The sequence below is a fragment of the Paenibacillus sp. 102 genome (assembly GCF_039549175.1).
Taxonomy (GTDB): Bacteria; Bacillota; Bacilli; order Bacillales; family Bacillaceae_G; genus Bacillus_A.
The window spans coordinates 1-57,671 of the sequence record NZ_JBCGHT010000022.1 but is presented as its reverse complement, the minus strand read 5'-3'; the positions used below and the strand labels follow the sequence as shown (position 1 = coordinate 57,671).

The following is a 57,671-nucleotide window of genomic DNA, read 5'->3' as shown; positions in this document are numbered from 1 at the left end:
TGAGAGATATGCCAAATATTGCAGTAATAGGCAGTATTTCAATGGACTTAGTCGCTGTTTCAAAAAAGCGACCAAAAGCAGGGGAAACAGTGATTGGAGAAGCATTTCACACAGTGCCAGGAGGAAAAGGAGCTAACCAAGCTGTTGCCGCAGCTAGACTTGGTGCGAATGTAGCAATGGTTGGAGCCGTAGGAAATGATAATTACGGAAAATTAGTTAGAAATAATTTAGAGAATGAACGCATTTTTATTGACTATGTGGTACCGGTTACAGGTGAAACAACAGGAATTGCTCATATCGTTTTAGCAGAAGAAGATAACAGTATTGTTGTTGTGCAAGGGGCAAACCGTCTTGTGAACGAGAAAATTGTAGATCGTGCCAAAGATTTGCTTGTAAAAGCGGATATGGTTGTTCTTCAGCTGGAAATTCCACTTGAAACAGTGAAGTACGTTCTGGCTATTTGTGAGGAACATAAAATTCCAGTTATGTTAAACCCAGCTCCAGCACAAGTTTTATCAGCAGATATTTTGGAAAAGGCAACGTATATTACACCGAATGAACACGAGTGCCGCATCGTATTAGATGATTTTACATCACCGATTGAAGAGTTACTTGCGAAATATCCAAACAAATTACTCATGACAGAAGGTAGCAAAGGCGTTCGTTTCCATAATGGTACAGAAGTTGTTCATGTTCCAAGCATTTCTGTAGAAGTAGTAGATACGACAGGAGCTGGTGATACTTTTAACGGTGCATTAGCGGTTGCACTTTCCGAAGGAGAAACATTACAAAAAGCAATTCGTTTTGCAAATATTGCGGGTGGTCTTTCTGTAACAAAACTTGGGGCACAAGGCGGCATGCCAACAAGGGAAAGATTACGAGAGGTGCAGGTGATTGTTGGATGAAGAAGCATGGTGTATTAAATAGTGAAATTGCCGCGGTACTGGCATCACTTGGGCACACAGATACAATTGTCATTGCTGATTGTGGATTGCCAATTCCAGACGGTGTAAAACGGATTGACTTGGCTATTGAACTTGGAAAACCATCATTTTTAGATGTATTACAAGTCTTGATAGATGATATGGCAGTTGAAAAATTAACATTAGCAGAAGAGATTAATACGTATAACACAGAAGTAAATAAAGAAGTTGAGTTGCGTTTGACAGAAGCTGCTTTTGAATATGTGTCTCATGAGCAGTTTAAAGAACGCACAAAACAGGCGAAGGCAATTATTCGTACAGGAGAGGCAACGCCATATGCAAATGTTATTTTACACGCAGGCGTGATTTTTTAATAAAGGGATGTGATGAGAATGCGTATTGAAATGAAAAACATTTCAAAAGCGTTCAATGGTAATCCTGTTTTGAAAAATGCACAGTTTAGCATTGAAACAGGAGAAGTTCATGCACTGATGGGGGAAAATGGAGCGGGTAAATCAACGCTCATGAAAATTTTAACAGGTGTATATACAAGAGATGGTGGTCAGATCACGATTGATGGGCAAGAACGAACGTTTAAAAACGCAAAAGAAGCGGAAGAGTACGGAATTGCTTTTATTCATCAAGAACTGAACATATTACCGAATTTAACAGTAGCTGAAAATATGTTTCTTGGAAAAGAGCTTATGTACGGAAAAACAGGTATCCTGCGTACACGTCAAATGAATGCTATTGCACAAGAGCAATTAGCAAGTCTTGGGCTACATGTAAAAGGGGCTATGCTTGCTGGGGAATTATCAGTTGGGCAACAGCAAATTATAGAAATTGGTAAGGCGTTAATGACAAATGCAAGCGTTATTATTATGGACGAGCCTACCGCGGCATTGACGGATCGTGAAATCGAAACGCTCTTTACGGTTATAAACAAATTACGTAAAGAGAGTGTCTCATTCGTTTATATTTCACATCGCATGGAAGAAATTTTTTCAATCTGTGATGCTATTACGATTTTACGCGATGGAGAATATGTGGGGAAAAGGTTAATTCCAGAAACATCATTTGATGAAGTAGTAAGTATGATGGTGGGTCGCAGCATTGGTGAACGTTATCCGGAGCGAAATGCAGAGATTGGCGAAGTGATTTTTGAAATGCGTAACGGGACGAAAAAAGGGAAGTTTGAAAATATTTCGTTTCAAGTAAGAAGAGGTGAAATCCTCGGTGTTGCCGGATTAATGGGAGCTGGTCGTACAGATATTATGAAAGCAATTTTTGGTTATGAGCCGTTAGATTCAGGTCAAATATTTATGAATGGGCAAGAAGTAAAGATTGATAATCCAATTGATGCAATAAGGCAACGAATTGCTTTTATCACTGAGGATCGAAAATCAGAAGGACTTGTATTAGATTTTTCCATTCGTGAAAATTTAGCATTGCCAAACCTAGGAAGTCTTTCAAAAGGCAGTGTAATGGATAAAGGTACAGAATTGCAGTTTACAGAGGATATGATGAAGCTTCTTAACGTAAAAGCGGCAAATGGGGAACAAGCTGTTAAATCACTTTCTGGTGGGAATCAGCAAAAGGTTGTAATTGCGAAATGGCTTGGGATTCATCCACAGTTACTCATTTTAGATGAGCCAACAAGGGGCGTTGATGTTGGTGCAAAAAAAGAAATTTACTCCATTATGAATAAGCTTACAAATCAAGGAGATGCCGTTATTATGGTTTCATCCGAACTACCTGAAGTATTAGGAATGAGCGATCGTGTCCTTATTATTCATGAAGGGAAAGTCGGCGGTATTCTAGAAAAAGGTCAAGCAACACAAGAGTCCATTATGGCATTAGCTACAGGGGGAGAATAAGTCATGGCTAAAAAGGGGAATGTATTGCAACAACTCGGTTCTTTAATTGGATTAGCACTTATTATCGTAGTCATTACGGCATTAAATCCAGCATTTATTGAAATTCCAAACTTATTTAATATTTTAAGACAAGTATCGATAAATGCACTCATTGCATTTGGAATGACCTTCGTTATTTTAACAGGGGGTATTGACTTATCGGTAGGTTCTATTTTAGCATTATCAAGTGCACTTGTTGCTGGAATGATGGCAAGTGGCATGGATCCGTTCCTTGCAATGGCAGTTGGACTATTGGCTGGTCTTGTAATGGGAATTATAAACGGTATCATCATTGCGAAAGGAAAAGTGGCACCATTTATTGCGACATTAGCAACAATGACCATTTTTCGTGGCCTTACGCTCGTTTATATGGATGGACGTCCGATCACTGGCCGTGGCGACCATTTAATGTTCCAAATGTTCGGTCGTGGTTACTTCCTTGGTATTCCAGTACCAGCTGTAACGATGATGATTGCTTTCGCAGTTCTGTACTTTATTTTAAAGAAAACGACATTTGGCCGCCGTACTTTTGCAATTGGTGGGAATGAAGAAGCAGCGGCATTATCAGGTATTAATGTAACGAGAATAAAAGTAATGATTTATGGTCTTTCCGGAATTTTGGCAGCGCTTGCAGGTATTGTATTAACATCACGTTTAGATTCTGCACAGCCAACTGCCGGTACTTCTTATGAACTAGATGCAATTGCTGCAGTTGTATTAGGAGGAACAAGCCTTTCTGGCGGAAGAGGTTGGATTGTCGGCACATTCATTGGTGTACTGATTATTGGTGTATTAAATAACGGTCTAAATTTATTAGGCGTATCTTCTTTCTTCCAACAGGTTGTAAAAGGACTTGTTATCTTACTGGCTGTATTAATTGATCGTCGAAAAGAAGCATAATGGAGGGACAATTTATGAAAAAATGGTTACTTGTACTCGTTGCACTCATCATGGTGATCACTGCTGGTTGTTCAATGGAACCACCAGAATGGGCAAAGGATTCTAGCGATAAAGGTCGAAATAAAACTATTAAAGTTGGATTTTCTGTTTCCACTTTAAACAATCCATTTTTCGTTACGTTGAAAAATGGTGCGGAAAAGAAAGCGAAAGATAGTGGCATTGAGTTAATTGCTGTTGATGCTCAAAATGATGCAGCGAAACAAACGAACGATGTCGAAGATCTAATTCAAAAAGGCGTTGATGTCGTTGTTATTAATCCAACAGATTCAGATGCGGTTGCTTCAGCTATAAGTGCAGCAAATGCAGCAAACATCCCTGTTATTACAGTGGACCGCGTTGCAAACTCAGGGAAAGTTGTTTCACACATTGCATCAAATAATGTAGAAGGTGGCCAAATGGCTGGTGACTACATTCGTGAACTCGTTGGTGAAGGAGCAAATGTTGCTGAGTTAGAAGGGATTCCTGGATCTTCTGCTGCTCGTGAGCGCGGGAAAGGATTCCATAACGTAGCTGACAAAGGATTGAAAGTTGTTGCAAAACAAGCTGCCGATTTTGATCGTGCCAAAGGATTATCAGTTATGGAAAACATTTTGCAAGCAAATAATGATATTAAAGCAGTATTTGCGCATAATGATGAAATGGCATTAGGTGCACTTGAAGCATTAAAATCTGCTGGAAAAACGGATGTTGTTGTGGTTGGATTTGATGCAACTGACGATGCTGTGAAAGCGGTTAATGATGGACGTATGGCAGCAACTGTTGCCCAAAAACCACAATTAATCGGTGAGAAGGCGATGGAAACAGCAAAACAGGTGAGCCAAGGTAAAAAAGTGGAAAAATTCATTCCGATTGAATTAGAGCTTATTAAGAAAAAATAAATATAAAATGAAAATTAGGAAGGAAGAATAACAAATGAAATTTTTTATTGATACAGCAAACATTGATGAAATTAAAGAGGCAAATGATTTAGGCGTATTAGCAGGTGTAACAACAAACCCATCACTTGTAGCAAAAGAAGGCGTAGATTTCCATGAACGTATTCGTGAAATTTGCAGCGTTGTAGAAGGGCCAGTAAGTGCAGAAGTAATCAGCTTAGAAGCAGATAAAATGATTGAAGAAGGAAAAGAATTAGCAAAAATCGCTCCAAACGTTGTTGTAAAAGTTCCTATGACAAAAGAAGGTTTAAAAGCAGTAAAAGCATTCTCTGATTTAGGAATCCGTACAAACGTTACGTTAGTATTCTCAGCGGTACAAGCATTGCTTGCAGCGCGTGCTGGTGCAACATACGTATCTCCATTCTTAGGCCGCTTAGATGATATCGGTCATAATGGTATGGATCTAATTCGTCAAATCGCTGACATCTTTGTAATTCATGACATTAAAACAGAAATTATCGCAGCATCTGTACGTCATAGCGTTCACGTAACAGACGCAGCATTAAACGGTGCACATATCGCAACAATTCCAGCAAATGTAATTGGAGCATTAGTGAAACACCCATTAACAGATCAAGGAATTGAGAAGTTCTTAGCTGATTGGGAAAAAACACAAGGGAAATAAATAATAAAAAATCACAACCCACTTGTTTGGGTTGTGATTTTTTATATAGAAAAGCTTATGGGGGGATAAATCGATTAAAGATGATTCATCTTTTCTCTCACTTTTTTTCGAAGTTTAAAACTTAAGCGATTATTATGTTCTTCATTTCCTACTAAAAGTTTATATGCTTCAAATATTGCTGCGATGCGAATGAAAATGTAGACACCAATAGCAATTAATGCCACACAAATCGGATAATAGGGAACTAAAACTCCTGAAGTTATATTTTTTCTCTCTAACAAAAATGGTATTCCACCTGCTGCTATTGAACAAATTCCAACTACCATTACTGGAGCATATCTCTTTTTAATATTTGTATATTTTGCTGCTAACTCTTTAAGAAAGTTTTGATCAAACATTAAAGCCTCTTTTTTAAGGATTTTATATTTATTATCTTCTATAGACATGGCTGTCACAATCGTTCCGATACCGAGGACAGCAATTATAATGATAAGAAATGTATAAATTGCTGGATCCTGTTTAAAAATCAAATATGGTACGGTAGATAAAATAAGTAGGCTAAACCCTAAAGCAATATATTTAGAAATTTTTTGTTCATACAACAAATACCCTTCTGCCATTTCTCTACTTACATAATATCCTGGTTCATTTTCATTGCTTTGTTTGGCAGTATCTTTTAGTAAATAATCAACAGATACCTCGAAAATATTTCCAATCATTAAAAGTTTTTCAGTTTCAGGAAACCCTTGACCATTTTCCCACTTACTAATCGCTTGCCTTGAGGTGTTTAATTTTTCAGCTAAAGCCTCTTGAGAAAGGCCTTTTTCTTTTCTTAACTTAAAAAGTTTCTCACCAAAAGCCATATGTATAACCTCCTTTGTTTTGATAACTAAATTGTATATAAACATTGTTTTCTGTTCTATCCTATGAGAAATGCATTTTGTCAACTTACGGTTGCAATTATGTTATATGATGCATTTTTCATATGATTTAACTGTATAACCAATATTTAGAATTTTCGAGCGTTGAAATCACCTAATACCATGTTATAACGATTTCAAAAACAAAATCTTATCAAATACTGTAGGGAAAAGAAATATTTCCAAGGAAATTGTCGAGATATATGCAAGGGTTATCCAATTTCTATTGGAAATGATGAAAGGGACATTGCGCATAGATATAAGGTCGGCTATATTTAAAATTAAACATACAGAAAACATTGACTTATAAAGAGGAGATTGTTTCAAAAGGAGTGGGAGCAACATGTATGAAAAGGAACCTGCAGGGTTTTGGAAGAGATTTTTAGCTTGTATTGTTGATTGGTTACTGATTGTTCCTATGTATATTATGTTTTTAAGTTTAGATGTATCCAAGTCTCATACGGAAATGATAGTCAATATTTTAAACTTTTTATATTTCCTGATTGTACCTGCTATATGGCTAGGTTTTACAATAGGGAAGAGAGTGATAGAAATCCAAATTATTCGTATAGATGGGGAAAAGATTACATTATGGACTACATGTAAGCGTTATTTGATAGCTATAATTGTATATATACTTACATTAGGAATTGGCTTTATTGTCAGTGCATTTATGGTAGGTTTACGTGAGGATAAAAGAGCAATTCATGATCTGATTGCTGGGACGCAAGTGATTGAAGTATCGGATGAATAGAAAATAAAGACGACAAAAGTTATTATATAGATAAGGATACTAGAATAACTCATTTGAAAAGGTAATTAACTATTATAGTTAGTTACCTTTTTATATTTTTTTAAGAGAGTATGGAACAGATTTTTGAGTTGAATATGAAAAAAGTTTAAGTTGTATCCCACAAATATATGAAGGAAATAGAGTGGTAGAAAGTGTTTTGTGCAGAAAAATAAAATTTTTTACAGAATCAAAATAAAAAAATATATCAATTTAATGCTTTTATATATAATAGATAGGTTGAAAAAATAATAAGAGGTGTTAAGTGTGAAAAAGACAGGGGTATTATTTATTCTAATTGTTTGTTTTATGTTAGCTGCTTGTGGAAATGTTGAAAAAACAGCAAGTGAATCACAAGAAGTAAAAGAAACACAGAAATCAGATAGTAAGGATGCTTCACAAGAAGTAAAAGAAACGCAGAAATCAGATAGTAAGGATGCTTCACAAGAAGCGAAAGTGGCGCAGAAATCAGATGATAAGAATGCTTCACAAAAAGTACAAGAGAAGCAGGAACAAAATACAGTTTCAAATAAAAAAGATGAAAATAAAGAGAAAGTAGTTAATGGGGAAAGCGAACGAAATGTGCCTGCAAAAAAAGAAGAAAATCTTCCTGGAAAACAAAATATCGTACTTCAAAATTTACAAATAAATTGTAATGAATATGATAAGGAATTCATATTACGTGCTGGGGATAAAATTGATACGATGCTGATCGAGAGCATAACAAACGATGAGGTGTTTGTTAAACTTGATAATGGTTTACAAACATCGTTTCAATTGGGAGATGGTGTATCAGCCAAAAAAAATGCTGGATTATATACTATCACACTAACAGATATCCGAGATGGACATGTTACAGCCTATGTTCTTGATGCAAAATGTTTTCAATAATAAAAAGACAATGAGGGAATTTAACCCATCATTGTCTTTTTCACTTTTCCTCTTACATAAATCATAGAAGCGAATGTGAGTAAAAATGCTGTTCCAATTACAAAGCTTACGCTCGGTGATGCACCGATTGCTCCAACTGTAAAGGATCCTGCAACAACACCTAATGAGAAGAATGCATAAAATAATCCGAATGCCTTCCCGCGTTTGTCTTCAGTTGTATTTTCAACGAGTAAAGCATTAATAGATGGGAAGAGGATGGCGAATCCAATTCCATAAATCATCATCACAACAAAGAGCATACCTTTTGTTGTAAAGATGCCAAGTAATGATAAGGCAAGTGCCATAACTGCAATACCAATTAGCATCATTTTTGAACGGTCAAAGCGGTCGAAAATACGATTTGTTGGTAGCAAGAAGAAGAGGATAGCGGTAATCCCAAATACACTTAGCATCATGCCTGTTGTTGATGCTTGAAGCGCTAATGCTTCTACTTTTACGGGTAACATATATGTGACGATTCCTTGTGAAAACATCAATGTAAAAGCGCCAATATATGCTTGTAATAATGGTTCGGATTTTAGTAATCCTATCATATCTTCTTTGTTCATCATTTGAGTGCGTGAAGTATCTTTTCTAGTTACATTGTTTGGTAACAAGAAAAGGGAAACGATTGTACCGAGTACCATTAAGATAGAAATCGTCACAAAGACCCATTCTATACCTGCAGTTGCTTTCATAATTCCACTGAAGGCAGGACCAACGATAGCTGCTGTTCCGACAGCAGCACCGGATAGTGCCATGGCTTTTCCTTGTTTTGTAGATTTCGTTTGCTTAGATAGGAAAGTAAAGGCTGCAGGGATTAAGAAGCCATCACTAAATCCGTGTAAAAAGCGAACGATAAGTAATTGTTCACCGCTCTGAACAACGGTATACAATAATACTATGAAACTCGTAATCCCCATACTTATATAAAGTACCTTCTTTGCTCCAAACTTATCAACAGATGCACCTGCGATAATATTGCCGATCATATTGGCAAACGAGTACATTCCGACAACAAGACCGATAATAAGAGGAGTTCCCCCGAGGCTTTGCGCGTAAGTACTCATAATTGGTAATTGTGAGAATGTATCTAAAAACGCTACGATAACAATAAAATAAATGAAATATTTCAAGTGATGTTCACCTCTCCTCTGCTATTATGGCATAATGCGAATTTCTCCTGCAATGAAATTGAATTAACAGATGTGGAAAAAAAGTACAAAGTGACAGAAAAATGAACTTTTCTTGTTAAAATTTGGTGAAACCCAGATTGATGTTTTGAAATATATGGATAGTAGTACTATAATAGAATTGTAAACTTCACCAGGTTAAGTATATATACATAGAGAGGGATGCATAAAATGAAAGCATTACTTTGGCATAATCAACGTGATGTAAGAGTAGAAGAAGTTTCAGAACCAACTGTACGACCAGGAGCAGTAAAAATCCAGGTTAAATGGTGTGGTATTTGTGGAACAGATTTACATGAATATTTAGCAGGACCTATTTTTATTCCAACAGAAGAACACCCACTAACACATGTGAAAGCACCTGTCATTTTAGGTCATGAGTTTAGTGGTGAAGTTGTTGAAATCGGTGAAGGCGTTACAACTCATAAAGTAGGGGACCGCGTTGTTGTAGAACCTATTTATTCTTGTGGTAAATGTGAAGCTTGTAAACATGGCCATTATAACGTTTGTGAACAACTTGTTTTCCACGGTCTTGGTGGAGATGGCGGTGGCTTCTCTGAATATACTGTAGTACCAGCAGATATGGTGCACCATATCCCAGATGAAATGACTTATGAACAAGGTGCACTTGTAGAACCAGCAGCAGTTGCAGTTCATGCAGTGCGTCAAAGTAAATTAAAAGAAGGTGAAGCTGTAGCTGTATTTGGCTGTGGCCCAATCGGACTTCTTGTTATCCAAGCTGCTAAAGCTGCAGGTGCAACACCTGTTATCGCAGTTGAACTTTCTAAAGAACGTCAAGAGTTAGCAAAATTAGCAGGTGCTGATTACGTATTAAATCCAGCCGAGCAAGATGTATTAGCAGAAATCCGTAACTTAACAAACGGTTTAGGTGTAAATGTTAGCTTCGAAGTAACAGGCGTTGAAGTTGTACTTCGTCAAGCAATTGAAAGTACAAGCTTTGAAGGGCAAACAGTTATTGTCAGCGTATGGGAAAAAGACGCAAAAATCACTCCAAACAACTTAGTATTAAAAGAAAAAGAACTTGTTGGTATTCTTGGATACCGTCACATCTTCCCATCTGTTATTAAATTAATTAGCTCTGGTCAAATTCAAGCAGAGAAATTAATTACGAAAAAAATTACAGTGGATCAAGTTGTAGAAGAAGGATTTGAAGCGCTCGTAAAAGATAAAAATCAAGTGAAAATTCTGGTTTCACCTAAATAATATATAATATAGAAGAAAGTAGTCTTTTTCTAGAAATAGAAGAAGGCTACTTTTTTTATGCATAGAAAGGTGATAGACTTTCCTTTGACCATATAAATACGGATTGAAAGACCAACATAAAATCATTCCTTTTAGGTGGTAGAGAGAATCCACCGATGGATAGAAGCGGTCAGTGCCTTTTTTAGCCCCATGCGATATGAAAACAGAAGGAAAAAATGAGTGAAAATCTCTTTTTGTTCTTCATAGCCCAAATTTATATGTTAGAAAATCAAATTGGATTTATATAATTGTTTAAGTAGGAAGGGAGAGTTTTCGCATGCTTTCATTTTTACTAACGCTAAAACGAATGTTAAAAGCTTGCTTAAGGGCGTGGAAAGATAAAGAATTTCAAGTGTTATTTGTGTTAACCATTATAACGTTAATATCAGGGACTATTTTCTACAGCACGGTAGAGGGGTTACGTACAATTGATGCATTATATTTTAGCGTAGTTACATTAACGACAGTTGGCTATGGAGATTTTAGCCCACAAACAGATTTTGGGAAAATCTTTACGATATTCTATATTTTCATTGGAATTGGTTTAGTATTTGGTTTTATTCATAAACTAGCAGTAAATGTTCAATTACCAAGTATATTATCGGGTCGAAAAAAAGAGTAGAAGCAATCAGGTGCATATCTTGATTGCTTTATTTTTTTACAATATTTTAGCTGTTTCTTTGCAGGAAATTAATAGTCTTTTATTACAATGAAAATGAATTCTATCACGATGTACAGGATTATAATGATATGCACTTTTGTATAATTTATTTTCTCAATAGGAATTAACAGAAAGGTGAGATATTCTAATCATAGGTTAACCATATGATGTGAATTGCATATTCAAAGTAAATGAATTATAAACGGAGGTTTCATATGAAAAAGAAAGTATTAGCCTTAGCAGCAGCTATTACATTAGTAACACCACTGCAAAGTGTAGTATTTGCTCATGAAAATGAGGGAGGAAATAAGGTAAGGGTAATTCAATATTGGTCTGCTGAAGATAAGCATGCAGAAGGTGTAAACTCCCATTTATGGATTGTCAATCGTGCAATTGATATTATGTCCCGTAACACAACAATTGTACAACAAGATCAAGTAGTGCTATTAAATGAATGGCGTACAGAATTAGAGAATGGTATTTATGCTGCTGATTATGAAAACCCTTACTATGATAATAGTACATTTGCTTCTCATTTCTATGATCCTGATACAGGGAAGACATATATTCCTTTTGCTAAGCAAGCAAAAGAAACAGGAGCTAAATATTTTAAACTTGCTGGTGAAGCGTATCAAAAACAAGATATGAAACAAGCATTTTTTTATTTAGGTTTATCGCTTCATTACTTAGGGGATGTCAATCAACCAATGCATGCAGCAAACTTTACTAATCTTTCTTATCCACAAGGTTTCCATTCTAAATTTGAAAATTTTGTTGATACAGTAAAGGATAATTATAAAGTGACTGATGGAAATGGCTATTGGAATTGGAAAGGAATAAATCCTGAAGATTGGATTCATGGAGCGGCTGTAGCTGCTAAGCAAGATTATGCTGGTATTGTAAATAGTACTACAAAAGATTGGTTCGTAAGAGCGGCAGTTTCACAAGAATATGCAGATAAATGGCGTGCAGAAGTTACACCGGCAGCAGGTAAGCGCTTAGTAGAAGCACAGCGTGTAACAGCTGGATATATTCAGCTTTGGTTTGATACATATGGGAATCGCTAGAATGATTGATGACTTCTTAGTTACAAATATATACATATAGTAGAGATAGCAATTGCTATAAAGTAGCGAAAAGGTTTCTTCGTAAAGAAGAAACCTTTTTTTATTTCGATACAGGAGAAAATTAGTTTTCTTCCAATATATATAAGACATATATAGAAGGGGAGAGAAAAGTATGGAACGTAACATATTTCAAAAAGTTCCCTTACCATGTGCATTTCTTGATGAAGAAGCGTTAGAAAGAAATATTCAATCTATTGTTCAATTGTGTAGAGGAAAAAAAGTTCGTATTGCTAGTAAATCGTTACGATCTGTTCCAGTGATGAAGCGAATTTTAGCCTCTAATAGCTGTTTTCAAGGCGTTATGTGTTTTTCACCACGAGAAGTATTATTTCTAATAAAACAAGGATTTGATGATTTATTGCTTGGATACCCTGCATATGATGAACAAGCACTTCAAGAAATCAGTTTGCTTACAAAACAAGGACTTATAATCACTTGTATGGTAGATTGCATAGAACATATTGCTTATTTAGAGAAAATTGCAAAAGAAACAGGTGGACGCTTTCGAATTTGTGTCGATATTGATATGAGCAGCCGTTTTTTTCAGTTTCATTTTGGAGTTAGACGTTCTCCTATACGTAATGCCTCCGAGGTTTTAAAAGTTGTTGAAAGAGCGATGCAATCTCCTGTTTTACAAATAGATGGTGTAATGGGCTATGAGGCACAGATTGCAGGAGTTGGAGATGATGTACCAAAACAAGGTTTTAAAAATAAAGTTGCTTCCTATCTGAAAAGAAAATCAGCAATGGAAGTAATGAAAAGAAGACGAGATATTGTAAAAGCAATACAAGGAAAAGGAAATACACTTCGCTTTGTAAATGGAGGTGGCACAGGGAGTATAAAAACGACAATGCAAGATGAATCTGTTACAGAGATTACAATAGGTTCTGCTTTTTACTCTCCTAAGCTCTTTGATTATTATAAAGATATTAAATTCGAACCAGTTGTTGGCTTCGCCTTGCCAATTGTTAGGCAATCTAACCCTCATATATATACTTGCCTAGGTGGTGGATATATTGCTTCAGGATCAGTTGGTAAAGATAAACAACCTGAGATTTGGGAGCCAAGTGGGGCAAAGCTGTTAGCTTTAGAAGGAGCTGGAGAAGTACAAACGCCCGTTTATTATAATGGATCAGAATATTTAACGGTTGGAGATGTCATGTTATTTCGGCATAGTAAAGCCGGAGAACTATGTGAGCGCTTCTCATTATTACATCGTATTGTAGGTAATACAGTTATAGGAGAGTATTCAACATACCGGGGGGATGGACAATGCTTTCTATAAAAGGACAGAAATGGAGAAACTGGACGGGAAATGTAGAGGGAAATCCGCAATATATGATGTATCCCAAAAATATACAAGATGTAATTAAAGCAGTACATTTGGCAAAAGAAATGGGCAAGCGAATTCGCATTGTTGGTTCAGGACACTCGTTTACACCACTAGTTCAAACGGAAGAAATTCTTCTTTCTTTAGATGAGTTACAAGGAATTTTGAGCATGGATTCACAATCATTAATAGTAGAGGTGTGGGCTGGAACAAAGTTGTCGTATTTAGGAAGGATGTTACAAGAAAAAGGCTATGCACAAGAAAATTTAGGAGATATTGATTCACAATCTATTGCAGGGGCTATTAGTACAGGAACGCACGGAACTGGTATTACATTTGGGAGTTTGGCGACACAGGTTGTGGAAATTACCGCTGTCCTTGCCTCGGGAGAAACTATCGTTTGTTCTGAGAAAGAGCATCCTGAATTTTGGAAAGCATTTCAGTTATCGCTTGGTATGCTTGGAATTATTGTAAAAGTTAAATTAAAAGTCATCCCAGCTTATTCACTTATTTATGAAAGTAAAAAGGAATCGTTTTCTACTGTAATGAACAGACTGGAAGAATATAAGCAACATCGTCATTTTGAATTTTTTGTATTTCCGTATTCAGACGATGTCCAAGTGAAAATTACAAATGAAACGACAGTGAAAGGGATGGATTTAAAGTGGCATAAGTTCAAGACAGAACTACTTGAAAATATAGCTTTTTCATTATTGTCTAAAGGATGCAAGATGATGCCATCTATAAGTAAAGGGGTTAGTAGGTTGTCCGCAAAGGTAGTACCGAATGCGCGAACAACTGGTCCAAGCTATCAAATATTTGCTACATCGCGTAATGTTCGTTTTTATGAAATGGAGTATAGTATACCTGCTCAATATATGAAAAAAGTAGTACAAGAGATTCATAATCTTATACAAGAAAAGAGGTTTCAAGTACATTTTCCGATTGAATGCCGCTATGTACGAGGAGACGATATATGGATAAGTCCTGCGTATGAAAGAGATTCAGCTTATATCGCTGTGCATATGTATAAAGGGATGAAATATGCTGCGTACTTTACAGCGATAGAACATATTTTTCAAAAGTATGAAGGACGTCCGCATTGGGGAAAAATGCATACAATGGGATATGAACAATTACAACTCGTTTATCCGAAGTTAAACTCTTTCTTGGAAGTTAGAAGAGATATAGATTCAATGGGGATGTTTTTAAATCCGTACGTGGCAAAAATGTTTTCTATATAAATCCATTTTGACTTTTTGACATATTAGCTGCGGTTATGAAAACAAGAACAGTTCTCCACTTATTTCCTCTTTTTGTTTTCACACGGCATGGGGCGAAAAAAGGCACTGACCGCTTCTATGCATGGCCGGATGCTCTCGCCCACCTAAAAAGAATGGTTTTGTGTTAATTTTTTAATCTGGATTTATATATTCATGAAAAAAGCTGACAATTATTTGTCAGCTTTTTTGAGTGTAATTGCATTTCTTGTCTGGCTTATATGCTCATAAAATAATAATTTATCTCGGCTAAATACGTGTAATAAGATATGTATAATGAAGAGACCATTAATTGAGAACATAAACAGTAATATAATGAGCATAGTTAATGGATTAGTCTGATTCAATATAGAACTACTAGAGAGAATATAGTTCATTCCACCTAAAATAAAATAGAACAAGCCGTAACGAATCAATAACTCTTTAATGGTAATTCGCTCATTTTTACCTTTAATGTGAATACGAAGCAATGCTTTACCAATTGTTTTTCCGTTCGTCAAATACGGAATGACGATGAAATAAATGAAGACAGCACATATGATAAAAATAAGTTCATATAGATTCGTATAAGACTGGATGCTAGAAATGAAAATAGAATTTCCTTTGTTTTTTATAACTGGTACAACAACGGATAAGAAAATCCAATCAATTTGCAGTGCGATTAGGCGGCGAATAAATCCAACTGGTTTCGTAGCTAAATCGACATGTGCATCTAATTCATTTGATTTAGGAAGGAAGTACGTGAATATCGGTGCAATGAAATAACCAACTGCTCCTCCTAGTGTATTTAAGAATAGATCGTCAATATCCAATAAACGATACGCACAATTGTATATACCGTACAATCCAGTTACTTGTGTCACTTCAAAAAATAGTGAGAGACAAAGTGAAAAGAAGATCGTTTGTAAAAAACCAAGGCGGAAATAGTAACGTAAATATATGCCGAATGGAATCGTTAACAGTGCATTGAATGCAACTTGTAAAAAGGCAGATTCTTTTAATAAGTAGAAATAGGTAGCAGGCTTTGTTAATACTGCAGCTGTATGGTTGCTAATTTCTTGGATGAAATAAAATGGTACAAGCTGAACGTGCTGTGTATTAGCTGGCTGCAAGCTACATGTATCATAAATTTGTGGCAATGGTAAGATAACAAGAAAATAGGCATTTAACAGGTAAAGAAGTAAAGAGTATAAAATAAATGAACGCCATTTATTTAAATAACCATATTTCCTGTAATTAAATATTAAAAATGGAATTAATAGAATCATTGCTAAAAGGGGAAATAGAATAAATGCTGTTTTAATTGGAAATAAATACGCTGTCAAAATGTGGCTCCTTTCAAAAAAAAATCGGACTCCATTATAGCTTTAATAAAATGTAAAAGCAAGTTTACCTTTCATAGGCCGAATAGCCTCAAGAGGTAAGAGTGATGAATAAGCGGTTGGTGGACAGGCTGAATAAATGAAGAGGAGCCTTACTGCAAATTTGCAGAAGGCTCTTTTTAGTGCGGATATTTAACATGCGTAGCATTGGATTTTGAAGAAAGGATATAGCTTTGGAATTGTTGCTTCCATGGCATAGTTGTAGATTCCTGTTTTCGAGAAATCCACCCATGATAATCTTGTTGTGTTTTCCATAATATACGAATCATATACTCATTCCCATGTTCAGTCCGTTTCATACGAGAAAATTCTAGATTAATAAACCCATATGTACCGGAGTTTGGATAGTATTGTTGTAGAGAACGAATAATTTTTTCGTCATAGCCAAATTTAATATGAATAAGTTTTGTTACAATAAACATGATCGCACCCCTTTTGTATTTGTAGTAGTAAACTAGAATGAATATCCTGTTTCAGTTATAGCAAGTACAATCTCTCCTATGATGCTTACAAGGTTAGGGGATATCGCCCATACACGAATTAATTCATTCTATAAAAAAAGTTCCTCGTATATATTTGCTTTCGTAATGTATCTCGCATTAATATTATACTATTCTGAAAATTAAGAGTAAACAAAAGGAAGACGACAAATTTTTTATCATGCTATTTGCGGATAGTAACACTCCCACTGTCGCCTAAAAATTTAACAAAATCAAAGAAGTTAAGTGAAGATGGAGACCATCACTGATTAAAGTTTCACTTTATAAAAAAGAGCTATCCTACGATAGGACAGCTCTTTCATTCTTATAGGAAAATAATAGTGAGTAGACCCACGATAACACAATAGAAAGAGAAATATTTTAAATTCCCTTTCGCCATCAAATGTAAGGAAAAAGTGAGAATTAAGCTAATTTGTAGTAGGGTGTTATGTAAATACATTTAGGTGGGAGAGAGGATCTGTCCATGCATAGAAGCTGTCAGAACCTCTTTCAGCCTCATGCCAAGTTTACAACAGAAGGAGAAAATGAGAGCTGGTCACTTTTTGTTAGATGTAGCCGCGATTTATGTGTTGAAAACTCAAAATGAATTTATATATTAAAAGACTGATTTTGTATCAGTGATACGCCTACAAGATTTGACAATATTTTTAATGTCGTGTAATCTGTTGTTTCTAATATGCGAATCTGAGTTTTTGTAAGATTTGTGTGAAAAACAGTTGTTAAAAGTTAAGAGTTCGTTACATTTTATGGTTTATTTTCATTTTTTTGTCACGAAAAATAAAGTGTATTTAATGAGTTTGTAAACAAACTGTAAAATAAATCATGTATAACTGTATGAGAAGGGAGTCGGATTATGAACTATTTTAAGCGAATCAGTAGTCTAGTATTAGCAGGAATTATTGTTCTTTCTAGTACGGTCGCTGTAAAAGCTGAGTCAAACGACGAGAAACTGAACAACATGCAACAGCAATTGCAGCAGAATAACAATGATATTCAGCAAAAGGAACAAGAAAAGCAAGCTGTTAATAAAGAAATACAAGGTATTGAAAGTGAACTACATAATTTAAATAATACAATTACAAAAAACAAAGAGGAACAAGCTGCTATTCAGCGTAAAATCGATGAAACACATAAGCAAATTGAACAGAAAAAGGGAGAAATTATCGTTTTAGAAGATAAAGTACTTGCTCGTAAAGATATTATGAAAAAACGTATGGTTTCTGTTCAAAATAGCTCAAATACGAGTTTAGTAGTCGAAGTTGTGGTAGAATCAAAGAATTTTGCTGATTTCTTACAACGTATGAATGCAGTATCTACAATCTTAGATGCAGATAAAGAGATTTTACGTCTTCAAGAACAAGATCTTCGTCAAATTGAAGAAGACAAAAAAGTAATTGACGAAAAAGAAGCATCTTTAGAAGTAGATAAACAAAAATTAACAAAAGCACAAGCTGATTTGCAAGAAAACTTGAAAAAACGTCAAGAAAACTTACAAGCTGTGCAAGCAAAATATAATCAAATTGCAGGTCAAATTAATTTAGCTGAACAAGAAAAAGCAAAAGTTGAAGCAAACATGAAAGCAGTACAAGAAACAATCGCGCGTGAGCAAGAAGCTGCTAGATTAGCAGCGGAAGCTCAAGCAAAAGCAGAAGCGGAAGCAAAAGCACAAGCAGAGGCTTTAGCGAAGGCGAAAGAAGAGGAAAAGGCAAGACAAGCAGAAGCTGCTAAGCAAACGACTTCAGCACCAACACCTGCATCTCAGCCAGAACCAGCACCTGCTAAAGGCGGTCGTGAAATTTATGTAGAAGCAACTGCTTATACAGCTGATCCAGCTGAGAATGGTTATAAACCAGGTGACATTGTAAAATCTAAATTAGGTCATAACTTAACAGCAAACCCAGGAATGAAATTAATTGCTGTAGATCCAAGTGTTATTCCATTAGGATCCACTGTATATGTTGAAGGCTATGGAAAAGCAATTGCAGGTGATACTGGTGGCGCTATTAAAGGTCATAGAATCGATGTATTGATGCCGGATAAAGCTTCTTCTAGCGAATGGGGACGCAAAAACGTTAAAGTTACAATTTTAAGTTAAAATGAAATCCAACTTTACATTAGGTAAAGTTGGATTTTTTTGTGAGTTATATGTTAAGTTGAGTTTACATTTTGTAAAGTTTAGCATACAATAAAGGTAAGAGGTGGTAAATTTGACCATTTGCAATAGAGTAAAGGAGCTGAGAGCTCGTTTTAACTTCACGCAAAGTGTATTAGCTGAAAAGGTTGGCGTAACAAGGCAAACAATTGCAGCAATTGAAAAGGGTGATTACGTTCCATCGTTGTTATTAGCACTGACGATTTGTGATGTATTTGATTTAAAGATGGAGGATGTGTTTGTTTTAAATAAGGAGGGAGAAGAAGATGAATAGAATCATTTTGTCTTACGTGGTGAATGTGTTATTTATTGGGTTAGCTAGTTGGGCGTTTATTGAACTCTATTATGCTGTTATAGAGCTTGCAAATATTATTCAAAGTGAGAAGGTACCATTTGAGATAATAATAAATATCATACCGTTTTTATTGTTATTGATTGTAGCTGTTATATCAACTATTTTTTATAAAGTTCAAAAGAAGAAATATAAGAAATTATCTTTTTGGATGTTTCCTTTGTTATTTCCACAAGATGATGAGCGGGAAGAAATCATTACAGCAAAAGCATGTCGTACGACTTTTATAGCGCTTTGGTATGTTATACCGACTGCAGCTGCATTGCTTGTGATGTATCCGATTGCAACTCCGTATATTCCTGCGTACCCATTATATGTTGTGTTTTTAATCTTCTTTATACAAATGACTGTATTCCATATTTCACTTTATCGAAATAAAATTGCTTAAAGACGTGCTACGTGCACGTCTTTTTTTTATTCTACTTTTTACAAAAAATTAACGCATACTGAAGGGAAGGTTTACAAATCTTTCTTATGATAGACATGGAACTTATCGAATAAGGGGAGTGGGAAACCGAAAAAAGTGTTGCTGTGTGGTGGGATGATTGTAAGTATATTATGGACAGGAAATGATGTGCATGCAGATGGAATGTTAAGTTTTTATCATATAGGTGGTCAATAAGCTTCTTCCTTCCGTCTAACACTTGTACATAAAGCTATCTTACTTTATCATCTTATATAGAAGTAAGATTCTGTAAAGGAAAGGGATTATGCATGAATAAGAGGAGAATATATAGTATACTAGCAGTTCTTTTATTTGTTGTAGGTGGTATTTTAATTGGTAAGCCATTTTATGACGGATATATGGCAGAGAAGAAGCAAACAGAAAATGTACAAGCTGTTCAGAAGATGGAATATCAAAAACAGGATACACAATTTGTAGATGCATCTAAAATTAACCAACCTGATTTATCAGAGGTAGCGAATGCATCATTAGATAAAAACCAAGTAATTGGTCGTATTGAGATTCCAAGTATTTCATTGAAACTACCAATTTTAAAAGCTTCTACTGAGAAAAATTTATTATCAGGAGCAGCAACTGTAAAAGAGAATCAGGAAATGGGAAAAGAAAATTATGCATTAGCAGGGCATAATATGTCAAAAAAAGGTGTTCTATTTAGTGATGTAGCATCATTGAAGAAGGACGATAAAATTTATCTGTATGATAATGAAAATGAATATGAGTACGCTGTGACGAATGTAACAGAAGTAACACCTGATAAATGGGAAGTAGTAGAAGATCACGGGAAAACGGAAGTTACACTTATTACATGTGTGTCTGTATCGGATAACTCGAAGCGTTTTGTTGTTACAGGTGATTTTGTTCAGACTAAGAAAATAAAAAGCTGAGGGAGTAATCCCTCAGCTTTTTTAGTCCATCCATTTTACTAGTTTTTTAGAAAGTAATAATAAAACACATCCTAAAACAATAGCGACAGCTCCTATAACAGTGAATACTTCTGAATATCCAAGTGAAGTTGTAAAACTAGCGAGTTGGCCCCCTAAAATGTTAGCGATCCCTGAACTAGCTAACCAAACACCCATTAGTAATGAAGCGAGTTTTACTGGGGCAAGGGAACTGACCATTGATAACCCAACAGGTGATAAGAACAATTCACCTAATGTATGGAAAAGATAAGTAAAAACAATAAATAATAGGTTTGCTTGCTCTGTAATGTTGTGTTCATCACTACCTGTTTTTAATGTAGCGATAACAAGAACGATATAACCGATTCCAAGTAAAATCATACCGAGTCCCATTTTTGTTGGGATTTTTAAATCTCCACGTTTTGTTGTAGCAAGCTTAGCCCATAGTGCTGAAATAGCAGGGGCAAGCAAAATGATAAATAGTGGATTGACTGATTGGAACCAAGATGTTGGGATTTCCCATCCGAATACAGAACGATCAACAAACTTGTTTGTATATAATGTTAACGAGCTACCAGCTTGTTCAAAACCAGCCCAGAAGAAGACAACGAAGCAAGTTAGAATAACGATAACTGCTGTATGTTGCTTTTCTTTTTTAGTGAGTGGTGTATTACCAGCTGTTTGTTTCCCTGATGCTGCTTGTAAATCTCTTGTTGGTTTTTTACCGAGATCACCAAGGTAGCGATTAGACAATGTTGTAAATAAAATTTGTCCAATAATCATACCGATTGAAGCAGCTAAGAATCCGTAACGGAAGCCGTAATGAACAACGCCATCTACTGTTGTTTTGAATAAATTTTCTGATAAAAATCCGCAAACGAGTGGAGCTAAGAATGAACCGACATTGATACCCATATAGAAAATGGTAAATGCACTATCACGTTTTGGATCATTTTCTTCATACAGTTCTCCGACAAGCGTAGAAATATTTGGTTTAAAGAAACCATTACCAATAATAATAAGCGCGAGTCCGAGGTATAGGCCGACTTGGTTTTGCAGGGCAAAGAGTGTAAGGTTACCGATTGCCATTGTTACGCCACCTATAGTGATGGCTAAGCGTCTACCGAGAAAACGGTCGGTTAAGTATCCACCAATCATTGGAGTAAAGTAACATGCTCCAGTATAAAAGCCATAGATAGAAAGTGCCCACGCGGGACTAAACCCAAGACCACCGCTTACTAAAGCTGTCGTTAAGTATAATGTTAGTAATCCTCGTAATCCATAGTAACTAAATCGTTCCCACATTTCTGTGAAGAAGAGTAAGTATAAACCTGGAGGATGTTTCTTGTTTCTTTTTTGTTTTTTCTCAAGTTGTATCGCTGATTCCATTTAAGTTTCCTCCTGACACAAACAAAAACAAAGTTAATAGTTTTGTATATTTAATATTTTACTTTATTAACTATTGAATGTCAATAAAGGTCGATTTTTCAGAAGAAATTGGAAAACAGAGCGGATATAGAATGGGGATTTCTTTTGTGATAGACTATGGACTATGTTTGTTTTAGCGTATAAGTGCAAAAAAATTAAAAAAACATATAGAATCTTTCTTTTTTTAGATGGAAGAGAGGATCCGGCCATGGATAGAAGCGGTCAGGGCCTTTTTTAGCCCCGTGCCATGGAAAACAAAAGGAGAAAATGAGTGGAGGTCTGCTTTTGTTTACATAGCTACAATTTATATGTTGAAACTGATTACAAGTAGTTGGAAAATCGATATACTCTGTTCTTTTTAGGAGGGAGAGAGAATCCACCTATGGATAGAAGCGGTTAGGGCCTTTTTTAGTCCTATGTCAAGTAAAACCAAAGGGAGAAAATGAGAGTGGGCCATTTTTTGCTTTTCGTAGCCACAACTTATATGTTGAAAAAACAAAATGGATGTATATAGGATGAAAAGGGTTCTACCTTATTGAAAGTAAAGAAGGAGAAAGAAATGAAATTGTTACAGAAAAAAGAAATTTTGCTTATGAGTCTGATGTTATTTTCCATGTTTTTCGGAGCTGGAAATTTGATTTTTCCGCCTTTCCTTGGATATGAAGCAGGGGATCATGTGTGGATTGCATTGCTCGGCTTTATTATATCAGCAACTGGACTTCCGATATTAGGTGTAATGGCAATTGCTAAAGCTGGAAGTTTTCAAAGATTAGCCAATCGTGTACATTCTTCTTTTGCGATTATTTTTCCGTGTTTAATTTATTTGTTTATTGGTCCGGGGTTAGGTATACCACGCGCTGGAAGTTTAGCTTTTGAAATGGGACCAGGTCAGTTCTTCCAAGAGGCGGAGAGTGTATTACTACTCATCTATACAGTTATTTTTTTTAGCGTTGTATATTGGTTAAGTTTATCACCATCAAAATTGATGGGGCTGTTTGGAAAGCTGTTAACACCTTTATTATTATGTTTGATTGCTCTTATTTTTATAAAGAGCATGATTACACCAATAGGAGATGTTCAAGTACCAATAGGGAACTATAAGCAGTCTGCGGTATTTCAAGGGTTTTTAGATGGGTATTTAACGATGGATGCACTAGCTGCGTTAATCTTTGGAATTGTTGTGGCAAATGCTTTGCGTGCCAAAGGAGTACAGGATGAAAAAGGCTTAGCAAAGTATATGAGCATGGCAGGTATCGGCGCTGGTTTCTTATTATCTCTTATTTACGTTATTTTGGGATATGTGGGATCAATAAGTGGCTCACTTGGAAAGTTTGATAACGGAGCTCAAGTATTAGCTCATGTGATGACTACATTATTTGGACAAAGCGGTATGGTATTATTAGGAATTATTTTTACTGTTGCTTGTTTATGTGTATCGATTGGTCTTGTTACATCTTGTAGTCAGTTTTTCGCAGAAGTATTTCCAAAAATCTCTTATAAAGTGTGGGCTTGTGTCTTAAGTATCGTTAGTATGATTCTGGCCAATTTAGGGTTAACACAAATTTTAAAGGTATCAGTTCCCATTCTTGGATTCATTTATCCGATTGCTTTAACGCTTATTCTTTTAGGGCTATGTCATAAGTATATTGGTAAGTATACGTATATATATCCAGTGACCATTGTACTAGTAGCAGTATTTAGTGGAATAGATATTTTCAATCGTAACGTGTTACTTTCAAAATGGACACCTATATTAGAACATATTCCTTTGTATACAGAAGGAGTAGGGTGGATTATTCCAGCCATTGTAGGTGGCTGTTTGGGAATGATTGTAAGTGTTTGTATGAATAAAAAGGGTTAGAAGAAAAAGGTGTTTTCCACTGGAAAACGCCTTTTTTGTCTAATCTAATTCGCCTATAAACCATATTTCTTTGTCATTGTAATCAAAATCAGTAAAAATTCTCTTAAAAAATGAATAAGCTAATAGTATGATATGATGTAAGGGATGGGTAATTTAACCAATTATATATATGTTACCATTTTAGCAGCATGATTAAAGGAGGGAGCGAATGAAACAGGATGTAAATAAAAAAATAGAAGCGTTAGAAACAGCAATTGATACAATACAAGAGGCGCTCTATGAATTAAAGGCACAACAAAGGAAGATAGAGGAAGAAAAAATTCAACAAGAGAGAGAGCAGAGGAAACGGGAATCTATTGAAGAAAAACCAGAAGTCAGTATTACGAAACAAAATGTACGAATAGAAGAAATAGTTGTGAGTCAAGAAAGTGTGGAGGAACCAGAAGAAAAACAAGTAGATATATCTGCGTTTAAACCTGAACCATTTGATATTATAAAATTTTGTCAAACGTGGCTACCACGTATTTTCGTTGCAATTATGCTTCTTGGGGTAATTTGGCTATTTAAAGCGGGAGTAGATGCAGGATTACTTACTCCAGCAATTCGTATTGTATTTGGCGTAGTATTATCAGTTGGTTTGTACTATGTAGGTGATATGCAAATAAAACAGGAACGTCAAGCGTTAGGATTAGTACTAGCTGGTGGCAGTGTTACAGGCATTGTTTTAACGACATTTGCTGCGCATTATTTGTATCACTTCTTTCCGGCAAGCATTGCATTTATACTTAATATTATTTGGATTATACTTGGCATTTATCTCGCTAAGCGATATCAATCAGAGTATCTCGCTATATTTGTAGCGGTAGGTGCCTTTTTTGTACCGTTCTTATTAAATAGTACAACACCTAATTCTTACATTTTCTTTGGATATGAAACAATATTAACGGTTAGTTTATTATGGTATGCGTATAAAAACCGTTATCAATATTTATATATGGTGTCTTATTGTGTCTCTGTAATTGTAACATTTGTCTTCTTTGTAATTATGACGGTGTTACTAGGAAATTTAAATGTGCAATTAACAGTTGTTTATGGATTCATTCACCTTATGATTTTTTGGCATATGTTTATGAATCAAAGTTTTATTTATCAGCCTAGAATGGCGCTGTTTAGTGCGAATGCAATCTTCTTTATTTTAGCGATTGTAAAAATTCCGGACTTTACAACATGGGGGCTATTGATTAGTACAGTTGTACACGCTGTAATGTTCGCGGCTGAATATAGGAAAAATAGAAAATCATTATTTACTGATCTTTTATTTGGATTTGCGATGGGATCGTTTAGTTTAGCGATTTTATATGAGTTCAGCTTAGTAAATGGATCAATTGTACTACTGTTACAAGGGTTCTTAGGTGTTGTTACTTCTGTGAAATTGAAACAAGAAATTAAGTTTTATATAAGTGCTGTCATTTATGCGATTGGCATGCTTCAGACACTTGTTAGTCCATTTGAAACATTTATGTCAGCTGCTTTTGTAGCCCATTTCATTTTGATTGGAACATTTTATTATGGCATGATGAGAGTGAAACCAATGTTACAACAGTTTGGAAAATATGTGTATTCGATCACACTGTACAGCTTTATGGTACTTGTATTTATTACGATTACTAGAATCGGAGAGGTTCTTTCAACAAACGGAAGTATTATCAGTGTATCTGTTTCTCTTTTATGGATGATATATGCTTTAGTTGCAGTTTGGTTCGGGCGTAATAGAGGAATGAATGAAATACTGTATGCGGGGTTAGTGGTGTTAGTGGTGACAGTGAGCAAGTTATTCTTCTTAGATTTACCAGAAGTATCAATGATGATTCGTGCCGTATTATTCTTACTTGTCGGTGGACTCGGAATTGTTATTTCTAGAATGTTTTTCTCAAAAGAAAAAGATTAGTAGTAAAAAAAGCAATCCATTTAGGATTGCTTTTTTTACTATTTATTATTAATAGTGACAGCTTCATTATATTTTGTCGTTGTATTTTGACGAAGACGCAAAGTGGCTTGCCCAGTTGTATTCGGTGCGAGTTGTACATTTACTACTTTTTCAGCAAAACCTAGACTGTTTGTTATGAAAGAGAATGCATTACTATATCCAAAGTTAGAAGGCCAAGTACCATTTTCATTTTGTATTTTCGCAACTTGTGTTCCTCCAGCTGTGAAAATCCCTAGAGAGTAATTATTATATGTTGTATTTGGTAATAAGTTATTTAATTGAATTTTCACTTGAAATACTGCATCGCTTGGCAGAATACTAGGATGCGTAACTACGTAATTATTTACAGGTGTAGTTACTGTACCACCATATCCATATGAACCTGGTTTAAATGTATTTGTATTGAACCATTGATATCCTTGATTTGGAGCGCTCCAAGGTTCTGGTTGTGGCTCAGTTGATAAATTAGGTTGTTCAAATGTTTGTAAAGGTGTCGGGGTATCAAGTTGTAAGCCATTTACTTGATCTAAACTTGTATAAGTTTCTTGTTTAGATAACCAATTGACAATGTTTTCTAACAGGATAGCATCATTTTCTTCTTTATATCCATCATATGTTTTTTTTGCTTGTCCTGTATCTTCACGAACATATTTTGGTGAGGCATCCTCAACAGGAGAAGAATCACCGATAAATGCTGCTTTTCCAAGGCCAACTTTAGCAATTGCAGCATAAGGACCTTCCTCAATACCGCCACCATTATAAACACCGCTATCAACAGCGTTATTCCATTTTGATGGGTTTTCTGGAAGATATACGATTCCTTTTGCTAATTTAGGGTTTGTAATGGCTAGTGTAGAACCAGCATGCATAGCTACTGATGAAACACCTTTCGTAATACCAAAGGATTGTTCAGGTGATACAATATTTTTGGCAGAAACATCTCCAAGCGCATTATAGCGAAAGCGAATACCAAAGTTTTGGGATAACCAATCGGAGCTTGCTACTCCTTGCATTGCTGGAGAGTTTACTTCTTCATTAGACATACCTTTTGCAGGGTTGTCCCATGCACCACGTCTGTATCCATTAAATACCTCTGAAGAATCCCAGCGATTCTTATTTCGGTCTGCATTATAATGATCTGCGATAAAGAAAATACTACCACCATTTTTAACATACTGTAACATAGCATCTTGTTCAGATTTTTTATAAGGAATATTTGCTTCAGGAACGATAAATACATTATAATCTTTTAAATTTTCATATGTAATAGGTGTAGATTGGCGAAGCTCTTTTACAAAATATCCATTTTTAGCAATACCATTTCCAAAATCGGAAAAACCACCATCAATGACCCAATCAGCTGTACCTGCTGTTTGCCCATGTGTATTATCAAATAATACTTTCTTCCCATTGTTTTCATTTACAACTTTTGCAGCAATTTCAGGTGCTGGATCTGTAGAACTTTCAGCGAAAGCAGGTGGAATATAAGTGCTTCCGATACTGAGTGTAATTGCTGTTGCTAAAGAAAGTTTAAGCCATTTTTTGTTCTTCATAGAAGAATCCCCCTAATAATAAATATATGTGCCTTAATAATGTAATGGATTTTTTTATGAAAATAAAGATGGAAAATGTAAAATATACAAAAAATTTGTAAAAATAACATGAATTTTGTTGATAAATATTTGTGTGAAAAATAAGAAAACCCCTTCCTCGATATAAGGAAGGGGTAACATATTTAGCTAATTTTTGAATTTTGTGCAGCAGCTATCCTATGAAACCCTTTTAAGTAATATACAACTACTAATGAAATCAACCAAATCGGACCAACAATTAATGCGATTCGTGTATCCTCTGAATAAGCCATAATCCCTAATACTAATGCAAGAAAACCGAGTGAAAAATAAGAACTTAACGGATAAAGCGGCATTTTATACGTTAAATTTTGCTTAGCTTGTGCTGGTAACCCCTTACGGAATCGGATTTGGGAAACTAATATGATCCCCCACGTCCAAATCGCGCCAAACGTTGAAATACTAGTAAGCCATATAAATACTTTTGCAGGAACAAGGTAGTTTAAAATAACACCAACGAGTAGGACTAAGGAAGTCGCTATAATTCCGTTACTTGGGATGCCATTTTTATTTAAATGGCCGAATTTTTCAGGTGCCTTTTTTTGCTGTGCCAGTGTAAATAACATACGTCCCGTACTAAATAAACCACCATTACAAGAAGAAAGAGCTGCCGTTAAAACAACGAAGTTAATGATCCCTGCTGCTTTTGCTATACCAATTTGTTGGAATGTTAATACAAACGGGCTTCCTTTAGCACCAAGCTCATTCCATGGATAAATTGCCATCATAACAAATAAGGCTCCAACGTAGAAGAGTAAAATACGCCAAAATACGTTATCAATTGCTTTTGCAAGTGTTTTCTTTGGATTTTGTGCTTCACCAGCTGTAACGCCGATAAGTTCGACTCCTAAATAAGCAAATAAAACCATTTGTAAGGAAAGAAGTAACCCAGAAAAACCATTTGGGAACCAGCCACCATGTGACCAAAGGTTTGAAATTCCAGTCGCGATACCATCATTTCCAAATCCAAATAGAATAATGCCTGTCCCAATTACAATCATACAGATAATTGTGACAATTTTAATTAAAGCAAACCAAAATTCAAGTTCTCCAAATACTTTGACAGATAAAAAGTTAAATGCACTCATTAATACAAGAGCCATTAATGCCCAAATCCAGCGCGGGATATCTGGGAACCAAAATTCCATATAGATACCAGCAGCAGTAATCTCCGCCATACAAGTAATAACCCATAAAAACCAGTAGTTCCAACCGGTGATATAACCTGCTAACGGGCCTAAATAGTCATGTGCATATTTACTAAAAGAACCAGCAACTGGTTGTTCAATTGCCATTTCTCCAAGAGCACGCATAATGAAGAAGATAACGAGTCCAGCAATCATATAGGCTAATAGAATAGAAGGTCCAGCTAATTTTATAGCGGAAGCAGATCCTAAAAATAGTCCTACGCCAATAGCGGATCCAAGAGACATCAATGTGATGTGTCTTTGTTTTAGACCGCGGTTTAAAGTTCCTGATTTGTTTGTTTGCTGCATAAAAAGCCTCCTTATAGGATGAAAAAATTGAATGCGCTTACTTGAAGTGCAACTATTTTAAATTATAAAACATTTCTGTCTGTTATGCTACAAAAACAATTATTGTATGCTGTACTATATAAAACCATTTGAATTTTTCAATATACAATTGAGGATAACTTGGATTTTTGTTTTCTCTTTGTTCTAAGCGTAGCATGGAGCTAAAAAGGGCCGGATCGCTTCTATGCATGAACGGACGCGTTCTCCTAAGCTAAAAAAGGTTTCTGTCAATTTTTAATTGATATATATAATTTGTCCATATAACTTCCTTTAGGTTTTTCAACATATAAGTCACAGCTACGTCTAACAAAAGGTGACCTGCACTCATTTTTTCTTTTTGTTTAAAACGTGGCATGGGGCTAAAAGAGGCTCTGACCGCTTCTATACATGGCCGGATGCTCTCTCCCATCTAAAAAGAAATGTTTTTTGATAATTCGTCAGACTTAAACTTAAAATTCAAACTATTACTGAATACATTGACTCTTCTTTTTGTTGGTTGGTAAGATTAAGTATTACATTTTCTCGCATAATAGTAAGAAAAGAATGTGTGATAATAATTCATTGTGTAGGAAGGGTACCTAAGTATGTTCCAATTACAAAAGTATAACACTTCTGTGAAGCAAGAGATTTTAGCTGGCATCACAACATTTTTTACATTTGCGTACATTCTTGTCATCAATCCGAAAATATTAGCAGATGCAGGTGTACCATTTGATCAAGCATTTACGGCAACTATTATTGCAACAGTTGTCGGAACATTATGTATGGCATTTTTAGCAAATTATCCGATTGTTATTGCTCCAGCAATGGGGATGAATGCATACTTTGCTTATTCTGTTGTACAAAAGGCAGAAGGCATTACATATGTCGTTGCATTTTCGGCGGTATTTGTCACAGGTATTATTTTTCTTCTATTATCTTTCACCTCATTTCGTCAGAAACTTATTGTCGCAATTCCAGACAGTTTAAAACAGGCAATTGCAGGTGGAATTGGGTTATTTATTGCTTTCATTGGTCTTCGTTTATCTGGGATTATCGTGGATCATCCAACTAATTTAGTTACAATTGGAGATTTTCATTCACCAGCTGTTATTTTAACACTAGTTGGTTTAGCATTAGCAGCAGTGTTAATGGCATTGCGTGTGAGTGGTGCGCTGTTTATAAGTATGATCGTAACGGGAATAATTGCCTTCTTTACAGGACAATTGAAGTTTGGTAATCAAATTGCAGCGATTCCTCACTTACCAAAAGGAATCATTGTTTCGAATCCGATGGCTGCATTTTCTGATGTAATTGAATATGGATTGTACGGCGTTGTTTTTTCATTTTTACTTGTATTATTATTTGATACAACAGGGGCTTTGCTTGGTCTCATTAAACAAGCGGGTTTAAATACAGATAATGCTGAAAAACGTTTCGGTAAAGCATTTATTGCTGATGCAATCGGTGGTACAACAGGAGCTGTGTTTGGGACAAGTCCAACAGCAGCAACAATTGAATCGTCAGCGGGAATTGCAGCAGGTGGTAAAACAGGGTTAACAGGTATTGTGGTCATTTGCTTAACAATCGTTACTGCATTTTTCAGTCCGGTAATTGCTTCTTTATCGAGTGTAGCAGCAATTACTGCACCATCATTAATTATTGTAGGGAGTTTAATGGCACAAAGCATTCGTGATATTAACTGGAGTGAATTTGAAGATGCATTACCGGCATTTTTAATTTTTGTAGGGATTCCATTAACATCTAGTATTGCGAACGGAATTGCACTTGGATTTTTAATCTATCCAATTTTAAAAATTGTGAAGGGGAAAGGAAGGGAAGTTCATCCGCTTCTGTATTTCTTTGCAATTTTATTTGGCTGTCATTTGTTCTTATAATTGTATAGTACAGGGTACTCCTTTTTTAGGAAGTACCCTTTTTTCATGTATAATAAAGTGAAACTTTAATCAGTGGGGGTTTTCTTCATCCCCCACTGATTATCAGCCCTCACCAATCGGGCTTTTACGAGCAGTTTATCTCCCACCTAAATTCTTTAAAAAAGCGGAAGCGGCTAGAGCTGGACATTGCTCCCGCCAAATTTTGAGGGGAGTATTACTGCCCGTTAATGCGGGATAAATTGAAAGTTTGATTTGTAGAAGTTTAAAATTAGTTATAAAGAATGAAAATTGGGATTGTTTTGTAATTTATAAATTGAATAATGGAATATATATGTTACAATTAATAGTGAAGGAGGGACATGGATTGGCTGTAAGTAAGATAAAAGTCGCTCGTGTTCAGTTAGATTTAACACAACAACAATTAGCAGAAAAAGTAGGAGTTACAAGGCAAACGATTAGTTTAATTGAAAAAGGGAAGTACAATCCTTCATTAGAGTTATGTTTAAATATTTGTTATGCACTAAATAAAACGTTAAACGATTTATTTTGGGAGGAGAGGGAGTGAAGGGTAGCCATGAGAATCGTGAAAGATGAACGGTTAATGGTTCAAGGGTTAAAACATATTAGAATGGCATTTATGCTACAGAATTTTATAATACTAAGTATGATTTTTTATCGCTATGTTATAAAGGGGACAGGATATGAAGGGATTTCTGACTTACTAATGTTATTTATGGTTGGGATCCTATCCGTCAATTTTTTAAATCTAAAACAATCAGTTGAGGTATATGAAAGCGGAGAGCCGGAAAAACGTAGCTATTTTTTTAAATTGTTACTTATTCCGATTATACTTACGGGTGCTATCATGGGAATTCATATGATTGCAACGCCTGATGCTTCTATACTAGATGCAGGGGTAATTGGTAGTATTGTATTTCTTTGTTCTTTAGTTCCTTTTTTATATGTCTATTACTATAGAAAATCAATAAGAGATGAAGATAATGAATTATAATATAGCCCTCTCCATATGGAGAGGGCTATATTATGATTTATAACGTTTTATACATCAAATTATGAAGTCCAATGGGATGAATATCAAATATCTCGCCATACTCAAGAAATCCTAATCGTTTATAGTAATCTGCAACGGTAATACGAGCATTACACCATAATAGATCTGCTTGACGCTCTTTTAAGATTACTTCAGCTTGCTGGATTAATGAACTACCAGCATGTTGTTTTCGAAAGGTAGGCATTGTAGCCATACCTCGTAAACGATAGTGGTTATTACCTTGTAAGGAAGGCTCTGCTTCAGATGAGAAAGAAGCTATACTAATGAGTTCATCATTTAAGAAGGCACCGAGATGAAAGGAATTTGTTTCATAATCAGATGGATATTTGCAATCATCTAACTGTTGATTCGGTCGCAAAATATTTTGCCGTAGTTTATATGTTTCAGAGGCATCAATATGTTTGATTGTAATCATATTATTGTCCTTTCTTATGAGGATTTCTCAATAAGTTGCAGAAAAAAATAGGCCGGCGCAACACAAAGGCCTAATACGCTACTAGTACCAATGAGAAGGGAAAGAAAGAGACAAAAGTATTTCGTGCCATTGGATTTCTTCCATCCATAGCTGCAAATTTCAATGCTAATGCCAATAAGAATAATGGCAACGAGTACCTCTGCCAATAATAAAAGAGCTAAAGTTGAAATAGACATAGTGTGATTCATCCCCATAATATATGATAGTAATATTTTACCATGTAAAAATGAGAATTTTAAGAAAAAACTTGAAAACATATGTCCATTTTGATTTTCAACATATAAATCTATGGTATGAAGGAACAAAAGAACTGTACTTGTTTTCTCTTTTTGTTTTACATGGCATGGGGCTAAAAAAGGGTCTGACCGCTTCTATGCACGGCCGGATGCTCTCTTCCATCTAAAAAGAAAGGTTTTATAGTATGATTTAGTAATTCTTATGTAATTAGAAAATCCCCTCTCAATGTTGAGCGGGGATTTTCTGTTATTCCAGTATGTTTTTCATTGTATCAATGTGCTCTTTTGATCCTGTTACAAGGAGTGTATCACCATTTTGTAATTTAGTATCACCATGTGGTACGAGTGCTTGATTACCACGGTAAATTTGAATGATGAGCACGTCACCTAGGAATGGTAAGCGACGAAGCGGTAAGCCGTTATATTTATTACTGCGTAATTCAACTTCACGAACTGTTTCATTTGCTGTTGTAATTAAACGAACGAGACTTGGTCTATCGATGAGTGCACGTAATAAAATTCGTGTAGAGTTGATGGTCGAGAATACGGCAATATGTTCTTGCGTTGCTTTTTCTTGTAGAAGTGGATCTTCTACACTTGCAATAACATGTTCAACACCTAATTCTTTAGCGTGCTCTGCTAATAATAAGTTTTGTTCATCATCACTTGTTGCAACGACAACTCGATCTGCATCGAATGCTTTTTGTTCTTCTAATAGTTCTATTGTGATTGTATCTAGTTTTACAATCGGGAAGTCATGAGACTTTGCTTCCTCTGCATTTACTTTATTTTGGCGCATCATGTATAGTGTCACATCATAGTCTTCGCGCTTTAAATCGAGTGATAGTGGAAGAGTGATTCGACTTGCACCAATAATTGAAACTCTTGGTTTTGGTGTTTCCACCTTTGGAAACATCTTTTTAAATAATACAGGTGCAAAAATACATGTAATAACTGCGCTTAAAATAAGTGAAGCGGATAGACTCGGACTAATGATGTTTAGTTTTTCACCAATTTGTGCTGCGGCGATAACTAATGAAAGTGTTGATGTTAATAAAATCGCACTTCCTAATACAATATTACGTGGGTACCATTTTCTTAGTACAAGTGATGGCAGTAATTTTGAAATAAAGAGTCCGACAATTAAAATCGGAATCATTAGCATACTAGAAGGCTCTTTAAAAATAGACCATACTTCTAAATTAACACCAACCATAACGAAGAAAATTGGGATGAAGAAACCATATCCGATGGAATCAAGCTTTTCTACCATATCTTCATTTGGTGATAATAAGGATACAAGCACACCTGCTAAAAAGGCCCCTAAAATATTTTCCGCACCAACAGATTCAGATAATCCGACTAAGATTAAAATGAGTGCAAAAACAGCACGGGTGTCAATTTGTACACTACCAGCTTTTAGGTTTTCCAAGTATGGAATATTTTTAAAGCGTCTTGCCACAAAGTAAATTACAATACCTGCGCCAAATAGAACGAGAAGAAGCCACATGCTTTGACCACTTTCCGAGTTCAATCCGACGAATACAGCAAGTAGGATCATCGTAACTAAATCGGCAATAACAGCAACTAATAAAATGATTTGGCCAATTGCTGTTTTCCCTAAGTTATTTTCTTTTAATGTTGGAACAACAACACCTAAAGAAATTGTTGAAATAATTAATGTCATAAATAAGGCACTATCTACAAATTCAAGCCATACGAATATAAGTGATATAGCGTAGGATAAGATGAAAATGAATAAAAAGATAATGCTTGCTACTTGGAACGTGTTTGGTTCGTTCGTCGTATTTTTTTTCCCTTTTTGTTTAAAGATAGAAAAATCGATTTCTAAACCGCTTAAGAACATTAAGAAAATAAATCCTAGTGTTGATAAAACTTGAAGCCACATATCTGGCTCAATAACGTTAAATCCACTTTTTCCTACAAAAATTCCTGCGATAATTTCTGCAACTACGACAGGAAGTGCTTTTAGCTTAAAGCGTTGTAACAAAAGGGGAATGAAAAACGCGATTGCGACAACAATCATAAGTGATAGGACTGAGGAATGATGTTCCACTGCGTTCTCTCCCTTCAAATAATATAGTACTTATTTTAGCCATATTATAGGAAGAAAATCAATGCATGTGAACTCGATTTCATAAAGAAAGAGTTTTCTTAACATTTGTCATAATAAGTCTAGTTTAGATGATAATGTTTTAATTTCTGTAATACGGATGGTAAAAGAGGGGGATAAATAAAAAGACTGCTGAGGTTACCTCAGCAGTCCATTTTCTGTTCATTACATAGAGAAGAAAATCCATACAGTAAGACCGATTGTTGCGATTGCAACGAAGAAACTGTATATCATTGTAATGATTTGAATTGTACCTTCTCCTTCTCTTAAGTGCATGAACATAATTAATTGTAATAAAGCTTGCGCAATTGCCATTGCGATAATTGCTGTTAATATTGTTGAAAGCGGCAGTGTTGTGTAAAGTGCCACATATAAAGCAAGAAACGTTAGTGCAAGCGATAAAATAAACCCAAAAACATGTGACCATGGAAACCCGCTATGCGCGTGTCCATTTGCTTGTGTATTGTTTTGACCCATTATTACGCCACCATCCCGTTCAAGTAAACTAGTGTGTAAATAAAGATCCAAACAAAATCAAGGAAATGCCAGTATAAGCTAATAATAAATACTTTACGAGCTGTAACTGGTGTTAAACCTCGTTTTAAAATTTGGATAATAACACAAGTTGCCCAGATGATACCACCTGTTACGTGGGCACCGTGCGTTCCAAGAAGAACGAAGAATCCAGATAAGAATGCACTAGTTTGAATAGTAGCACCTTTACCAGCGTATATGATGAACTCTTCAATTTCAAAGAATAGGAAGCCTGCACCTAAAAGTAAAGTTAGGATAAACCAAGCTAACATAGCTTTTTGATTGTGTTTACGCATTTCGTGAATTGCGATCCCACATGTAAAACTACTTGTTAAAAGTAGGAGTGTTTGAATTAAAAGTGTTTTAACTTCAAACAATTGTGCTGGTGTTGGACCATCTGCCGTACGACCAGCAAGGACTAGGTAAGAGGCGAAAAGTGTTGCGAACAGCATAATTTCAGCCCCTAGGAAAATCCAGAACCCTAGGATATTCAATCTGCTTTGTTCAGATTGATATTCTAAAGGTAAGCTTTTATCTAAAGCCGCCATTTCGTTTCACCTCTCATGCTACATGTTCTGTTTTTTTAATTTCATCAACGCTTACGTAGTAACCATCATCATAATCAAATGAACGGTAGATTAAACAAGCTAAAATACCAACGCCGCCGATTGCTGCAATCCAGAACCAGCTAAATACTAATGCAAAACCTGCAAGACCAAAGAATGCAGACATAATAATTGGCACACCAGAGTTACTTGGCATGTGAATTGGTTTTAATTCATCTGCTCTTGGTGTAATTGTTTCTCCGCGTTTCTTCATGAACCAGAAAGCATCAGCTTCTTTAATTTCAGGAAGTTTAGCAAAGTTGTAATGTTGTACAGGAGATTGAGTTGCCCATTCAAGTGTACGGCCATCCCATGGATCTCCAGTCACATCACGCTCACCGTGACGTGCACTCCAAATTACGTTGTAACATAGTAATAGGAAACCAACACCCATCATTAATGCACCGACAGTTGCGATTTGGTTCATCCAACCCCAACCTAAATCAGCGGAGTAAGTGTACATACGACGAGTCATACCGTCTAAACCTAAGAAGTACATTGGGAAGAAACAGATATTAAATCCACTCATAAAGATCCAGAATGTCCACTTACCAATGCGCTCGTTTAGCATATGACCAGTCATTTTTGGATACCAGAACGTAAATCCAGCAAGCATTGCGAATACTGTACCTGCGATTAATACGTAGTGGAAGTGGGCAATTAGGAAGTAGCTGTTATGATATTGATAGTCAGCTGCTGCCATTCCAAGCATAACCCCCGTAACCCCACCGATTACGAAGTTTGGAATAAATGCCAATGACCAAAGCATTGGAACTGTAAAACGAATACGTCCTTTATACAGTGTAAACAACCAGTTAAAGATTTTAACACCGGTTGGAATCGAAATCGCCATTGTCGAAATCGAGAAGAATGAGTTAACGGCTGGACCAGATCCCATTGTAAAGAAGTGGTGAAGCCATACGACGAAACTTAGTAACGAAATTGCAATCATTGAGTACACCATTGCGCTGTAACCGAATAGACGTTTACGGGAGAATGTACTAATGATTTCAGAGAAAATACCGAATGCCGGTAAGATAACGATATATACTTCAGGGTGACCCCATACCCAGAACAAGTTGGCCCAGAGCATTGGCATACCGCCGCTCGCCATCGTAAAGAAGTGAGCATCGAATAGACGGTCAAATGTCATTAATGCAAGAGCAACTGTTAATACTGGGAAAGCGAAAATAATAATTATACATGTAACTAAAATAGACCATGTAAACATTGGCATTTGCATTAATTTCATACCAGGTGTACGCATTTTTAGGATTGTAACTAAGAAGTTAATACCTGTCATTAACGTACCAAGACCTGAAATTTGCAGGGCAATTGCATAATAGTTATTCCCTACACCAGGTGTGAATTCTGTACCAGCCATTGGGAAGTAAGATGTCCACCCAGCGTCTGGAGAACCTCCGATAACGAAAGCGATGTTGAATAACATTGCTCCGATAAAGAATAACCAAAAACTTAATGCGTTTAAGAATGGATATGCAACGTCACGAGCACCAATTTGTAATGGTACAACGACGTTCATTAATCCTAGAACGAATGGCATCGCCATGAAAAGAATCATAACCGTACCATGCGTTGTAAAAACTCCGTTATAGTGTGTAGCGTCTAAATATGTTGTTTCTGGGAAAGTTAATTGAGCACGGATCATTAATCCATCCATACCACCGCGGAATAACATTATAACCGCAGAAATAATATACATGGTCCCAATTTTTTTATGGTCAACAGTTGTTAACCATTCATCCCAAAGCCATCTCCATTTTTTGTACTTTGTCAGTACGAAAAGAATCGCTAATGTCACAAGAACAATAGAGGCGTCAGCACCGTAAATAATCGGATCACCTGTGACAAAAAATTCATCAAGCTTCACTGTGTTCACTCCAATCTGTTGGAATAGTATCTGTTACTTTTTGTTTTTGTAGTAGTTGTAATCACAATACTCAAGTGATTTTGGATCTACATAACTTAAGTGGTGACTAGAGAATGTCATACGCCCTACTACACCAGGTTTAATGATTTCGTTATATTTTTCTTCTGTTAGTGGTTTAGCAGTTTCTTTTACTTCTTTTACCCACTTGTCATAATCTTCTTTTTTCTTTGCTTCAAGCTCAAATTCCATGTGAGTGAATCCTTCACCAGAGAAGTTCGAGCTACGACCAAGGTAAGAACCTGGTTTATCAGCTTGTAAATATAAATCCATGATCATGCCGTCCATTGTGTATTTCATACCACCAAGTTCTGGAACCCAGAAGGCGTTCATTGGACCAACAGATGTTAATTTAAATTGGATTGGTGTACCAGCTGGTACATTTAAATAGTTAACGGTTTCAATATTTTCCTCTGGATAACTGAATAACCATTTCCAGTTGGCAGATGTAACATAAATTTCAACTGGTTTAATATGTTTAGACTCTTTTGGCACTTCCTCCGATGCATAAGTAGCTTTTACCGTTGGAATTGACAGTGCAATAACGATAATAACTGGGAAAAGTGTCCAAATAATTTCTAATAATGTGTTACCGTGTTGATCAGGTGGCTCATAGCCCATATTTTCTGGTTTTTCACGATAACGAATCAAGATGACTGTAAACAAGATAAATACAATTGCAATAATCAACAACATAAGTACGAATGACCAAACGATCAAATCATACTGTGCTTTTGCAACAGGTCCCTGCGGGTTTAATACTGCAAGTTTCTTCTCACAGCCACCGAGGAACAAGAGTAGTGATAAAGGAAGAAGTGAAGCCAACTTCCAAAACGATTTCTTTAGTTGCACGATTGAAAATCTCCTTTCTCCTTGGATTGAAACTATGCCAATAAAACAATATAAACCTATTAATTTATAGAAGGCAATAGTTTTTGTTAGATTGTTAAAAAATAGACACAAATGCACACTTTTTAAGGTGAATATCATTTGTAACTTGATTACATTGTAAACCATTTTCCAGACGAAACCATGATTGTGGGAATTTTAAGATAATTAAAGTTATACCAGCATATCCAAGAAATAGAAAAAAACTATCTTATCACAAGGTAAGATATCTAAATATTTTATATATTTAGTATATTTTAAATGTGATACTTCGTTGCTGTTCAAATGTGACAATTTTTTATATTTAATTGGTACAAGATATCACAAAGTTTATAATGTCTGCTTTTCATCGTCCTTTTTAATTAGTTTGCTCTGTATTTGTTTGATCCATATCCCCTTCACCTCGTACTTTTCTCTTGTTTGTTTTTCTCAATGAATATTGAGCTTGATTCGTTTCACTAATCATCAGCGGGGGATGAAAAAACATACTAATAGAGTAGTTTCTTTATATCACTATAGAAATCAATTATGTTTATGTTCTAGGTGTAAGAATGGTGATATAGACAACTGTAATTAGATTCTTTGGATTTCATGTTTTGTGAATAAAACACATAAACATGTTCGGGTATAGTAGAATATCCTGAAAATGTATAATTATTTTTCCTTTTTGTTATAAAAAGTTAGAATTTTGAAATAATTAAGTCGAATTACAATTCAAATAATCTTTCTAGCAAACTAGGCAGAAGAAAGGTACAATAAAAGATGAAAATAATGATGTAATGGAGTTTTGAACATGTTAAAGAAATTCAAATATATATGTATGATAGGGATTATACTTGTTGCTGTTCTTTTTGTAGGGAAAAATAAAATTTTTCAAAAAGTCCAAGAGTTACGAGTGAATTTTTTATTTGATATGAAAGAAACAGCTATGATTGAAAATGTTCCGTTCATAAAACAACTCCCTGAGCTACAGCGAGGTTGTGAGGTTACAAGTTTAGCAATGTTATTGCAGTATAAAGGTGTTCAAGTAGATAAGATGCAACTTGCAAGTGAAATTAATCATGTTCCATTTAAAGAAAATAACCTTCGGGGAAATCCTCACGAAGGATTTGTTGGAAATATTTATACGAAGGCTGAGCCTGGATATGGCGTGTATCATGAGCCTATTTTTAAACTTGCCGAAAAGTATATGCCTGAAAAAACCATTGATTTAACAGGAAAAGATATTCAGGATATTTATAAAGTCATTAGTTCAGGTTCACCGGTATGGGTAATTGCTAATACAACGTTTCAACCCCTAGCTGAAGGTAGTTTTGAAACATGGAATACAAATAACGGTGGTATAAAAATTACATATTACGAGCATAGCACAGTAGTTGTTGGATATGATCAAAACTACGTATATATGAACGATCCGTTAGCTAACAATCCGAATAAAAAAGTATCACGTTCTGAATTTGAAAGAGCATGGGAACAAATGGGGAAACAAGCAATTACTATTCTATAAAAATAAAAAGCTATCTATTTAGATAGCTTTTTATTTTTTGTGTTATTCAGGATTGAGAACATTTCCACCTCGAAATTCAGAGAAAGCAAGGAGGTTAGATGAAGGGGGCAGAAAAAACGACGTTTAAAGATTCGGTGAGGATCAAAATAAATAATATTCAGAATATTGTTTATTTTGATGGTGATTCAAGTTATAATAACATTTAACTTGGTGAAGAAAGGAAGAGGATAAATGGATGAAGTAAAAGATATTGTTCTTTCTAAAGAACTATTAATAGAATGGAGAAGGCATTTTCACAGGTATCCGGAGTTATCTTTTCAAGAAGAAAAAACATCTCAGTATATATACGACATACTTCAAACAATTCCTCATCTAGAACTCTCACGACCGACAAAGTATAGCATCATGGCAAGATTGATTGGTAAACACCCTGGGAAAGTGATTGCGATTCGTGCAGATATGGATGCGCTTCCCATCCAAGAAGAAAATCAGTTTGAATTTGTTTCTACATATCCAGGAGTGATGCATGCATGTGGGCATGATGGTCACATTGCGATGCTCCTTGGCGCTGTATATACACTAGTAGAGCAAAGAGAAAAGATCAAAGGGGAAGTTCGTTTTCTATTTCAACATGCTGAAGAAAATTTCCCAGGTGGTGCTGGAGAAATGGTTGCAGCAGGCGTGATGGAAAATGTGGACTATATTATTGGAGCACACCTTTGGGCGTCTTTAGAAGTGGGGAAGGTTGGTGTCATTTATGGTCCAGCGATGGCAGCGCCTGATGTGTTTAGAATTACAATAGAAGGAAAGGGCGGACATGCCGGTATTCCGCATGAAACAGTAGATAGCATTGCTATTGGTACACAAGTAGTTACCCAGCTTCAGCAAATCGTATCGCGTCTCACCAATCCGTTAGATTCCCTCGTTTTATCTGTCACGCAGTTTCATGCAGGGACAACACACAATGTAATTCCTGAGCAGGCAACAATTGAAGGCACGGTAAGAAGCCTAAAGCATGAATTACGAGAACATACTGCGCAACGAATTGAAAAGTTTGTTAAACACATTACAGACTCTTACGGCGCAAATTATACATTTTCATACGAGTATGGCTATCGTCCGGTTGTAAATGATGAAAAAGTTACACAGCTTGTCGAACGGACAGCACTAGAGCTTTACGGAAGAGAACGAGTAGTACGGTTACAGCCGACGATGGCGGGAGAAGATTTTTCGGCCTTTTTACAAAAAGCGCCGGGCACATTTTTCTTTATTGGTGCTGGAAATAAAGAAAAGGGAATTGTATACCCGCATCATCATCCTCGTTTTACAATTGACGAAGATGCATTGCCAATTGGGGTAGAAGTTTTTGTTTCATTTGTTTTGAATGTTATGAGAAAAGGAGAATGAGATGAAAAAAATACACGTACTAGCACTTATTCCAGTTCTTTGTTTAGTTGTTGGCCCAGTGTTTACAAATTCGATTACTCCTTATGTATTCGGGATGCCATTTTTATTGTTTTGGATTTTACTCTCTGTGTTTATTACATCTTTTTGTATGGGATTTCTATATTGGTTAGACCCTGCGAATAAGGGGGGAACGGAATGACAGCACTTATCATTATTACTTTATTTTTGTGTTTTTCTTTATTTTTAGGGATTCGAGCACAACGCGGGAAAGATATGAACTTAGAACAATGGTCTGTTGGAGGAAGAGGGTTCGGAACGATTTTCGTCTTTCTTCTTATGGCAGGAGAGATTTACACGACGTTTACATTTTTAGGAGGTAGTGGCTGGGCGTATAGTAAAGGTGCCCCTACATTTTATATTTTAGGATATGGGGCACTAGCTTATATTTTATCTTACTTTTTATTGCCGCCGGTTTGGAAATATGCAAAGCAGCATGGGCTTATTTCGCAACCGGATTTCTTTACAAAAAAATACAATAGTCAGGCACTCGGCATTATCGTATCGATTATCGGTGTTGTTTCTATTATTCCATATCTTGTGTTACAGCTAAAAGGGCTGGGGATTATTGTTTCAGAAGCTTCGTATGGAAAAGTGTCACCGGTTTTTGCAGTTTGGATCGGTGCGATTACGATTACGATATATGTGATGATTTCTGGTATACACGGTTCTGCTTGGACAGCTGCATTAAAGGACATTATGATTCTATTTATCGTTATGTTTTTAGGAATATATTTACCGTATCATTATTACGGAGGATTTCAGCCCATGTTTGAAGCGGTAGAAGCAGCAAAGCCAGGGTTTTTAGCTTTACCTGAGGAAGGGATGAGTATTTCTTGGTTTGTTTCTACTATTATATTAACGGCATTAGGTTTTTATATGTGGCCACATACATTCGCTTCAGCTTTTTCGGCAAAAAGTGAAAAAGTTTTTCGGAAAAATGCGGCGATTATGCCGTTGTACTCTTTAGTGTTGCTCTTTGTATTTTTTGCTGGATTCGCTGCTATTTTACAAGTACCAGGATTACAAGGAGCGGATGCAGATCTATCGTTATTCCGCCTTGCTATTCAAACCTTTGATCCGTGGTTTATTGGCGTTATCGGTAGTGCTGGATTATTAACAGCCTTGGTGCCAGGATCTATGCTTGTTATGGCAGCTTCTACGTTACTTGCAAAAAATATTTATCAAGTTCTCACGCCATCCGTATCGGATCAACAGGTAACGAGAGCAGCAAAATTATTTGTTCCTGTCGTGACACTTGTTGCTGTCTTCTTTACATTTAAAGGCGGGGAAACAATAGGTGCACTTCTTCTTATGGGATATAGTATTGTTACACAGCTTTTTCCTGCTCTAGTTTGTAGTTTGTTTCATCGTCAGTTTGTAACAAAACAAGGAGCAATTGCTGGAATGGGAGTTGGATTATTAGTAGTTGCTTATATTACATTGTCGGGTTCGACTATATCTAATATGTTTCCATCCTTTCCGCAATATATTAAGGATTTAAACGTGGGTATTGTAGCATTAGTGGTAAATATTATTGTTATGTTAGTAGTGAGCATTGTGACTAGAAACATTGAAGTGGCGCGCAATTCTACTGTGTTAGAGAAATAGGAATGGCATACAATGAAAAAAGCTATTTTCCTTTGGGGGAGATAGCTTTTTTCATTGCATACATTTTCCCGATATGGAGAAATATAACGGTAATATCTTGAGAGGAAAGTTAGGTGAGGAAGATGACGAGTTTAGAGGCAAACTTATCTGCAATTACAAAATCTATTCGAGATACACTGCAGTCTCCCAACGATTTAACAGTACGAGAGTTTGCACTTTCTTGTTCATCTACTCGGTGTGCCGTTATTTTTCTATGTGGGCTTTCAGATAAAGATTTAGTTTATCGATTTGTTATCCGTCCATTACAACAAGAAGAGATTCCGAATAAAGCCCCAATCATACAAACCTTATTAGACAAATTTATTTCTATTGGAGAAGTAAATACAGTGAAGATGCTCCCTGATGTTATTAATTCCGTTCTAGTGGGGGATACGATTGTTTTAATTGATGGAATTCCTAATGCACTAGTGATTAATAGTCGAGCATGGGAAAGACGAAGTTTAGAACCACCGATTACAGAAAATATCATTCGAGGCCCTAAAGTAGGACTTACTGAGGATATTGCAACGAATAAAATGTTAATCAGGCGTGACTTACGTGATCCGAAACTTCGATTTCAATCTTATATTATGGGGAAGCGTTCTCAAAAAGAAGTTACATTAATTTATATTGAAGACATCATTAATCCGTATATTGTAGCAGAATTAAAGCGGCGATTGCAGTCGATTGAAACAGATATGATATTAGACTCTGGAAAGATTGAGCAGCTACTTGAGGATAATAATATGTCTCCTTTCCCGCAATTTTTAAATACAGAGAGGCCAGATAGAGCGATAGCTTCTTTAGCGAAAGGAAAGGCGGTCATTTTAGTAGATGGATCGCCGTTTGCAGTTATTGCACCTATGGTTATTGTTGATATTTTTCAGTCACCGGAAGATCATTATGAAAGATGGATTATTGGCACCTTACTAAGAGGGCTTCGTATGATAGCTGGACTTATGGCAATCTTACTTCCGGCAGTATATGTTGCGCTTGTTTCCTATCATCAAGGGCTTATTCCATCTAATCTCGCGTATTCGATCGCTGGAGCCAGAGAAGGGGTTCCGTTTCCTGCTTATATTGAAACGATTATTATGACGTTAACGATGGAGTTAATTCGAGAGGCAGGACTTCGGTTACCTAAACAAATCGGACAAACCGTTGGGATTGTAGGGGGGCTTGTTATTGGAGAAGCTGCGGTAAGCGCTGGGATTGTCAATCCTTTTATGGTCATTGTGATTGCTGTCACGGCTATTGCGACCTTTTCTTTACCTGTGTATAGCATAACAATTACATTTCGTTTTTTGTTATTTGGGTTTATTTTAGCAGCTACTATGTTTGGACTATATGGGATTACTCTGGCGCTAATTACATTAGCGATCCATATTGCCAATTTAAAAAGCGTTGGAGTCCCGTATTTTACTCCATTAGCTCCTGCTTTTTATAAAGATTGGAAAGAAGAAGTAGCACGGTTACCAAGGGCAATGTTAGAGACGAGACCAGATTATTTGCAGACACAAGATAAAACATTACGTTCAAAGGAGAGAAAATAAATTGAAACCGTTTGAATACGGAGATGAAGAAATTGGATCTCAGGAACTAACATTTGCAGTGATTTCGGTCATTATAGGTACAGGAGCACTTTCGATGCCTCGTGTAATTGCAGAAAAGACGCTTTTTGCAGACGGCTGGATAATACTATTTCTGGGTGGGTTAATTTGTGCGTCTTTTGCTTGGGCTATTGCTAAAATAGCAAATTTATTCCCAAAACAAACGTTTTTTCAATATACAAGCGCATACTTGTCGAAGCCAGTAGCTTTTTGCGTAACAAGTATTATGGTGTTAACATTTGCTGGCATTACTGCGTATCAAGCGCGAGCGATTTCAATTATTTCACAAACATACTTATTTAGTAAAACGCCTATTGAACTCTTATCATTTTTTTATTTACTTGTTGTTATTTATGGAGTAAGTGGTTCTAGAGCGGCATTACTCCGTCTTAACGTATTATTTTTACCAATTGTAGTGAGTGCTATTTTTGCTTTGTCGTTATTAAATATAAATTTAATGGATACTCATAATTTGCTCCCGCTTTTCCAAACAGAATGGAGTAAATACGCTATTGGGATGAAAGAATCGATATTTACATTTATTGGATTTGAAATCGTTTTATTTTATTCTTCAATTGTGAAACAAAGAGAAAAAGCTCCTTTAGCTGCTGCAAAGGGAGTAATGATTACGAATTTATTATATATCCTCATGTATCTTACTTGTATTACAGTCTTTTCTTATTCTACGACGAAAAGTTTAACGTATCCTGTTATTGAGTTAGGAAAGGAGATTGAAATTGGCGGAGGATTTTTAGAGCGTTTTGATGCCATTTTCTTTACGACTTGGATTATTACAATTTTTAATACGACTGCTATGTATTATGACATCGCAGTAATAGGGTTTTGTTCGATGTTTCCTTCTATTAAAAAGAAAACATTTATTTTTGTAAGCGCACCGATTATTTATCTGTTTAATATGCTTCCTGAAAATGTTACAAAGTTAACTCAGTATGGTACCTATTTAGCTTGGGTTGATATGGCATGCATTATCATTGTACCTGTGCTTGTCTTCATTATTTATAAAATAAAAGGGGGCAAGAAGAGTGAGTCGTCTTCATAAATGCATTTGTTGTGTTATGTTGTCTTTATGCATAAGTGGTTGCTCAGAGCGAAAAGAAATTGAAGAGAGAGGCTTTGTTGTAGGGGCGGCTTTTGATGTTGTAAAAGAAGAGGGAGAAAGTGAATCCAAAAATACACCTCGTATGAAAGGGACATACCAACTTGTCTTGCCCAGTGCGTTAGCACAACAGGGAGGAAAAGGTGGTGGAGGAGGTGGAGGTGAGGATAATTATATCAATATTAGTGCAACCGCTGATAGCATTTTTGCACAAATTCGCGAGATATCGAAAAAAATTAGTCGGTCTTTATTTTTTCCGCATATCCAAGTTGTTGTTTTTTCAAAAGATTTATTAAAGCAGCAAAACCTTTTAGAACAAACGTTAGATATCTTTTTTCGTGATCATGAAATGAGGCGGAATATTAGAATTTTTGTCTCTAAAGATCGAGCTGAAAAGATTTTGCAGCAAAAATCGAAACCAGAAAATTTACCAGCAAGGTATATTGATTTATTAGCAGATCATGCAGACGTTAATGCCTTTATGTTAGAAGCGGTTCGTATTGGTGATGTGCAAGAAATGATGATTGCTAAAAGAAGTTTTGTGCTTCCGGTTTTACAATTAACAAAACAAGGTGTGAGAATGGAAGGGGCTGCTGTATTTAAAGGGAGTAATAATAAATTGATTGGCCTATTAACAGGGAAAGATACGCAAGGGTTAAATTACATAATTGGAAAGAAAGCGAGTGGTTTTGTGACCATTCGAAAAGAAAAAAAAACAATCACTTATGAAATTAACAAACTAAGGCGAAAAATACATGCTTCCTTTACAAACCCTCGTCATCCGAAGTTTACAGTTGATATTTATCCTGAAGGTGTACTAGCAGAGGCGTATTTAGGTGGGAGTGGAGCGATGTGGAATGAAAAGAAAATGAATACGTACATCTCTAAAGAGATGGAAAGTATAGCGATGAGAACAATAAAAAAAATGCAAAAAGATTTTAAAACGGATGTGCTTGAGTTAGGAGAGTACTATAAGCGACATAATTATAAAGAGTGGAAGAAGATAGAAAAAAATTGGGATAGAGGGAAGAACTATTTTGCTAAGAGTGACATCGTTGTTCGAGTTCATCCATTGATAGAACATTCAGGTTCTTTAGTGCCAAAAGGTGGTCAGTAATGTGGAATTGAGCATCTTTTATTGATATTTTCCGTGTCTGTAAATGGAAATAGGAGCGATAGTAATAATATGAAAATGCCTTCTATGTTGACGATTATAAATACGATCTTGATGGGGATTATCCCATATGCTGTTTATTTTTTAAATAAAAAAATTAAAAAATATGGTGCACAACCGTGGGAAAATCCAAATGAAGATGAAAAAGGAAACCAATAGCTCAGGTTTCCTTTTATATATTATTATAAATTTTTGCAGAATCGAGTGAATACTATTCCGTATGAGTCTAATTGGTGAAAGGTAACCATCAGTAGGAGAGCATAAGGACTCCTACTGATGGAAGTTTCACTTTATACAAGCTCTAACCAATGTACCAATTGCGTTGTGAGGAATGTAACCACAATGGCGATAACGGTAGGGATTGCAAATGATAGAAATGTCCACTTAGGGCTTTTTGTTTCTTTATATATGTTAACTAGTGTGGTTCCACATGGGAAATGAAGAAGTGAGAACAACATTGTGTTTAATGCAGTTAACCAAGTCCAGCCATGCTCTAAGAACAAGTTTTTAATTTGGTTTAAATCATCTATTTCTGTTAAAGCGCCAGTTGATAAATAAGACATTAATAAAATTGGAATGACAATTTCATTAGCTGGTAATCCAAGGATAAATGCAGCTAGAATGAATCCGTCAAGGCCTAGTAATTTAGCGAATGGATCTAAGAAATTTACAAAATACATAAGTAGGCTTGTGTCGCCAACATAAATATTTGCTAATACCCAAGTAAATACAGCCGCAGGTGCAGCTACAATTACCGCACGTTTTAAAACATATATTGACTTATCGAGTGTGGAACGTACAATTGTGTTCCAAATTTTCGGCTTACGGTATGGTGGTAACTCTAATGTATAGTGAGTTGGGACACCTTTTAAAGCAGTTTTTGATAATACCCAAGATACGGTTAAGGTTACAATAACCCCAATTACAACCATTCCGACTACAACACCTGCTGTAACAAGTGTTTGCATACTACCAGTATAGCCAGCAGCCATAAATAGTGAAGCCATTAATATTAATGTAGGCCAGCGTCCATTACAAGGAACGAAGTTATTTGTTAAAATCGCTAGCATACGCTCGCGTGGTGATTCAATAATGCGAGTTGACATAATGGCAGCAGCGTTACAACCAAATCCCATCGCCATTGTTAATGATTGTTTTCCGTGAGCGCCAGAACGTTTGAATAAACGATCCATGTTAAAAGCAACACGTGGTAAGTATCCGTAGTTTTCTAATAAAGCAAACATAGGGAAGAAAATAGCCATAGGTGGTAACATAACGCTAATTACAGCGCCAGTACCACGGAATAAGCCGAGAATTAAGATGCCGTGTACCCATGATGGTGCATTCATTGTTTGAAACCAAGCGGTTAAATGGCCTTCTGCCCACCCGAAAAACTCAGCAATCATATCAGAAGGGACATTAGCCCCTGCAATTGTAAGATAAAAAATAATCGATAAAATTCCGAGCATGATTGGGAATCCGAATATAGGAGAAGTGAAAATTTTATCTAGCTTCTCTGAACGGTATAACTTATCAGTATTTGTGTATTGAACAGCTTCCTTACATATACTTGCGGAAGTTCGATAAATATCACCTACAATATCATCGCGTATATCCTCTTTTGTAAGTGTCTGTGCGTGTTGAACAATATAATCTAATGGAAGAGCTTTATTGGCTGAGTGAGATTCCATTTATTACGACCTCCCTTACAAGCGGTTCCTTATGATGTTTTTGGAGTGCTGCTAGAAAATTTTTATCTCCATCTAATATGCGGAGTGCCACCCAGCGTGCTGGATAAGTATCTCCGAACACTTTATAGATCTCTGGTTCTAATTCCTGAATCATATTTTCAATTTGTTCATTATAAGTAATTTGAACTGGCGTAGGAATTAGTTTTTTATTGGCTACTTTGGCGATTACACTTAGTAAATGGCCGATTCCAACTCGGTTCCGAGCAGAGATTTTAACGACGGGAACTCCGAGTGACTTTGCTAATTTTTTCTCATCGATGACAATTCCCTTTTTTTCAGCCTCATCTATTAAGTTAATACAAACTACAACGTCTTTTGTCATTTCCATAACTTGCAACGCTAAGTTTAAATTTCTTTCCATTGCAGTTGCATCCACAACAACGACAGTTACTTCTGGTTTTTCAAAAATGATATAATCACGTGCTACTTCCTCATCTGCAGAATTTGAATAAAGGGAGTACGTTCCTGGTAAGTCAATGAGAGTATATATACTTCCGTTATGTTCATATTCACCTTCTGCTTTTAATACTGTTTTTCCAGTCCAGTTTCCAGTATGTTGTTTTAATCCTGTTAATGTATTAAATAATGTACTTTTACCGGTGTTAGGGTTTCCTGCTAGCGCAATGCGATGTTTTTTCATTTTGAATCATCTCCTATTAACTTTCCGAAAATAAGGGAACTTTCTTCACTACGCAGTGCAATGGTTGTATTGCTTACTTGATATGCAGTTGGATCCCCAAGTGGGCTTTTTTGCAATACTTTAATAGTAGCACCGGGAATAAAACCTAAATCTAATAAACGACGTTTCATAGTTCCTTCTAATTGTATCTTCTCGATTTGTACAAACTGCCCTGTTTGAAAATTTGAAAGGGGTTTGAGATTAGCCGATACCATAAAAGTTACCTCTTCTCTATATTTTTAGTCTTGATTTAAAAAGTTTGCCGAGGGAAACTTTTTGTTACTAATATAGTAGACTACATGAAATGATGTTGTCAATTTGTACTTTAAAAATATTCAATTATTTTTAGAATTGTTCCAATTTATTTTATTGTACAGAAAAATATTACTAAAATTATGTGGAATCGATGCGGAATAACATCTATAAAATTCAAAAAATGAGGGGATTTGTAAAGGTAGTTTTAATATCAACAGTGAAAAACAGAATTTTATTTACGATAAATTTACATTGTTAAAAGTAAATTTACAATATGAACTGATTTGTGTGGATTCTTTTGGTTTTTTAAGTGAAAAGAGGTGAAGTATATAGGTTTTGAGGTGTGACACCTCTCTTTACTTAAAATTAAAAATTGCTTAACACTAACATAATATTATTGTCCTACAATGAATTTGTGTTCGAAAGAAGTAGATGAATGTGAAAAAGCGATAATCCAAATGGGGGTACAAGACATGGTTATGAAAAAAGGTATTAAATTTTCGTTAGCGGCATTAGTGGTTGCTGGTGCTTTAGTTGGTTGCGGAAAATCAGAAAGCGCAGGTAGCGAAGAAACTGCTAAAGGTAATAACGGTTCAAAACAAGAATTGTCAGGTACAATTGCAGCAGCTGGTTCTACAGCTCTTCAACCTCTTGCTGAAGAAGCGGGTAAAAAATTCATGGAAAAGAATTCGAAAGTTTCTATTCAAGTTCAAGGTGGCGGTAGTGGAACAGGGATTAACCAAGTAGCTTCTGGTGCGGTTCAAATCGGTAACTCTGATGTTCCAGCTGCAGATAAAATAAAAGATCCAGAAAAAGCGAAAGAATTAGTAGATAACAAAGTGGCAGGTATTGCGTTTGCACTTGTTGTAAATAAAGATGTGAAGGTCGATAACTTAACTGTGAAACAAGTACAAGATATCTTCACTGGAAAAGTTACAAACTGGAAAGAGTTAGGCGGTAAAGATGAGAAAATTAACGTAATAAACCGTCCGGCATCTTCTGGTACACGTGCTACATTTGAAAAAACAATTATGAAAGATGCGAAGATTAACGATGGAACAGGTACAACACAAGATTCTAACGGTGCGGTAGAACAAGCGATTAACTCTACTCCTGGTTCTATTAGTTATCTTGCAATGTCTTATATGGTCGGCGATAAAAAAGGTGCATTACAAACTGTGAAGATTGATGGTGCAGAGCCAAAAGTTGAAAACATTTCTGCAGGAAAATATCCATTCTGGTCTTATGAGTACATGGTAACAAAAGGGGAAGCAAAAGAAGCTACAAAAGCTTACATCGATTATGTAAAAGGTAAAGACTTCGAAAAACAAGTTGAAGATATGGGTTATATTCCAATGTCTAAACTGAATAAGTAAACATTCAACGGGGCTGGCTGCGAGGCCAGTCTTGTTCATTTCAATCTATGAAGTGGGGTTATGTCCTGTGATGAAGGGGAAAAAACAAATCAACTACGTAAAAAGTGAATATATCGGAAGAACACTTGTTACGTTTTGCGGTATATTTATTGTTCTTGTTACATTAGCAATTATTGCATTTATTTGCGGGAAAGGAATTCAATCCTTTACGCAAAGTGGTATTTCATTTTCTGAGGTATTGACGTCAACAAAATGGAATCCGAATGCTGATAAGGGATCATTTGGTGCCGTTATCTTTATTGTTGGTTCAACGCTTGTTTCATTAGGTGCAGTTATTATTAGTGCACCAATCGCGCTTGCTCTTGCGATATTTATGAATTTAATTTCACCAAAGTTTGGGAATAAAGTATTAAAGCCTGTTTTGGAATTATTAGTTGGAATTCCTTCGGTAGTATATGGTTTATTAGGGGTTACCATTTTAGTTCCGCTTTTACGTGATTCATTTGGTGGCGTTGGTTTTAGTTTAATTGCGGGTATTATTGTACTAAGTATTATGATTTTACCTACTATTGCTAGTATTGCTTCCGATGCGATACGGTCAGTTCCATTTGATTACTTGGAAGCCTCTTATGGTTTAGGTTCGACGAAATGGCAAGCGATTAGTCGTGTGATTGTTCCAGCGGCAAAAAAAGGTATTTTAACAGGGGTTGTTCTAGGCTTAGCTCGTGCTTTTGGTGAAGCGTTAGCGGTTCAAATGGTTATTGGGAATACTGTTAAATTGCCTGAAGGGATCTATAGTCCAACAGCAACGTTGACAGGTATTTTAACAATGGATATGACAAATACATTAAATGGAACTGCATGGAATAACGCTTTATGGACATTGGCAATGATATTACTTGTTATTTCATTCTTATTTATTTTAGTAATTCGAGCAATTGGCCAAAGAGGTGAACGATAACGATGAATGCACGAAAAGTAAATAATATTTGGACGGGTATTTTATATGCTGTTGCAGCATTGGTAGTAGCTTTACTTGTTTTCTTAGTATACGAAATTTTGCAAAAGGGTTGGGGATTTTGGGATCCAAGCTTCTTATTCGGAGAACCAAGCAATACAAGAGCTGGAGGTGGAATTGGTCCGCAATTATTCAACTCTTTCTATATGCTTGTTATTACACTAGTCATTTCAATTCCTCTTGGATTAGGAGCAGGGATCTATCTTGCGGAATATGCAAAGCAAGGACGTTTTTTAGGATTTGTTCGTTTATGTATTGAAACGATGGCATCATTGCCTTCTATCGTTGTTGGATTATTTGGTTTGTTAGTATTCGTTACAATGACAGGCTGGGGCTATACAGTGATGGGTGGTGCTCTCGCTTTAACGATTTTGAATTTACCAGGTTTAACACGTGTTTGTGAAAATGCAATTACAGAAGTTCCGTCTAATGTAAAAGAAGCGAGTCTTGGACTAGGGGCAACAAAATGGCAAACGATTGTACGAATTATTATTCCGACATCATTACCACAAATTATTACGGGAATTATTTTAGCTGCGGGTCGTATATTTGGTGAGGCAGCGGCGTTAATTTATACAGCGGGATTAACATCGCCAATTTTAAATTCTGCAGCCGATTTTTCAAGTCCGGCACACCCATTGAATCCATTTCGCCCGGCTGAAACATTAGCAGTTCATATTTGGAAATTAAACTCTGAAGGGATTATCCCAGATGCGAAGTTAATTGCAACAAAATCAGCAGCGGTATTAATTATTATGGTATTACTGTTTAATATTATCGCTCGTTTTACTGCATCTGTACTTCATAAGCGTTTTACGGGAGCCAAGAAATCTCGTAAAACAGCAAAAGCAAAAGCGGCTTAACCGCTTGTACCCTATATTGATAAAGGGCTCTCTGCTTAAATAGGCAGAGAGCTTTTTTGTTTTGTAGGGAGAGGGGGATGGATATAAAGTGCTTCAGTTAAAAAGATGGTTCCCGTGTTAAAATGATGTATATGTAAATATATGTATGAGTTGTGGGATGGAAAATGAAAATATAAGGAGGGTGTGCTTTTTTATGTTTTTTCTTCAAATGTCAGGTTTTCCGGGCTCGGGAAAATCAACTCTTTCTAGATGGATAGCGAAAAATACAGGTGCGATTGTGGTTGATCATGATATTGTAAAAACGGCCTTACTAGAGTCGTTGGAAACTCGTCAGATTGAAACAACGGCCGCTGGTGGAATTTCGTATGAAATCGAATGGGCATTAATAGATTTTTATTTAGCGCAAGGGCATAGTGTGATATTGGATAGCCCGTGTCTCTATACAGAAATGTTAGAAAAGGGAATAAGGTTGTCTAAGAAACATCGTGTGAAATATAAATATGTCGAATGCTATCTTAATAATATAGAAGAAATTAATAATAGGTTAAGGAAACGGAAACGAATGATAAGTCAAATTAGGAAAGTGGAATCTGAAGAAGTTTTTAAGAAATGGTTAGATGGTAGTAAACGGCCATCTGATTTTACATATCTTATTGTAGATTCTGGACAACCGTTAGAAGACTATATAGATGAAGTGATGACTTATATGAATGAGTAGTCATAAAGTTATAATTACATATTATAGTAGAAATCAAAAACGTTATCTTCAGAACGGAAGATAACGTTTTTGATGTTAAGCTTTTGGTGTATCTATAGAAGAATTTATTTTTCTACGTGAGCTTCGTTTTTTACCGAATTTATCTAACAATTCATACATAACAGGGACGACAACTAGTGTGAGAACAGTTGAAACTGCTAAACCACCGATTACAACAACCGCTAAACTTTTAGATACCATACTGCCGGCTTGTGATTGACTAAATAATAATGGTAACATTGCTACTATTGTTGTGATAGCTGTCATGATAATTGGTCGTAGCCTTGTAGAACCTGCTTCTAGTAAAGCTTCACGTGTCGTCATGCCCTGTTCTCTATTTTGTTGAACACGTTCTATCAATACGATGGCATTTGTAACAACAATACCAATTAACATTAATGCACCGATGAGTGCGTTTAAATCGACAGGTGTTCCTGAAATGATTAATCCTAAAATACCGCCAATGGCAGCTAGTGGTAAAGAGAATAAAATCGCAAATGGAGCGCGTGCTTGCCCGAAAGTAATAACCATAATTAAATAGACAATCCCGATTGCGATACCCATGACTTTGAATAAATTTGTAAAGTCTTCTTGCATAGATTCAGTTGCACCAGCAATTTTAACTTTTGCACCGTTTGGTAGATCTAATTCTGAAATAGCTTTGTTCACTTCAGTATTTACTTTACTTAAATCTTCATTTGTCGCTTCGGCAGTTATTTGAATGGTTTCTTTTCCGTCTTTATGGAAAATCTCTGTTTGTAATCGTTTTTCTGAAATGGTTGCAATGTCTTTTAAAGGAATCGGTCCAGTTATAGGTGATAAGATATTTGAGTTAAGGATGTCTTCTTTGTTACTTATCTTTTCTTTTTTATGTTCAAGCATAATGGTTGTTTTTTCATCATCAATTGTTAGTTGCCCAATTGGAGATTTTTTCATAAGAAATGCGACCTGTTGTCCGGCTGTTTCTGGTGTTAATCCAACTTGTTCTGCTTTCTTTTGGTCAATATCGATTTTCCATTCTTTTTTTGACTCTTCTAGATTTGTTTTTACTTTAGAAAGACTGTCTATGCTTTTCAATTTTGTTTCAACGATAGCAGCAGCTTTTTTTAAATTTGTCTCATTGTTTGCTGTCACGTTAAATTGCAAGCTGTTTCCACCGCCGAAACTAGAATAGCTTGTTTTAATATAATCGAATTCGGCTGGTTTGAAATCTTTATTTTCTGTTTTTAATTTTTTAACATATTCATCGATATCAGTTCCTTTTTTAAAGAGTACAAATATAGATACAAGGTTATCTTTCGTTGTTTGTCCCCATTGTGCATCTTCGGCACTTGAGCCCATTCGTAAGATGACATCTGCTATATCATTATTAGAAAGTAATTCTTTTTCAAAATCAAAAGCTTTTTGTTTTCTAGATTCAAGATCGTAATTTGTTGGGAATGTCATATTAATTGAAAGCATCGTATCGTCTTCTGATTTTATATTTGCTTTTGGCAGTAATAGATAAGCAGCAATTGATCCGGCAAATAATAAGAAAGAAGAAAATAAAATAATAAACTTATGTGAAAGGGCCCACTTTAAAGTAGCTGTATACTTTCTTGAAGGTCTAGGTGTACGCTGCCTTGTTTTCTTCAGTAATAAAAATGCCATAAGTGGAACAACGGTTAAGGCCACCACTAGGGAAGAAAGTATAGAGTATACAACGGCCAATACCATAGGTAACATTAGCTTACCGATTGTACCTGATACAAGACCGATAGGTAAAAAGACAGCGACTGTTGTTAAAGTAGAAGATGTAATCGCGACGGCTACCTCTTTTGTGGAGTCTAGAATGATGTCTTTTGAAAAATGTTCCTTTTGTAAGCGCCGGAAGATATTTTCAATGACAACAATACTATCGTCAACAAGTCGCCCAACCGCCACCGCTAAGCCCCCGAGAGTTAAAATGTTTAATGTAACATTAGATTGATCAAGTAAAAATAGTGTTAGTAAAATGGATAACGGAATACTAACGACAGCGATAAGAGTTGTTCGAACGCTGCGTAAAAAGATTAAAATAATAAATGTCGCAGCAATTGCTCCTAAAATGACTTCTTTCCCCATGCTCATAACTGCATTTTCAACTTGTTCGTGAGTAGAGGATATTAATTTAATTGTATAAGTATCTTTATATTCTTTGCTTATAGTTTTTATTTTTTTATCGATTTCCTTTCCGATTGCAACTGCATTTTTGCTAGGTTCTTTCATAATAACTAATCCAGTTCCTTCTTCGCCATTTATATGTGACACGGTATCAAAATGTTGTTTTATTTCTACTTGAGCTATATCTTGTAATTTGATTTGAGGTGTAAGTGATATATTTTTTATTTCATCTACATTTTTGATATTTCCAATGACGCGTAGGCTGTGGTCTTCGTTATTGACAGTAACTTGACCAACTGGAGTGGAAGTTTCTTTTCCTTGTAAAGCGGCTAATACTTGCTGTGGTGTCACATTTTTATTTTTCATTTCATTTGGGTCTAATATGATGGATAACTCGGATGTTGATTTACCGTAATATATGACGTTAGCAACACCATCGATATTTTCAAGTTGCGGGATGATCTCTTCTTCAATCTGTTTTTCGTCTGCTTTTGTAAAACCATTCTGTTTTTGAACGGTAATTTGTGCAAGTGGAATCATAGAGGTATTAAGTTGACTAACGACGGGTTTTGTAATTTCTTTTGGGAAATTTACGTTGTTGGTAATTTTTTCGACCTCGCGCGCGGCATTTTTCATATTAGCTTTAGATGTATACGCGATATCGATACGAGATAAACCTTCATAAGTAGAAGAAGTGATTGTATCGACGTGTTCCAAATTTCGAAATTGTTTTTCGAGAGGTTCGGTTACTTCTTTTGTCAATGTTTCAGCATCTACCCCTTGAGACATTGTAGTGACAGTTATTGCGGGGTTGTCGACACTAGGTAGAAACTCCATTGGTAATTTCGAACCAGAATAAATGCCGAGTACAGAAATGAGAAAAACCATGATGATGATAGCGGCTCGGTTTTTTAATGAGAATTTTGTTAACCTATCCATAAAAGTGATTCCTCCGTTTAAGTTGTTTTTTATTCTACTTTGTTACTATATAACAAAATCTGGATGTTTTTCATTAATTAAATGTAAAAAAATTCTAAATTTATTCTTAAGTAGATAGGGAATAGGATTTTGTAAGGAAGAGCTAGAGAGGTGGTTAGGGATTTTAGTGTTTTAAAATTTTGTTGAAGTGAGGAAGAAGAAAATCTATTTAAATATGAAATAAATAGGTGGAATTATTAAGCGGAAAACTTTTTTATGTTTTTTTAAAAAAACACTTGTGATTTAAAAATAAGGATGGTATATTAATAAACGTCGCTGATGCGGGAAACGCAGAAAGCGAAAAAAGAAATTAAAAACTTAGTTGACATCGAAAAACGAAGATGCTAACATAAGGAAGTCGCCAATGGGCGATGGACAAGTTCTTTGAAAACTGAACGAAACAAACAACGTGAAACGTCAATTTTTATTTTTATGATGCTAGACAAACTAACTTTATTGGAGAGTTTGATCCTGGCTCAGGATGAACGCTGGCGGCGTGCCTAATACATGCA

General features: G+C 35.7%; 52 protein-coding genes and 1 rRNA gene. 35 read left to right on the top strand and 18 right to left on the bottom strand.

Features of this window, described 5'->3' with window-relative positions:
* Positions 1-8: 8 nt before the first annotated feature.
* The 6 genes from rbsK to fsa are packed head-to-tail and all read left to right on the top strand — an operon-like array spanning position 9 to position 5,359.
* Positions 9-905, top strand: coding sequence for a ribokinase (gene rbsK / locus AAIE21_RS25945; protein ID WP_343269354.1), 897 nt, complete (start codon positions 9-11; stop codon positions 903-905).
* The gene (gene rbsD / locus AAIE21_RS25940; RefSeq protein ID WP_343269353.1) at positions 902-1,297 is read left to right on the top strand and encodes a D-ribose pyranase; all 396 of its coding nucleotides are present in this window, start codon (positions 902-904) and stop codon (positions 1,295-1,297) included. The genes rbsK and rbsD overlap by 4 nt, the downstream gene beginning before the upstream one ends.
* Positions 1,298-1,315: 18 nt before the next feature.
* The gene (locus tag AAIE21_RS25935; protein ID WP_343269352.1) at positions 1,316-2,800 is read left to right on the top strand and encodes a sugar ABC transporter ATP-binding protein; all 1,485 of its coding nucleotides are present in this window, start codon (positions 1,316-1,318) and stop codon (positions 2,798-2,800) included.
* A gap of 3 nt (positions 2,801-2,803) precedes the next feature.
* Positions 2,804-3,739, top strand: coding sequence for an ABC transporter permease subunit (locus AAIE21_RS25930; RefSeq protein ID WP_343269351.1), 936 nt, complete (start codon positions 2,804-2,806; stop codon positions 3,737-3,739).
* A 14-nt stretch (positions 3,740-3,753) separates the two neighbouring features.
* The gene (gene rbsB / locus AAIE21_RS25925) at positions 3,754-4,677 is read left to right on the top strand and encodes a ribose ABC transporter substrate-binding protein RbsB (RefSeq protein WP_343269350.1); all 924 of its coding nucleotides are present in this window, start codon (positions 3,754-3,756) and stop codon (positions 4,675-4,677) included.
* A gap of 34 nt (positions 4,678-4,711) precedes the next feature.
* Positions 4,712-5,359 carry a fructose-6-phosphate aldolase gene (gene fsa, locus AAIE21_RS25920; protein ID WP_174100274.1) on the top strand — a complete coding sequence of 216 codons (648 nt, stop codon included), beginning with the start codon at positions 4,712-4,714 and terminating at the stop codon, positions 5,357-5,359.
* Between the two features lie 74 nt (positions 5,360-5,433).
* Here fsa and AAIE21_RS25915 read toward each other — a convergent pair whose 3' ends face one another.
* Positions 5,434-6,222 (bottom strand): helix-turn-helix domain-containing protein, encoded by a 789-nt coding sequence (locus AAIE21_RS25915; RefSeq protein ID WP_343269349.1) that lies wholly within the window; start codon positions 6,220-6,222, stop codon positions 5,434-5,436.
* Positions 6,223-6,622: 400 nt separating this feature from the next.
* On the opposite strand from AAIE21_RS25915, the gene AAIE21_RS25910 reads away from it, so the two are divergent.
* Both AAIE21_RS25910 and AAIE21_RS25905 read left to right on the top strand, forming a co-directional pair.
* Complete coding sequence (locus AAIE21_RS25910; protein ID WP_343269348.1) at positions 6,623-7,033, top strand: RDD family protein; 411 nt, start codon at positions 6,623-6,625, stop codon at positions 7,031-7,033.
* A gap of 303 nt (positions 7,034-7,336) precedes the next feature.
* On the top strand, positions 7,337-7,960 hold the full coding sequence (locus AAIE21_RS25905) for a DUF874 domain-containing protein (protein WP_343269347.1): 624 nt from the start codon (positions 7,337-7,339) through the stop codon (positions 7,958-7,960).
* A 20-nt stretch (positions 7,961-7,980) separates the two neighbouring features.
* Here the strand turns inward: AAIE21_RS25905 and AAIE21_RS25900 are convergent, their stop codons facing one another.
* Complete coding sequence (locus tag AAIE21_RS25900; RefSeq protein ID WP_343269346.1) at positions 7,981-9,135, bottom strand: MFS transporter; 1,155 nt, start codon at positions 9,133-9,135, stop codon at positions 7,981-7,983.
* 228 nt (positions 9,136-9,363) lie between these two features.
* On the opposite strand from AAIE21_RS25900, the gene bdhA reads away from it, so the two are divergent.
* From bdhA to AAIE21_RS25875, 5 genes are all read left to right on the top strand, one after another.
* Positions 9,364-10,416, top strand: coding sequence for a (R,R)-butanediol dehydrogenase (gene bdhA, locus AAIE21_RS25895; RefSeq protein ID WP_343269345.1), 1,053 nt, complete (start codon positions 9,364-9,366; stop codon positions 10,414-10,416).
* A 316-nt stretch (positions 10,417-10,732) separates the two neighbouring features.
* Positions 10,733-11,077, top strand: coding sequence for a potassium channel family protein (locus tag AAIE21_RS25890; RefSeq protein ID WP_343269344.1), 345 nt, complete (start codon positions 10,733-10,735; stop codon positions 11,075-11,077).
* A 254-nt stretch (positions 11,078-11,331) separates the two neighbouring features.
* Positions 11,332-12,183 carry a phospholipase CerA gene (gene cerA, locus AAIE21_RS25885; protein ID WP_343269343.1) on the top strand — a complete coding sequence of 284 codons (852 nt, stop codon included), beginning with the start codon at positions 11,332-11,334 and terminating at the stop codon, positions 12,181-12,183.
* 172 nt (positions 12,184-12,355) lie between these two features.
* Positions 12,356-13,528, top strand: coding sequence for an amino acid deaminase/aldolase (locus AAIE21_RS25880; RefSeq protein ID WP_343269342.1), 1,173 nt, complete (start codon positions 12,356-12,358; stop codon positions 13,526-13,528).
* Positions 13,516-14,817 carry a D-arabinono-1,4-lactone oxidase gene (locus tag AAIE21_RS25875; protein ID WP_343269341.1) on the top strand — a complete coding sequence of 434 codons (1,302 nt, stop codon included), beginning with the start codon at positions 13,516-13,518 and terminating at the stop codon, positions 14,815-14,817. Before AAIE21_RS25880 ends, AAIE21_RS25875 begins: the two co-directional genes overlap by 13 nt.
* 209 nt (positions 14,818-15,026) lie before the next feature.
* On the opposite strand, the gene AAIE21_RS25870 is transcribed toward AAIE21_RS25875, so the two are convergent.
* Together AAIE21_RS25870 and AAIE21_RS25865 are read right to left on the bottom strand one after the other, a co-directional pair.
* Entirely contained in the window at positions 15,027-16,178 is a 1,152-nt protein-coding gene (locus tag AAIE21_RS25870) for a VanZ family protein (protein WP_343269340.1), read from the bottom strand.
* Between the two features lie 176 nt (positions 16,179-16,354).
* Positions 16,355-16,657: an antibiotic biosynthesis monooxygenase family protein gene (locus AAIE21_RS25865; RefSeq protein ID WP_343269339.1), complete on the bottom strand. Its 303-nt coding sequence runs from the start codon at positions 16,655-16,657 to the stop codon at positions 16,355-16,357.
* 931 nt (positions 16,658-17,588) lie between these two features.
* Between AAIE21_RS25865 and AAIE21_RS25855 the strand changes: the two genes are divergently transcribed.
* The 4 genes from AAIE21_RS25855 to AAIE21_RS25840 all read left to right on the top strand — a co-directional run bounded on the left by AAIE21_RS25855 (position 17,589) and on the right by AAIE21_RS25840 (position 20,589).
* Positions 17,589-18,830: a 3D domain-containing protein gene (locus tag AAIE21_RS25855; RefSeq protein WP_343269338.1), complete on the top strand. Its 1,242-nt coding sequence runs from the start codon at positions 17,589-17,591 to the stop codon at positions 18,828-18,830.
* Positions 18,831-18,933: 103 nt separating this feature from the next.
* Positions 18,934-19,161, top strand: a complete 228-nt coding sequence (locus AAIE21_RS25850) for a helix-turn-helix transcriptional regulator (RefSeq protein WP_343269337.1) — start codon at positions 18,934-18,936, stop codon at positions 19,159-19,161.
* Positions 19,154-19,627 (top strand): DUF2178 domain-containing protein, encoded by a 474-nt coding sequence (locus AAIE21_RS25845; RefSeq protein ID WP_343269336.1) that lies wholly within the window; start codon positions 19,154-19,156, stop codon positions 19,625-19,627. Before AAIE21_RS25850 ends, AAIE21_RS25845 begins: the two co-directional genes overlap by 8 nt.
* 326 nt (positions 19,628-19,953) lie before the next feature.
* Positions 19,954-20,589, top strand: coding sequence for a class A sortase (locus AAIE21_RS25840; protein WP_343269335.1), 636 nt, complete (start codon positions 19,954-19,956; stop codon positions 20,587-20,589).
* Positions 20,590-20,610: 21 nt separating this feature from the next.
* Here AAIE21_RS25840 and AAIE21_RS25835 read toward each other — a convergent pair whose 3' ends face one another.
* Positions 20,611-21,996: a peptide MFS transporter gene (locus tag AAIE21_RS25835; RefSeq protein WP_343269334.1), complete on the bottom strand. Its 1,386-nt coding sequence runs from the start codon at positions 21,994-21,996 to the stop codon at positions 20,611-20,613.
* Between the two features lie 598 nt (positions 21,997-22,594).
* Between AAIE21_RS25835 and brnQ1 the strand changes: the two genes are divergently transcribed.
* The gene (gene brnQ1 / locus AAIE21_RS25830; protein ID WP_343269333.1) at positions 22,595-23,896 is read left to right on the top strand and encodes a branched-chain amino acid transport system II carrier protein BrnQ1; all 1,302 of its coding nucleotides are present in this window, start codon (positions 22,595-22,597) and stop codon (positions 23,894-23,896) included.
* Between the two features lie 208 nt (positions 23,897-24,104).
* Positions 24,105-25,844, top strand: a complete 1,740-nt coding sequence (locus AAIE21_RS25825) for a DUF2339 domain-containing protein (RefSeq protein WP_343269332.1) — start codon at positions 24,105-24,107, stop codon at positions 25,842-25,844.
* Positions 25,845-25,882: 38 nt separating this feature from the next.
* Here the strand turns inward: AAIE21_RS25825 and AAIE21_RS25820 are convergent, their stop codons facing one another.
* Positions 25,883-27,436 carry a DNA-binding protein gene (locus AAIE21_RS25820; protein WP_343269331.1) on the bottom strand — a complete coding sequence of 518 codons (1,554 nt, stop codon included), beginning with the start codon at positions 27,434-27,436 and terminating at the stop codon, positions 25,883-25,885.
* Positions 27,437-27,618: 182 nt separating this feature from the next.
* Positions 27,619-29,010, bottom strand: a complete 1,392-nt coding sequence (locus tag AAIE21_RS25815) for an amino acid permease (protein WP_343269330.1) — start codon at positions 29,008-29,010, stop codon at positions 27,619-27,621.
* Between the two features lie 623 nt (positions 29,011-29,633).
* Here AAIE21_RS25815 and AAIE21_RS25810 point away from each other — a divergent pair.
* The 3 genes from AAIE21_RS25810 (at position 29,634) to AAIE21_RS25800 (ending at position 31,938) form a co-directional block, all read left to right on the top strand.
* Positions 29,634-30,926 (top strand): NCS2 family permease, encoded by a 1,293-nt coding sequence (locus AAIE21_RS25810; protein ID WP_343269329.1) that lies wholly within the window; start codon positions 29,634-29,636, stop codon positions 30,924-30,926.
* A 364-nt stretch (positions 30,927-31,290) separates the two neighbouring features.
* Complete coding sequence (locus AAIE21_RS25805) at positions 31,291-31,491, top strand: helix-turn-helix transcriptional regulator (protein ID WP_174100255.1); 201 nt, start codon at positions 31,291-31,293, stop codon at positions 31,489-31,491.
* Between the two features lie 9 nt (positions 31,492-31,500).
* Positions 31,501-31,938: a hypothetical protein gene (locus AAIE21_RS25800; RefSeq protein WP_343269328.1), complete on the top strand. Its 438-nt coding sequence runs from the start codon at positions 31,501-31,503 to the stop codon at positions 31,936-31,938.
* Between the two features lie 37 nt (positions 31,939-31,975).
* On the opposite strand, the gene AAIE21_RS25795 is transcribed toward AAIE21_RS25800, so the two are convergent.
* The 7 genes from AAIE21_RS25795 to qoxA form a co-directional block, all read right to left on the bottom strand.
* Entirely contained in the window at positions 31,976-32,413 is a 438-nt protein-coding gene (locus tag AAIE21_RS25795) for a GNAT family N-acetyltransferase (RefSeq protein ID WP_343269327.1), read from the bottom strand.
* A gap of 14 nt (positions 32,414-32,427) precedes the next feature.
* A complete protein-coding gene (locus tag AAIE21_RS25790; protein ID WP_343269326.1) occupies positions 32,428-32,661 on the bottom strand; it encodes a DUF4022 family protein in 234 nt (77 codons plus the stop codon).
* Positions 32,662-32,956: 295 nt separating this feature from the next.
* On the bottom strand, positions 32,957-34,786 hold the full coding sequence (locus AAIE21_RS25785) for a monovalent cation:proton antiporter family protein (protein ID WP_343269325.1): 1,830 nt from the start codon (positions 34,784-34,786) through the stop codon (positions 32,957-32,959).
* 222 nt (positions 34,787-35,008) lie between these two features.
* Entirely contained in the window at positions 35,009-35,320 is a 312-nt protein-coding gene (gene qoxD / locus AAIE21_RS25780; RefSeq protein ID WP_343269324.1) for a cytochrome aa3 quinol oxidase subunit IV, read from the bottom strand.
* Positions 35,321-35,322: 2 nt separating this feature from the next.
* Complete coding sequence (gene qoxC, locus AAIE21_RS25775; RefSeq protein ID WP_343269323.1) at positions 35,323-35,925, bottom strand: cytochrome aa3 quinol oxidase subunit III; 603 nt, start codon at positions 35,923-35,925, stop codon at positions 35,323-35,325.
* A 13-nt stretch (positions 35,926-35,938) separates the two neighbouring features.
* Positions 35,939-37,873, bottom strand: a complete 1,935-nt coding sequence (gene qoxB, locus AAIE21_RS25770; protein ID WP_343269322.1) for a cytochrome aa3 quinol oxidase subunit I — start codon at positions 37,871-37,873, stop codon at positions 35,939-35,941.
* Positions 37,874-37,906: 33 nt separating this feature from the next.
* On the bottom strand, positions 37,907-38,782 hold the full coding sequence (gene qoxA / locus AAIE21_RS25765; RefSeq protein ID WP_343269321.1) for a cytochrome aa3 quinol oxidase subunit II: 876 nt from the start codon (positions 38,780-38,782) through the stop codon (positions 37,907-37,909).
* Between the two features lie 829 nt (positions 38,783-39,611).
* Here qoxA and AAIE21_RS25760 point away from each other — a divergent pair.
* The 8 genes from AAIE21_RS25760 (at position 39,612) to AAIE21_RS25725 (ending at position 47,499) form a co-directional block, all read left to right on the top strand.
* Positions 39,612-40,325 (top strand): C39 family peptidase, encoded by a 714-nt coding sequence (locus AAIE21_RS25760; RefSeq protein ID WP_343269320.1) that lies wholly within the window; start codon positions 39,612-39,614, stop codon positions 40,323-40,325.
* 231 nt (positions 40,326-40,556) lie between these two features.
* Positions 40,557-41,732, top strand: coding sequence for an amidohydrolase (locus AAIE21_RS25755; protein ID WP_343269319.1), 1,176 nt, complete (start codon positions 40,557-40,559; stop codon positions 41,730-41,732).
* A 1-nt stretch (position 41,733) separates the two neighbouring features.
* Entirely contained in the window at positions 41,734-41,931 is a 198-nt protein-coding gene (locus AAIE21_RS25750; RefSeq protein WP_343269318.1) for a DUF3311 domain-containing protein, read from the top strand.
* Entirely contained in the window at positions 41,928-43,400 is a 1,473-nt protein-coding gene (locus tag AAIE21_RS25745) for a sodium:solute symporter family protein (protein WP_343269317.1), read from the top strand. Before AAIE21_RS25750 ends, AAIE21_RS25745 begins: the two co-directional genes overlap by 4 nt.
* Before the next feature lie 122 nt (positions 43,401-43,522).
* Positions 43,523-44,992 (top strand): spore germination protein, encoded by a 1,470-nt coding sequence (locus AAIE21_RS25740; protein ID WP_343269358.1) that lies wholly within the window; start codon positions 43,523-43,525, stop codon positions 44,990-44,992.
* Between the two features lies 1 nt (position 44,993).
* Positions 44,994-46,109 carry a GerAB/ArcD/ProY family transporter gene (locus AAIE21_RS25735; protein WP_343269316.1) on the top strand — a complete coding sequence of 372 codons (1,116 nt, stop codon included), beginning with the start codon at positions 44,994-44,996 and terminating at the stop codon, positions 46,107-46,109.
* On the top strand, positions 46,093-47,283 hold the full coding sequence (locus tag AAIE21_RS25730; RefSeq protein ID WP_481858714.1) for a Ger(x)C family spore germination protein: 1,191 nt from the start codon (positions 46,093-46,095) through the stop codon (positions 47,281-47,283). The genes AAIE21_RS25735 and AAIE21_RS25730 overlap by 17 nt, the downstream gene beginning before the upstream one ends.
* A gap of 69 nt (positions 47,284-47,352) precedes the next feature.
* Complete coding sequence (locus tag AAIE21_RS25725) at positions 47,353-47,499, top strand: hypothetical protein (protein ID WP_343269359.1); 147 nt, start codon at positions 47,353-47,355, stop codon at positions 47,497-47,499.
* A 131-nt stretch (positions 47,500-47,630) separates the two neighbouring features.
* On the opposite strand, the gene AAIE21_RS25720 is transcribed toward AAIE21_RS25725, so the two are convergent.
* From AAIE21_RS25720 to AAIE21_RS25710, 3 genes are read right to left on the bottom strand one after another with little or no spacing between them, the layout of a single operon-like run.
* On the bottom strand, positions 47,631-49,031 hold the full coding sequence (locus AAIE21_RS25720) for a nucleoside recognition domain-containing protein (RefSeq protein WP_343269315.1): 1,401 nt from the start codon (positions 49,029-49,031) through the stop codon (positions 47,631-47,633).
* Entirely contained in the window at positions 49,009-49,731 is a 723-nt protein-coding gene (locus AAIE21_RS25715) for a FeoB small GTPase domain-containing protein (protein ID WP_343269314.1), read from the bottom strand. Before AAIE21_RS25715 ends, AAIE21_RS25720 begins: the two co-directional genes overlap by 23 nt.
* Entirely contained in the window at positions 49,728-49,985 is a 258-nt protein-coding gene (locus AAIE21_RS25710) for a FeoA family protein (RefSeq protein ID WP_336453028.1), read from the bottom strand. The genes AAIE21_RS25715 and AAIE21_RS25710 overlap by 4 nt, the downstream gene beginning before the upstream one ends.
* A gap of 513 nt (positions 49,986-50,498) precedes the next feature.
* Here AAIE21_RS25710 and AAIE21_RS25705 point away from each other — a divergent pair.
* From AAIE21_RS25705 to AAIE21_RS25690, 4 genes are all read left to right on the top strand, one after another.
* A complete protein-coding gene (locus tag AAIE21_RS25705) occupies positions 50,499-51,401 on the top strand; it encodes a phosphate ABC transporter substrate-binding protein PstS family protein (RefSeq protein ID WP_343269313.1) in 903 nt (300 codons plus the stop codon).
* Positions 51,402-51,471: 70 nt separating this feature from the next.
* Positions 51,472-52,362, top strand: a complete 891-nt coding sequence (gene pstC, locus AAIE21_RS25700) for a phosphate ABC transporter permease subunit PstC (RefSeq protein WP_343269356.1) — start codon at positions 51,472-51,474, stop codon at positions 52,360-52,362.
* A gap of 2 nt (positions 52,363-52,364) precedes the next feature.
* Positions 52,365-53,282 carry a phosphate ABC transporter permease PstA gene (gene pstA, locus AAIE21_RS25695; RefSeq protein WP_343269312.1) on the top strand — a complete coding sequence of 306 codons (918 nt, stop codon included), beginning with the start codon at positions 52,365-52,367 and terminating at the stop codon, positions 53,280-53,282.
* A 193-nt stretch (positions 53,283-53,475) separates the two neighbouring features.
* Entirely contained in the window at positions 53,476-54,000 is a 525-nt protein-coding gene (locus tag AAIE21_RS25690; protein ID WP_343269311.1) for a P-loop nucleotide/nucleoside kinase family protein, read from the top strand.
* A gap of 75 nt (positions 54,001-54,075) precedes the next feature.
* On the opposite strand, the gene AAIE21_RS25685 is transcribed toward AAIE21_RS25690, so the two are convergent.
* Positions 54,076-57,120, bottom strand: coding sequence for an efflux RND transporter permease subunit (locus AAIE21_RS25685; protein WP_343269310.1), 3,045 nt, complete (start codon positions 57,118-57,120; stop codon positions 54,076-54,078).
* A 492-nt stretch (positions 57,121-57,612) separates the two neighbouring features.
* Here AAIE21_RS25685 and AAIE21_RS25680 point away from each other — a divergent pair.
* Positions 57,613-57,671 (top strand): 16S ribosomal RNA (locus tag AAIE21_RS25680); the annotation flags it as partial.

What these genes read in the sequence shown, in the direction of transcription:
- rbsK (WP_343269354.1), top strand. Translation starts at nt 9, where the DNA reads ATGCCAAATATTGCAGTAATAGGCAGTATTTCAATGGACTTAGTCGCT.
- rbsD (WP_343269353.1), top strand. Translation starts at nt 902, where the DNA reads ATGAAGAAGCATGGTGTATTAAATAGTGAAATTGCCGCGGTACTGGCA.
- AAIE21_RS25935 (WP_343269352.1), top strand. Translation starts at nt 1,316, where the DNA reads ATGCGTATTGAAATGAAAAACATTTCAAAAGCGTTCAATGGTAATCCT.
- AAIE21_RS25930 (WP_343269351.1), top strand. Translation starts at nt 2,804, where the DNA reads ATGGCTAAAAAGGGGAATGTATTGCAACAACTCGGTTCTTTAATTGGA.
- rbsB (WP_343269350.1), top strand. Translation starts at nt 3,754, where the DNA reads ATGAAAAAATGGTTACTTGTACTCGTTGCACTCATCATGGTGATCACT.
- fsa (WP_174100274.1), top strand. Translation starts at nt 4,712, where the DNA reads ATGAAATTTTTTATTGATACAGCAAACATTGATGAAATTAAAGAGGCA.
- AAIE21_RS25915 (WP_343269349.1), bottom strand. Translation starts at nt 6,222, where the DNA reads ATGGCTTTTGGTGAGAAACTTTTTAAGTTAAGAAAAGAAAAAGGCCTT.
- AAIE21_RS25910 (WP_343269348.1), top strand. Translation starts at nt 6,623, where the DNA reads ATGTATGAAAAGGAACCTGCAGGGTTTTGGAAGAGATTTTTAGCTTGT.
- bdhA (WP_343269345.1), top strand. Translation starts at nt 9,364, where the DNA reads ATGAAAGCATTACTTTGGCATAATCAACGTGATGTAAGAGTAGAAGAA.
- AAIE21_RS25890 (WP_343269344.1), top strand. Translation starts at nt 10,733, where the DNA reads ATGCTTTCATTTTTACTAACGCTAAAACGAATGTTAAAAGCTTGCTTA.
- cerA (WP_343269343.1), top strand. Translation starts at nt 11,332, where the DNA reads ATGAAAAAGAAAGTATTAGCCTTAGCAGCAGCTATTACATTAGTAACA.
- AAIE21_RS25880 (WP_343269342.1), top strand. Translation starts at nt 12,356, where the DNA reads ATGGAACGTAACATATTTCAAAAAGTTCCCTTACCATGTGCATTTCTT.
- AAIE21_RS25875 (WP_343269341.1), top strand. Translation starts at nt 13,516, where the DNA reads ATGCTTTCTATAAAAGGACAGAAATGGAGAAACTGGACGGGAAATGTA.
- AAIE21_RS25865 (WP_343269339.1), bottom strand. Translation starts at nt 16,657, where the DNA reads ATGTTTATTGTAACAAAACTTATTCATATTAAATTTGGCTATGACGAA.
- AAIE21_RS25855 (WP_343269338.1), top strand. Translation starts at nt 17,589, where the DNA reads ATGAACTATTTTAAGCGAATCAGTAGTCTAGTATTAGCAGGAATTATT.
- AAIE21_RS25845 (WP_343269336.1), top strand. Translation starts at nt 19,154, where the DNA reads ATGAATAGAATCATTTTGTCTTACGTGGTGAATGTGTTATTTATTGGG.
- AAIE21_RS25840 (WP_343269335.1), top strand. Translation starts at nt 19,954, where the DNA reads ATGAATAAGAGGAGAATATATAGTATACTAGCAGTTCTTTTATTTGTT.
- AAIE21_RS25835 (WP_343269334.1), bottom strand. Translation starts at nt 21,996, where the DNA reads ATGGAATCAGCGATACAACTTGAGAAAAAACAAAAAAGAAACAAGAAA.
- brnQ1 (WP_343269333.1), top strand. Translation starts at nt 22,595, where the DNA reads ATGAAATTGTTACAGAAAAAAGAAATTTTGCTTATGAGTCTGATGTTA.
- AAIE21_RS25825 (WP_343269332.1), top strand. Translation starts at nt 24,105, where the DNA reads ATGAAACAGGATGTAAATAAAAAAATAGAAGCGTTAGAAACAGCAATT.
- AAIE21_RS25820 (WP_343269331.1), bottom strand. Translation starts at nt 27,436, where the DNA reads ATGAAGAACAAAAAATGGCTTAAACTTTCTTTAGCAACAGCAATTACA.
- AAIE21_RS25815 (WP_343269330.1), bottom strand. Translation starts at nt 29,010, where the DNA reads ATGCAGCAAACAAACAAATCAGGAACTTTAAACCGCGGTCTAAAACAA.
- AAIE21_RS25810 (WP_343269329.1), top strand. Translation starts at nt 29,634, where the DNA reads ATGTTCCAATTACAAAAGTATAACACTTCTGTGAAGCAAGAGATTTTA.
- AAIE21_RS25800 (WP_343269328.1), top strand. Translation starts at nt 31,501, where the DNA reads ATGAGAATCGTGAAAGATGAACGGTTAATGGTTCAAGGGTTAAAACAT.
- AAIE21_RS25795 (WP_343269327.1), bottom strand. Translation starts at nt 32,413, where the DNA reads ATGATTACAATCAAACATATTGATGCCTCTGAAACATATAAACTACGG.
- AAIE21_RS25790 (WP_343269326.1), bottom strand. Translation starts at nt 32,661, where the DNA reads ATGAATCACACTATGTCTATTTCAACTTTAGCTCTTTTATTATTGGCA.
- qoxD (WP_343269324.1), bottom strand. Translation starts at nt 35,320, where the DNA reads ATGGGTCAAAACAATACACAAGCAAATGGACACGCGCATAGCGGGTTT.
- qoxC (WP_343269323.1), bottom strand. Translation starts at nt 35,925, where the DNA reads ATGGCGGCTTTAGATAAAAGCTTACCTTTAGAATATCAATCTGAACAA.
- AAIE21_RS25760 (WP_343269320.1), top strand. Translation starts at nt 39,612, where the DNA reads ATGTTAAAGAAATTCAAATATATATGTATGATAGGGATTATACTTGTT.
- AAIE21_RS25755 (WP_343269319.1), top strand. Translation starts at nt 40,557, where the DNA reads ATGGATGAAGTAAAAGATATTGTTCTTTCTAAAGAACTATTAATAGAA.
- AAIE21_RS25750 (WP_343269318.1), top strand. Translation starts at nt 41,734, where the DNA reads ATGAAAAAAATACACGTACTAGCACTTATTCCAGTTCTTTGTTTAGTT.
- AAIE21_RS25745 (WP_343269317.1), top strand. Translation starts at nt 41,928, where the DNA reads ATGACAGCACTTATCATTATTACTTTATTTTTGTGTTTTTCTTTATTT.
- AAIE21_RS25740 (WP_343269358.1), top strand. Translation starts at nt 43,523, where the DNA reads ATGACGAGTTTAGAGGCAAACTTATCTGCAATTACAAAATCTATTCGA.
- AAIE21_RS25725 (WP_343269359.1), top strand. Translation starts at nt 47,353, where the DNA reads ATGAAAATGCCTTCTATGTTGACGATTATAAATACGATCTTGATGGGG.
- AAIE21_RS25720 (WP_343269315.1), bottom strand. Translation starts at nt 49,031, where the DNA reads ATGGAATCTCACTCAGCCAATAAAGCTCTTCCATTAGATTATATTGTT.
- AAIE21_RS25715 (WP_343269314.1), bottom strand. Translation starts at nt 49,731, where the DNA reads ATGAAAAAACATCGCATTGCGCTAGCAGGAAACCCTAACACCGGTAAA.
- AAIE21_RS25710 (WP_336453028.1), bottom strand. Translation starts at nt 49,985, where the DNA reads ATGGTATCGGCTAATCTCAAACCCCTTTCAAATTTTCAAACAGGGCAG.
- AAIE21_RS25705 (WP_343269313.1), top strand. Translation starts at nt 50,499, where the DNA reads ATGGTTATGAAAAAAGGTATTAAATTTTCGTTAGCGGCATTAGTGGTT.
- pstC (WP_343269356.1), top strand. Translation starts at nt 51,472, where the DNA reads ATGAAGGGGAAAAAACAAATCAACTACGTAAAAAGTGAATATATCGGA.
- pstA (WP_343269312.1), top strand. Translation starts at nt 52,365, where the DNA reads ATGAATGCACGAAAAGTAAATAATATTTGGACGGGTATTTTATATGCT.
- AAIE21_RS25690 (WP_343269311.1), top strand. Translation starts at nt 53,476, where the DNA reads ATGTTTTTTCTTCAAATGTCAGGTTTTCCGGGCTCGGGAAAATCAACT.
- AAIE21_RS25685 (WP_343269310.1), bottom strand. Translation starts at nt 57,120, where the DNA reads ATGGATAGGTTAACAAAATTCTCATTAAAAAACCGAGCCGCTATCATC.